The 57,279-nt window shown below is 74.0% G+C and carries 50 protein-coding genes (2 of these 50 cut by a window edge); 31 read left to right on the top strand and 19 right to left on the bottom strand.

Annotated features, from left to right (window positions below; translation table 11 throughout):
• The 3 genes from ACY34I_RS04755 to ACY34I_RS04765 all read left to right on the top strand — a co-directional run.
• Positions 1-972: the final stretch of a bifunctional adenosylcobinamide kinase/adenosylcobinamide-phosphate guanylyltransferase gene (locus ACY34I_RS04755; RefSeq protein WP_462752795.1), read on the top strand. It extends 990 nt beyond the left edge of the window; 972 of the gene's 1,962 nt are visible here — the last part of the coding sequence; its start codon lies off the left edge, out of view; its stop codon occupies positions 970-972.
• Positions 962-1,735 carry an adenosylcobinamide-GDP ribazoletransferase gene (locus tag ACY34I_RS04760; protein ID WP_462752797.1) on the top strand — a complete coding sequence of 258 codons (774 nt, stop codon included), beginning with the start codon at positions 962-964 and terminating at the stop codon, positions 1,733-1,735. The genes ACY34I_RS04755 and ACY34I_RS04760 overlap by 11 nt, the downstream gene beginning before the upstream one ends.
• A 63-nt stretch (positions 1,736-1,798) precedes the next feature.
• The gene (locus ACY34I_RS04765) at positions 1,799-3,091 is read left to right on the top strand and encodes a DUF2314 domain-containing protein (protein WP_462752799.1); all 1,293 of its coding nucleotides are present in this window, start codon (positions 1,799-1,801) and stop codon (positions 3,089-3,091) included.
• A 118-nt stretch (positions 3,092-3,209) separates the two neighbouring features.
• Here the strand turns inward: ACY34I_RS04765 and gcvT are convergent, their stop codons facing one another.
• A complete protein-coding gene (gene gcvT / locus ACY34I_RS04770; RefSeq protein ID WP_462752801.1) occupies positions 3,210-4,340 on the bottom strand; it encodes a glycine cleavage system aminomethyltransferase GcvT in 1,131 nt (376 codons plus the stop codon).
• A gap of 160 nt (positions 4,341-4,500) precedes the next feature.
• Between gcvT and ACY34I_RS04775 the strand changes: the two genes are divergently transcribed.
• The gene (locus ACY34I_RS04775) at positions 4,501-6,069 is read left to right on the top strand and encodes a leucyl aminopeptidase (RefSeq protein WP_462752803.1); all 1,569 of its coding nucleotides are present in this window, start codon (positions 4,501-4,503) and stop codon (positions 6,067-6,069) included.
• 61 nt (positions 6,070-6,130) lie between these two features.
• Here the strand turns inward: ACY34I_RS04775 and ACY34I_RS04780 are convergent, their stop codons facing one another.
• A complete protein-coding gene (locus ACY34I_RS04780; RefSeq protein ID WP_462752805.1) occupies positions 6,131-6,460 on the bottom strand; it encodes a hypothetical protein in 330 nt (109 codons plus the stop codon).
• A gap of 178 nt (positions 6,461-6,638) precedes the next feature.
• Between ACY34I_RS04780 and lpdA the strand changes: the two genes are divergently transcribed.
• The 8 genes from lpdA (at position 6,639) to ACY34I_RS04820 (ending at position 15,340) form a co-directional block, all read left to right on the top strand.
• Entirely contained in the window at positions 6,639-8,030 is a 1,392-nt protein-coding gene (lpdA, locus tag ACY34I_RS04785; protein WP_148794719.1) for a dihydrolipoyl dehydrogenase, read from the top strand.
• 67 nt (positions 8,031-8,097) lie between these two features.
• Complete coding sequence (gene sucB / locus ACY34I_RS04790; RefSeq protein ID WP_462752807.1) at positions 8,098-9,897, top strand: 2-oxoglutarate dehydrogenase, E2 component, dihydrolipoamide succinyltransferase; 1,800 nt, start codon at positions 8,098-8,100, stop codon at positions 9,895-9,897.
• 126 nt (positions 9,898-10,023) lie between these two features.
• A complete protein-coding gene (locus ACY34I_RS04795; protein WP_462752809.1) occupies positions 10,024-11,352 on the top strand; it encodes a low temperature requirement protein A in 1,329 nt (442 codons plus the stop codon).
• A gap of 109 nt (positions 11,353-11,461) precedes the next feature.
• Positions 11,462-11,953, top strand: a complete 492-nt coding sequence (locus ACY34I_RS04800) for a hemerythrin domain-containing protein (protein ID WP_462752811.1) — start codon at positions 11,462-11,464, stop codon at positions 11,951-11,953.
• 172 nt (positions 11,954-12,125) lie between these two features.
• Complete coding sequence (locus ACY34I_RS04805) at positions 12,126-13,046, top strand: LLM class flavin-dependent oxidoreductase (RefSeq protein WP_462752813.1); 921 nt, start codon at positions 12,126-12,128, stop codon at positions 13,044-13,046.
• Between the two features lie 99 nt (positions 13,047-13,145).
• Positions 13,146-13,916, top strand: coding sequence for an aminoglycoside adenylyltransferase domain-containing protein (locus ACY34I_RS04810; RefSeq protein WP_462752815.1), 771 nt, complete (start codon positions 13,146-13,148; stop codon positions 13,914-13,916).
• Between the two features lie 91 nt (positions 13,917-14,007).
• Positions 14,008-14,544 carry a VOC family protein gene (locus ACY34I_RS04815; protein ID WP_462752817.1) on the top strand — a complete coding sequence of 179 codons (537 nt, stop codon included), beginning with the start codon at positions 14,008-14,010 and terminating at the stop codon, positions 14,542-14,544.
• On the top strand, positions 14,483-15,340 hold the full coding sequence (locus ACY34I_RS04820; RefSeq protein ID WP_462752819.1) for a MerR family transcriptional regulator: 858 nt from the start codon (positions 14,483-14,485) through the stop codon (positions 15,338-15,340). The genes ACY34I_RS04815 and ACY34I_RS04820 overlap by 62 nt, the downstream gene beginning before the upstream one ends.
• Positions 15,341-15,411: 71 nt before the next feature.
• Here the strand turns inward: ACY34I_RS04820 and ACY34I_RS04825 are convergent, their stop codons facing one another.
• Positions 15,412-15,651 carry a winged helix-turn-helix domain-containing protein gene (locus tag ACY34I_RS04825; RefSeq protein ID WP_462752821.1) on the bottom strand — a complete coding sequence of 80 codons (240 nt, stop codon included), beginning with the start codon at positions 15,649-15,651 and terminating at the stop codon, positions 15,412-15,414.
• 335 nt (positions 15,652-15,986) lie between these two features.
• Here ACY34I_RS04825 and ACY34I_RS04830 point away from each other — a divergent pair, with 335 nt between their 5' ends.
• The 5 genes from ACY34I_RS04830 (at position 15,987) to ACY34I_RS04850 (ending at position 18,936) form a co-directional block, all read left to right on the top strand.
• Positions 15,987-16,325, top strand: coding sequence for a hypothetical protein (locus ACY34I_RS04830; protein WP_462752823.1), 339 nt, complete (start codon positions 15,987-15,989; stop codon positions 16,323-16,325).
• Between the two features lie 2 nt (positions 16,326-16,327).
• Entirely contained in the window at positions 16,328-16,588 is a 261-nt protein-coding gene (locus ACY34I_RS04835) for a hypothetical protein (protein WP_148794700.1), read from the top strand.
• Positions 16,585-16,860 (top strand): hypothetical protein, encoded by a 276-nt coding sequence (locus ACY34I_RS04840; RefSeq protein ID WP_462752825.1) that lies wholly within the window; start codon positions 16,585-16,587, stop codon positions 16,858-16,860. Before ACY34I_RS04835 ends, ACY34I_RS04840 begins: the two co-directional genes overlap by 4 nt.
• 97 nt (positions 16,861-16,957) lie before the next feature.
• Positions 16,958-17,959 carry an aldo/keto reductase gene (locus tag ACY34I_RS04845; RefSeq protein ID WP_462752827.1) on the top strand — a complete coding sequence of 334 codons (1,002 nt, stop codon included), beginning with the start codon at positions 16,958-16,960 and terminating at the stop codon, positions 17,957-17,959.
• A gap of 77 nt (positions 17,960-18,036) precedes the next feature.
• Positions 18,037-18,936 (top strand): TIGR01777 family oxidoreductase, encoded by a 900-nt coding sequence (locus ACY34I_RS04850; RefSeq protein WP_462752829.1) that lies wholly within the window; start codon positions 18,037-18,039, stop codon positions 18,934-18,936.
• Between the two features lie 30 nt (positions 18,937-18,966).
• Here the strand turns inward: ACY34I_RS04850 and ACY34I_RS04855 are convergent, their stop codons facing one another.
• On the bottom strand, positions 18,967-20,169 hold the full coding sequence (locus tag ACY34I_RS04855) for an extracellular catalytic domain type 1 short-chain-length polyhydroxyalkanoate depolymerase (RefSeq protein ID WP_462752831.1): 1,203 nt from the start codon (positions 20,167-20,169) through the stop codon (positions 18,967-18,969).
• A 195-nt stretch (positions 20,170-20,364) separates the two neighbouring features.
• On the opposite strand from ACY34I_RS04855, the gene ACY34I_RS04860 reads away from it, so the two are divergent.
• From ACY34I_RS04860 to nadE, 4 genes are read left to right on the top strand one after another with little or no spacing between them, the layout of a single operon-like run.
• Entirely contained in the window at positions 20,365-22,182 is a 1,818-nt protein-coding gene (locus tag ACY34I_RS04860; RefSeq protein ID WP_462752833.1) for a DUF2079 domain-containing protein, read from the top strand.
• Positions 22,183-22,234: 52 nt separating this feature from the next.
• The gene (gene lipB, locus ACY34I_RS04865; protein ID WP_462752835.1) at positions 22,235-22,882 is read left to right on the top strand and encodes a lipoyl(octanoyl) transferase LipB; all 648 of its coding nucleotides are present in this window, start codon (positions 22,235-22,237) and stop codon (positions 22,880-22,882) included.
• A 4-nt stretch (positions 22,883-22,886) separates the two neighbouring features.
• On the top strand, positions 22,887-23,279 hold the full coding sequence (locus ACY34I_RS04870; RefSeq protein WP_462752837.1) for a VOC family protein: 393 nt from the start codon (positions 22,887-22,889) through the stop codon (positions 23,277-23,279).
• A gap of 48 nt (positions 23,280-23,327) precedes the next feature.
• Positions 23,328-24,203 (top strand): ammonia-dependent NAD(+) synthetase, encoded by an 876-nt coding sequence (gene nadE, locus ACY34I_RS04875; protein WP_462752839.1) that lies wholly within the window; start codon positions 23,328-23,330, stop codon positions 24,201-24,203.
• Here the strand turns inward: nadE and ACY34I_RS04880 are convergent.
• Complete coding sequence (locus tag ACY34I_RS04880; RefSeq protein WP_462752841.1) at positions 24,184-25,200, bottom strand: FUSC family protein; 1,017 nt, start codon at positions 25,198-25,200, stop codon at positions 24,184-24,186. The two genes, nadE and ACY34I_RS04880, sit on opposite strands and share 20 nt — an antisense overlap.
• A gap of 91 nt (positions 25,201-25,291) precedes the next feature.
• Positions 25,292-26,578, bottom strand: coding sequence for an aspartate--tRNA(Asn) ligase (gene aspS / locus ACY34I_RS04885; protein WP_462752843.1), 1,287 nt, complete (start codon positions 26,576-26,578; stop codon positions 25,292-25,294).
• Between the two features lie 356 nt (positions 26,579-26,934).
• Here aspS and lipA point away from each other — a divergent pair, with 356 nt between their 5' ends.
• Both lipA and ACY34I_RS04895 read left to right on the top strand, forming a co-directional pair.
• Positions 26,935-27,981 (top strand): lipoyl synthase, encoded by a 1,047-nt coding sequence (lipA, locus tag ACY34I_RS04890; protein WP_187413367.1) that lies wholly within the window; start codon positions 26,935-26,937, stop codon positions 27,979-27,981.
• A 120-nt stretch (positions 27,982-28,101) separates the two neighbouring features.
• On the top strand, positions 28,102-30,090 hold the full coding sequence (locus ACY34I_RS04895; protein WP_462752845.1) for a DUF423 domain-containing protein: 1,989 nt from the start codon (positions 28,102-28,104) through the stop codon (positions 30,088-30,090).
• Between the two features lie 56 nt (positions 30,091-30,146).
• Here the strand turns inward: ACY34I_RS04895 and ACY34I_RS04900 are convergent, their stop codons facing one another.
• The 3 genes from ACY34I_RS04900 to ACY34I_RS04910 all read right to left on the bottom strand — a co-directional run bounded on the left by ACY34I_RS04900 (position 30,147) and on the right by ACY34I_RS04910 (position 34,417).
• Entirely contained in the window at positions 30,147-30,917 is a 771-nt protein-coding gene (locus tag ACY34I_RS04900) for a hypothetical protein (protein ID WP_462752847.1), read from the bottom strand.
• 108 nt (positions 30,918-31,025) lie between these two features.
• A complete protein-coding gene (locus ACY34I_RS04905; RefSeq protein ID WP_462752849.1) occupies positions 31,026-34,250 on the bottom strand; it encodes a helix-turn-helix transcriptional regulator in 3,225 nt (1,074 codons plus the stop codon).
• A complete protein-coding gene (locus ACY34I_RS04910; RefSeq protein WP_187413366.1) occupies positions 34,247-34,417 on the bottom strand; it encodes a hypothetical protein in 171 nt (56 codons plus the stop codon). Before ACY34I_RS04910 ends, ACY34I_RS04905 begins: the two co-directional genes overlap by 4 nt.
• A 212-nt stretch (positions 34,418-34,629) precedes the next feature.
• On the opposite strand from ACY34I_RS04910, the gene ACY34I_RS04915 reads away from it, so the two are divergent.
• Positions 34,630-35,319 (top strand): DUF4191 domain-containing protein, encoded by a 690-nt coding sequence (locus ACY34I_RS04915; protein WP_462752851.1) that lies wholly within the window; start codon positions 34,630-34,632, stop codon positions 35,317-35,319.
• 66 nt (positions 35,320-35,385) lie between these two features.
• Here the strand turns inward: ACY34I_RS04915 and ACY34I_RS04920 are convergent, their stop codons facing one another.
• Positions 35,386-35,784, bottom strand: coding sequence for an RDD family protein (locus tag ACY34I_RS04920; RefSeq protein WP_187413365.1), 399 nt, complete (start codon positions 35,782-35,784; stop codon positions 35,386-35,388).
• 301 nt (positions 35,785-36,085) lie between these two features.
• Here ACY34I_RS04920 and glnA (ACY34I_RS04925) point away from each other — a divergent pair, with 301 nt between their 5' ends.
• The gene (gene glnA, locus ACY34I_RS04925; protein WP_148794674.1) at positions 36,086-37,510 is read left to right on the top strand and encodes a type I glutamate--ammonia ligase; all 1,425 of its coding nucleotides are present in this window, start codon (positions 36,086-36,088) and stop codon (positions 37,508-37,510) included.
• Positions 37,511-37,582: 72 nt separating this feature from the next.
• On the opposite strand, the gene mptB (ACY34I_RS04930) is transcribed toward glnA (ACY34I_RS04925), so the two are convergent.
• The gene (gene mptB / locus ACY34I_RS04930) at positions 37,583-39,082 is read right to left on the bottom strand and encodes a polyprenol phosphomannose-dependent alpha 1,6 mannosyltransferase MptB (RefSeq protein ID WP_462752854.1); all 1,500 of its coding nucleotides are present in this window, start codon (positions 39,080-39,082) and stop codon (positions 37,583-37,585) included.
• Positions 39,083-39,094: 12 nt separating this feature from the next.
• Positions 39,095-40,498 (bottom strand): polyprenol phosphomannose-dependent alpha 1,6 mannosyltransferase MptB, encoded by a 1,404-nt coding sequence (mptB, locus tag ACY34I_RS04935; protein ID WP_462752996.1) that lies wholly within the window; start codon positions 40,496-40,498, stop codon positions 39,095-39,097.
• A gap of 45 nt (positions 40,499-40,543) precedes the next feature.
• Between mptB (ACY34I_RS04935) and ACY34I_RS04940 the strand changes: the two genes are divergently transcribed.
• On the top strand, positions 40,544-42,181 hold the full coding sequence (locus tag ACY34I_RS04940; RefSeq protein ID WP_462752856.1) for a hypothetical protein: 1,638 nt from the start codon (positions 40,544-40,546) through the stop codon (positions 42,179-42,181).
• A gap of 367 nt (positions 42,182-42,548) precedes the next feature.
• On the opposite strand, the gene ACY34I_RS04945 is transcribed toward ACY34I_RS04940, so the two are convergent.
• Entirely contained in the window at positions 42,549-45,581 is a 3,033-nt protein-coding gene (locus tag ACY34I_RS04945) for a bifunctional [glutamine synthetase] adenylyltransferase/[glutamine synthetase]-adenylyl-L-tyrosine phosphorylase (protein ID WP_462752858.1), read from the bottom strand.
• 1 nt (position 45,582) lies between these two features.
• Entirely contained in the window at positions 45,583-46,374 is a 792-nt protein-coding gene (locus tag ACY34I_RS04950; RefSeq protein WP_462752998.1) for a type 1 glutamine amidotransferase, read from the bottom strand.
• A 465-nt stretch (positions 46,375-46,839) separates the two neighbouring features.
• Between ACY34I_RS04950 and ACY34I_RS04955 the strand changes: the two genes are divergently transcribed.
• From ACY34I_RS04955 to ACY34I_RS04965, 3 genes are all read left to right on the top strand, one after another.
• Positions 46,840-48,549, top strand: coding sequence for a zinc ribbon domain-containing protein (locus ACY34I_RS04955; protein WP_462753000.1), 1,710 nt, complete (start codon positions 46,840-46,842; stop codon positions 48,547-48,549).
• 178 nt (positions 48,550-48,727) lie between these two features.
• On the top strand, positions 48,728-49,603 hold the full coding sequence (locus ACY34I_RS04960; protein ID WP_462753002.1) for a S66 peptidase family protein: 876 nt from the start codon (positions 48,728-48,730) through the stop codon (positions 49,601-49,603).
• Between the two features lie 123 nt (positions 49,604-49,726).
• Positions 49,727-50,218, top strand: a complete 492-nt coding sequence (locus ACY34I_RS04965) for a hypothetical protein (RefSeq protein ID WP_462752860.1) — start codon at positions 49,727-49,729, stop codon at positions 50,216-50,218.
• Positions 50,219-50,398: 180 nt separating this feature from the next.
• Here ACY34I_RS04965 and ACY34I_RS04970 read toward each other — a convergent pair whose 3' ends face one another.
• The 3 genes from ACY34I_RS04970 to glnA (ACY34I_RS04980) all read right to left on the bottom strand — a co-directional run bounded on the left by ACY34I_RS04970 (position 50,399) and on the right by glnA (ACY34I_RS04980) (position 52,946).
• Positions 50,399-50,773: a VOC family protein gene (locus tag ACY34I_RS04970; protein ID WP_462752862.1), complete on the bottom strand. Its 375-nt coding sequence runs from the start codon at positions 50,771-50,773 to the stop codon at positions 50,399-50,401.
• A 93-nt stretch (positions 50,774-50,866) separates the two neighbouring features.
• Positions 50,867-51,559, bottom strand: a complete 693-nt coding sequence (locus ACY34I_RS04975; RefSeq protein ID WP_462752864.1) for a helix-turn-helix transcriptional regulator — start codon at positions 51,557-51,559, stop codon at positions 50,867-50,869.
• 37 nt (positions 51,560-51,596) lie between these two features.
• Positions 51,597-52,946 (bottom strand): type I glutamate--ammonia ligase, encoded by a 1,350-nt coding sequence (gene glnA / locus ACY34I_RS04980; protein ID WP_412819547.1) that lies wholly within the window; start codon positions 52,944-52,946, stop codon positions 51,597-51,599.
• 200 nt (positions 52,947-53,146) lie between these two features.
• Here glnA (ACY34I_RS04980) and ACY34I_RS04985 point away from each other — a divergent pair, with 200 nt between their 5' ends.
• Both ACY34I_RS04985 and panB read left to right on the top strand, forming a co-directional pair.
• Positions 53,147-54,907 carry an NAD+ synthase gene (locus ACY34I_RS04985; RefSeq protein ID WP_462752867.1) on the top strand — a complete coding sequence of 587 codons (1,761 nt, stop codon included), beginning with the start codon at positions 53,147-53,149 and terminating at the stop codon, positions 54,905-54,907.
• 225 nt (positions 54,908-55,132) lie between these two features.
• A complete protein-coding gene (gene panB, locus ACY34I_RS04990) occupies positions 55,133-55,978 on the top strand; it encodes a 3-methyl-2-oxobutanoate hydroxymethyltransferase (RefSeq protein ID WP_462752869.1) in 846 nt (281 codons plus the stop codon).
• A gap of 45 nt (positions 55,979-56,023) precedes the next feature.
• Here panB and npdG read toward each other — a convergent pair whose 3' ends face one another.
• On the bottom strand, positions 56,024-56,722 hold the full coding sequence (npdG, locus tag ACY34I_RS04995) for an NADPH-dependent F420 reductase (RefSeq protein ID WP_462752871.1): 699 nt from the start codon (positions 56,720-56,722) through the stop codon (positions 56,024-56,026).
• A 92-nt stretch (positions 56,723-56,814) separates the two neighbouring features.
• A protein-coding gene (locus ACY34I_RS05000; protein ID WP_462752873.1) for an RNB domain-containing ribonuclease crosses the window boundary here: on the bottom strand, positions 56,815-57,279 show its end. The gene runs 999 nt beyond the window's last position; only the last 465 of its 1,464 coding nucleotides appear in the window; the start codon falls outside the window, past its right edge; the stop codon is at positions 56,815-56,817.

Below are 57,279 nucleotides of genomic sequence, written 5' to 3' on the forward strand. Positions count from 1 at the left end.
CGCCGCGCCCGGCAGGCCCGGGCCGGCCAGGGGGCGCTCGCCCGGCTGGCGGCCGAGAGCGGGGCCGGCCTCCAGGTGGTCGAGGCGCCCGCCTCCGCCGCCATGGAGGACGGGCCGGCGCTCTCCGCCGAGCAGGTCGAGTCGGCCCTGCGCTACGGCTGGCGGCTGGCCGAGCAGGCCGCCGACGCGGGCGTACAGCTGCTGGTGCTGGCGGCGTGCGGCGCCGGCACCGAGGCGGCGGCCGCGGCGGTGCTGGCGGCGACGGCCGGCGCGGAGCCCCCGGCGGTGCTGGGCCGGGTGGTGAACGAGCACGGCCTGATCGACGATGCGGCCTGGATGGTCCGCTGCGCGGCGGTGCGGGACGCCCTGCACCGCACCCGCCGCAGCCCGCGCGACGCCAAGGACGTGCTGGCCGAGCTGGGCGGCGGTGACATCGCGGTGGCCACCGGCGTGCTGCTCGGGGCGACCGCCCGGCGGGTGCCGGTGCTGCTGGACGGGCCGGTCGGCGTGGCCGCCGGCCTGGTCAGCCGCGACCTGGCCGGGCAGGCCCGGCACTGGTGCCTGCTGCCCGACCACGGCGGGCAGCCCGCTGTCCGGCTCGCCGCCGACGTGCTCGGCCTGACCCCGCTGGTGGACCTGCGGCTCAACCTCGGCGAGGGAGCGACGGCACTGGCCACCCTGCCGCTGCTGCGCTCGGTGCTGGGGCTCGCCGCCGGCCTGCCGGTGCACCCGTCGCTGCGCGGCGACGAGGAGTTCACCGAGCCGAAGCCGGCGGGCCCCGGGCCCACCACCACCGAGCCGGAGCCTCTGACGCCCGCCACCGAGCCGGAGTTCGCCGAGCCGGAGCCGGCCGGCCCGGGGCCGACCACGGTCGAGCCGGAGCCGGCCGGGCCGGGACCCGGCCGTCCCGCGACCGCCGAGCCGGACGAGCCGGTCGCGGTGCCGGAGCCCCCCGACCGGCGTGCCGACTGAGTCCCGGTTCACCGACGGGATCCGGCTGGCGGTCACCACCTTCACCACGCTGCCGGTGCGCGGCGGCCGGGTCGACCGGGCCGCGGCGGGCACCGCGATGGCGCTCGCCCCGGCGGTCGGTGCCCTGCTCGGCGCGCTCCTCGCGGCGGTGCTGCTGCTCACCGCCGCCCTCGCTCCCCCGCTGGTCGCCGCCGCGGTCACCGTCGGGCTCGGCGCGCTGCTCACCCGCGGCCTGCACCTGGACGGGCTGGCCGACACCGTGGACGCGCTGGGGTCGTACCGGCGGGGCGCGGCGGCGCTGGAGATCATGAAGAAGCCGGACGTGGGCCCGTTCGGGGTGGTCGCGCTGGTGGTCGTACTACTGGTGCAGGCGGCGGTGCTCGCGGAGCTGGCCGGGCGGTCGTGGCCGGCGGTGCTCGCCGCAGTGGCCGCCGCCACGGCCGCCGGCCGGCTCGGGGTGGGCCTGGCCTGCCGGCGCGGGGTGCCGGCCGCCCGGCCGGAGGGCCTGGGCGCGCTGGTGGCCGGCACGGTGGGGCCGGTCGCCCTGGTGGCCGGCGCGGTCGCCGTCGCGCTGCTGGCCGTGCCGGCGGTGCCGGGCCGCCCGTGGCAGGGGCCGCTCGCCGTCGTCGCGGCGCTCGCCGTCGCGGCCGGGCTCCTCGCACACGTGGTACGCCGGCTCGGCGGGATCACCGGCGACGTGCTCGGGGCCACCGTGGAGATCGTCACCACGCTGGCCTACCTGGGACTGGTGCTGTCCGGCTGAGCGTCACCCGTCCGGGCGGGTAGCGTTCGAGGACGAGGCACCGGCACGGTCGAGGGGGACGACATGCTCATCACGGACGACTTCCTGCCCGTACCGGTGCCGGAGTCGCTGGACGCGACCTACCTGGTGCCCATCGCCGGGCTGCCGAAGGTCAGCCCGAAGACGGCGGTGGCGGGCCTGGCGGGGCGGCTCGCCGAGCCGGTGCACGGGCTGGCGCGGCAGATGCTGGACAGCCCGCTGATGAGCGTCGACACCCGACCGATCGGCGAGTTCCCCGAGCTGCCGCCGGACCTGCTCACCGCGTTCGGCGCCACCGAGGCCCAGCTGGCCCGGCTGGCCGCCGCCACGCACCTGGTGGTGGTGCAGGCCGAATACCGGCCGGGCTGGCCGCCGGCGCACGAGTGGGCGGCCCGGGCGGTGGCCGCGGCGATCGCCGAGACGGTCGACGGGGACGTGGTGGACGTCTTCGGTCTCCAGTTCCTCGACCCGGCCGCCGCGCTGCGCTCGCTCCCCGACGAGCAGGGCCGGATCCGGCTGGTCGACTGGGTGCTGGTGCCGTACTCGTCGGACGCCGACGGGCTCTGGTTCACCACCAAGGGGCTGCGCCGGTTCGGGCTGCTGGAGCTGCAGACCCAGGGGGTGCCGGATCATCTGACCCGGGCCTGGGGCGCGGTGATGACCGGCGCCGCCCGGCGGCTGCTGCGGGACTGGACCGAGGGGCTGGCCGGCGAGGAGGTGCCCGCGTTCGTGCAGCTCCCGGTGCTGGCCACGGTGACCGGGCACGACATCGCGGTGGCGTACGGCAATCCGGAGCAGCACGGCGCGACGGCGCCGGTGCTGCTGCGGCTGGAGCTGGACCCGGCGACCGACCCGGACGCCGACTCGTTCCTCAGCCTCAACCCGCCGCCCGGGCACCCCGGCCCGGCCGGCCGCTACTTCGCCGCCGCCTGCGCCACCCTGTTCAACGGCATCCAGCCGGACGTGCGGTACGCCCGGCCGGGCGACGCGATGAGCCGGGCGATCGCCACCGCGCGTGCCGGCCTGGGTGACATCCGGGCCCGGTTCCTCGGCGGTCAGCTGCCCGCCGAGGCGCAGCTCGTGGTGAAGTACGGCCTGCCCGGCGACGAGGGCCCCGAGTTCGTCTGGGCCGGGGTGACGTCCTGGGACAGCCCGGAGCGGATCGTCGGCGCCAGCGCCAGCGACGCCGCCACCGACCCCACCGTCCGGATCGGCGCCCCGGTCGTGGTGGAGGCGACGGATGTCGTCGACTGGGCCCTGCTCGACGCCACCGGCGTCATCGAGGGCGGCTGGACCCAAGCCGTCCTGGACGCCGGCGACTCCCCCACCCCCGACTGACCACGCTCTCGCCACCGCGCACTGCCGCGCGCCCCGACCCGCCCCGGTTGATCATGAAGTTGTTGTCGTCGACCACGGCGTGTCGGGACAACAACTTCATGATCGCCGTGAGCGGGGGCTACCGGACCGAGGGTTGGACGAAGGGGGGGCGGGTCAGGCGCAGTTGGGCGCGGCGGCCGCGGATGTCGACGTCGACGATCTCGCCGTCGGGGAGCTTGGGGTCGGTGTCGATCAGCGCGAGGGCGATGCCCTGCTTTTTGGTCGGGCTGAACGTGCCGCTGGTGATGGTGCCGACCTGGGTGTCGCCGGCGTACACGGCCATGCCGGGGCGCGGGATGGCCCGGTCGACCGCCTCCAGCCCGCGCAGCGTACGCCGGGGGCCGGCCGCCTTCTCGGCGAGCAGCACATCCCGGCCCCAGAAGGCCGGCTTGTCCCAGCCCACCGCCCAGCCGGAGCGGGCCTGCACCGGGGTGATCTCCAGCGAGAGGTCCTGCCCGTGCAGCGGGTACCCCATCTCGGTGCGCAGGGTGTCCCGCGCGGCCAGCCCGCAGGCCCGCAGCTCGTACGCCGCCCCGGCGGCGAACAGCGCGTCCCAGACGGCCAGCGCGTGCTCGGCCGGGATCACCAGCTCGTAGCCGAGCTCGCCGGTGTAGCCGGTGCGGCACACGGTCAGCCCGAGGCCGTCCAGCGTCGCGGTGGAGAAGCTCATGTAGTCGTGCTCGGTGGGCAGGCCCAGCGCGGCCAGCAGGTCCGCCGAACGCGGCCCCTGCACCGCCAGGACCGCGTACGCCTCGTGCTCGTCGGAGATGGCCAGCCCGGCCGGCGCGGCGGCGCGCAGGCGGCGGACCACCTCGGCGGTGTTCGCCGCGTTCGGCACCAGGAAGACGTGGTCGTCGGCGTGCAGGTAGGCGATGATGTCGTCCACCACGCCGCCGGTCGCCTCGTCGCAGCAGAGGGTGTACTGCGCCTTGCCGGGGCTGATCCGGCCGAGGTCGTTGGTGAGGCAGGCGTTGACGAAGTCCGCGGCGCCCGGCCCGGTGATCCGCGCCTTGCCGAGGTGCGAGACGTCGAAGACACCCACCCCGGTACGCACCGCGGTGTGCTCCTTGAGCACGCCGCCACCGGCGTACTCCAGCGGCATCTCCCAGCCCCCGAAGGGGGCGAACTTGGCGCCGGCGGCGATGTGCCGCTCGTGCAGCGGGGAACGGCGCAGCCGGGTCGCGGCGGCGTCGGAGGTCACCTCGGTCATGGGTGGCAACTTACCGCCCACTGAACGCCTGGTTAGCATCGGCGGGACCCGTCGGAGACATCGGCGGGACAGCCACGCGTCCGGCGGGTAGGTTGCGCCGGAGACCTTCATCGCCGGTACGCGACCACGCGGCCGGCCCGGCCCGCCCGGAGTAGCTTCAGTGACATCGCCCCGCACCACCCTCAGCCTGGTCGACACCGACCCCGCCGAACTCGCCGTCGACGCGATCGTGATCGGCGTGCACAGCCAGACCGCAGAGCAGGGTTCCGGCTCACCCGCCGGCACCCTCCTGCTGGCCAGCGGCGCGGAGAGCATCGCCGCCGCGTTCGACGGCAAGCTGACCGAGACGCTGGCCCTGCTCGGTGCCACCGGCGGCCCCGGTGAGGTGATCAAGCTGGCCACGCTGGGCACGATCACCGCCCCGGTCGTCACCGCCGTCGGCCTCGGCCCCGAGCCGTCCGGCGCGGCCCCGGCCCCGGAGACCCTGCGCCGGGCCGCCGGCGCGGCGGTCCGCGCCCTGGCCGGCGCGCCGCGCGTGGCGCTGGCCCTGCCGCTGCCCGACGACGCCGACGCCCCGGCCGCGCTGCGCGCGGTCGCCGAGGGTGCGCTGCTCGGCGGCTACCGGTTCGCCGGCTACAAGACCAAGCCGCAGCCGGGCCGGCGCGAGCCGGTTGCCGATGTGCTGATCGCGGTGCCGGACGCCGCCGACGCGACCGCGCAGGCGGAGATCGTCCGCGCCCAGGCGGTCGCCGGCGCGGTGCTGACCAGCCGGGACTGGGTCAACACCGCCCCGAACGAGCTGCGCCCGCCGGCGTTCGCCGAGGCCGTGGCCGCCGCCGCCCGGGAGGCCGGGCTCGGTGTCGAGGTGCTCGACGAGGCGGCGCTGAAGTCCGGCGGGTACGGCGGCATCCTCGCCGTCGGGCAGGGCTCGGAGGCCCCGCCGCGGCTGGTCAAGCTGACCTACACCCCGTCCGGTGGCGGCAACGGCAAGCGGGTGGCGCTGGTCGGCAAGGGCATCACCTTCGACACCGGCGGCATCTCGATCAAGCCGGCCCAGGGCATGTGGGAGATGAAGTCCGACATGGCCGGCGCGGCGGCGGTCGGCGCGGCCATGCTGGCGGTCGCGGCGCTCAAGCCGTCCGTGGCGGTCACCGGCTACCTGCCGATGGCGGAGAACATGCCGTCGGGCACCAGCTACCGGCCGGGCGACGTGATCACCATGTACAGCGGCAAGAGGGTGGAGGTGCTCAACACCGACGCCGAGGGCCGGATGATCCTCGCCGACGGCATCGCCCGGGCCTGCGAGGACGGCGCCGACTACCTGTTCGAGACCTCGACCCTGACCGGCGGCCAGGTGATCGCGCTGGGCAAGAAGATCGCCGGCGTGATGGGCACCCCCGAGCTGTGCGAGCGGGTGAAGGCGGCCGGTGAGGCCACCGGCGAGCCGGCCTGGCCGATGCCGCTGCCGGACGACGTGCGCAAGGGCATGGACTCCGACGTCGCGGACATCTCGCAGGTCAACGCGGGAATGGACCGGGCCGGCCACATGCTCCAGGGTGGCGTCTTCCTGCGCGAGTTCGTCACCGAGGACGTGGCCTGGGCGCACATCGACATCGCCGGCCCCGGCTACCACTCGGGCGAGGCGACCGGCTACTGGACCAAGGGCGGCACCGGCGTCCCGGTCCGCACCCTGGTCCACTTGGTCGAGGACGTCGCCGCCAACGGCTGACGTCGTCCACCGCGACGACGGGGCGCTCCCTACCGGGGGGCGCCCCGTTCGCGTGTCCGGCTCAGAAGAGCTCGGGGCGACGCTTGCGGCGTTCGTTGTAGTCGCGCATGCGCTGCGGGTAGCCCATCAGCCGGACGTCGTAGATCGGGATGGCGAGCTTGTGGGCGAAGCGGCGTGCCTCCTCCGGGGTGCCGACCCGCCGCCGGGTCCACTCGCCGTCGTCGGCGATCAGCATGACGGTGGTCTCGGTGACCGTGGTCCGTGGCTCCAGATACGCCTCGACCCCGCGTCGGGTGCGGACGAAGTTCTCAAGGTGGTCCAGATCGGCGCGCTCGGCGACCCGGTCGCGACTCACCGCGCCCGTCCGCTTGCGTCGTCGGAACAGCCCCACCGCACCCACTCCTCCCCCGTACATCATCGAAGACGGTGCCAAGCGTACGTGGCGGGGACGTGTCGTTGGGCACCTCACTACGCGCTTCGTCGGCGGTGGTGACAAGATGACCGAGGTGGGGTGTGCCTGTTACTCCACCGTAACCCCCGATGCAGTGACGCGAACTGGGAGTTGGAACGTGAGCGAGCCGAACGACGCAACCTTCGACATCGTGATCCTCGGAGGTGGTAGCGGCGGCTACGCGACCGCGCTGCGCGCCGCCCAGCTGAACCTGTCCGTCGCCCTCATCGAGAAGGGCAAGCTCGGGGGCACCTGCCTGCACAACGGCTGCATCCCGACCAAGGCGCTGCTGCACGCCGCCGAGATCGCCGACCAGACCCGCGAGTCGGAGCAGTTCGGCGTCAAGGCCGAGCTCGTCGGCATCGACATGGCCGCGGTCAACTCGTACAAGGACGGCGTGATCTCCCGGCTCTACAAGGGCCTCCAGGGCCTGGTGGGCGGCGCGAAGAACATCACCTTCGTGGCGGGCGCCGGCAAGCTGGTCGCCCCGAACACCGTGGAGGTCGACGGCAAGCGCTACACCGGCCGCAACGTCGTCCTGGCCTCCGGGTCGTACGCGAAGAGCCTGCCCGGCCTGGAGGTCGACGGCGAGCGGATCATCACCAGCGACCACGCCCTGGTCCTGGACCGGGTCCCGGCCTCGGCGATCGTGCTGGGCGGCGGCGTGATCGGCGTCGAGTTCGCCAGCGTGTGGAAGTCCTTCGGGGTGGACGTGACCATCGTCGAGGCGCTGCCCCGCCTGGTCGCCGCCGAGGACGAGGAGTCGTCGAAGGCGCTGGAGCGGGCCTTCCGCAAGCGGAAGATCAACTTCAAGGTCGGCAAGCCGTTCGAGAAGGTCGAGAAGACCGAGAACGGCGTCAAGCTGACCATCCAGGGCGGCGAGACCGTCGAGGCCGAGCTGCTGCTGGTCGCCGTCGGTCGCGGCCCGAACACGGCCAACCTCGGCTACGAGGAGCAGGGCGTCAAGATGGACCGCGGCTACGTGCTGACCGACGAGCGGCTGCGCACCAGCGTGCCGAACGTCTACGCGGTCGGCGACATCGTGCCGGGCCTGCAGCTCGCGCACCGCGGCTTCCAGCAGGGCATCTTCGTCGCCGAGGAGATCGCCGGCCAGACCCCGGCCGTGATCGACGAGGCCGGCATCCCGCGGGTCACCTACTGCGACCCGGAGCTGGCGTCGGTCGGCCTGACCGAGGCGAAGGCCAAGGAGCAGTACGGCGCCGACAAGGTCAAGACCTACAACTACCCGCTGGGTGGCAACGGCAAGAGCCAGATCCTCAAGACCACCGGTCACGTGAAGCTGGTCCGGGTCGAGGACGGCCCGGTGGTCGGCGTGCACATGGTCGGCGCCCGGGTCGGCGAGCTGATCGGTGAGGCGCAGCTCATCTACAACTGGGAGGCGTACCCGGCCGAGGTGGCGCAGCTCGTGCACGCCCACCCGACGCAGAACGAGGCCTTGGGCGAGGCGCACCTGGCCCTCGCCGGCAAGCCGCTGCACGCGCACAACTGACCACGACAACCGCGGCGTCCGGCGACGGGCGATGATCCCACCAGGGGAATGAAGGAGTCTGGAGAACATGCCGGTATCGGTCACCATGCCCCGGCTCGGCGAGAGCGTCACCGAGGGCACCGTCACCCGCTGGCTCAAGCAGGAGGGCGACACCGTCGAGGTCGACGAGCCGCTGCTTGAGGTGTCCACCGACAAGGTGGACACCGAGATCCCGTCGCCCGCGGCGGGTGTGCTGAGCCGGATCGTGGTCGGCGAGGACGAGACCGCCGAGGTCGGCAGCGAGCTGGCGGTCATCGCCGGCGAGGGCGAGCAGGTCGGCGGGGCGGTCGCGCCGCAGGCGGCCCCGGCGGAGGAGGCCGAGGAGGCCGCCGCCGCGCCCGAGGCCGAGGCGGAGCAGCCGGCCGTCGAGCAGCCGGCGGTCCAGGCGGCCCCGGCACCGTCGGGCGCGGGCACCCCGGTCAAGATGCCGGCCCTCGGCGAGAGCGTCACCGAGGGTACGGTCACCCGCTGGCTCAAGCAGGTCGGCGACAGCGTCGAGGTGGACGAGCCGCTGCTGGAGGTGTCCACCGACAAGGTCGACACGGAGATCCCCTCGCCGGTCGCCGGCACGCTGCTGGAGATCAAGGTCGCGGAGGACGAGACCGCCGACGTCGGCGCCGATCTGGCGATCATCGGTGCGGCCGGTGCCGCCCCGGCCCCGGCCCCGGCCCCGGCCCAGCCGGCGCCGAAGCCCGAGGCCAAGCCCGAGCCGAAGCCGGCGCCCAAGGCCGAGGAGCCGACCCCGGGCGTGTCGTACAACCAGCCGGCGCCGGAGGCGGAGACCGCCGCCCAGCCGATGCGGGCCGAGCAGGCGGCGCAGCCGGCCGCGCCGGCCCCCACCCCGCAGCGCCCGACCGCCCCGGTGCAGGGTGGCGGCGAGGAGGCCGCCGGCTACGTGACCCCGCTGGTGCGCAAGCTGGCCGCCGAGCACGGGGTGGACCTGTCCTCGATCAACGGCACCGGCGTCGGCGGGCGGATCCGCAAGCAGGACGTCCTGGAGGCGGCCGAGAAGGCGAAGGCCGCCAAGGCCGCCCCGGCCGCGCAGCCGGCCGCCGCCCCGGCGCCGGCCCCGGCCAAGCCGGCCGCGAAGCCGCAGCCGAGTGCGAAGCGGGGCACCACCGAGAAGCTGCCCCGGATCCGGGCGGCCATCGCCAAGCGGATGCAGCAGTCGCTGCACGAGATGGCGCAGCTCACCACGGTGATCGAGGTGGACGTCACCAAGATCGCCAAGCTGCGGGCGCAGGCGAAGGACTCCTTCCAGCAGCGGCACGGCGTGAAGCTGTCCTTCCTGCCGTTCTTCGCCCTGGCGGCGGTCGAGGCGCTGCAGACGTACCCGATCGTCAACGCCCGGATGGACCTCGAGGCCGGGACCATCACCTACCCGGACGCGGAGCACCTCGGCATCGCCGTGGACACCGAGCGGGGCCTGCTGGTGCCGGTCATCCACAACGCCGGCGACCTCAACCTGGGCGGGATCGCCAAGCGGGTCGCCGACCTGGCCGAGCGCACCCGGACCAACAAGATCAGCCCGGACGAGATCGCCGGGGCGACCTTCACGCTGACCAACACCGGCAGCCGGGGCGCCCTCTTCGACACCCCGATCGTGCCGTCGCCGCAGTCGGCGATGCTCGGCACGGGTGCCGTGGTGAAGCGCCCGGTCGTGGTCAACGACCCGGAGCTGGGCGAGGTCGTCGCGGTCCGCTCGATGATCTACCTGGCCCTGTCGTACGACCACCGGCTGATCGACGGCGCGGACGCGGCCCGCTTCCTCGTCGCGGTCAAGGAGCGGCTGGAGGCCGGCAACTTCGAGGCCGAGCTGGGGCTCTGACGCCCTGACGACACGCTAGGGGGCGCGCGGCACACGTCGCGCGCCCCCTTCGTCGTGTCCGGGCCGGCCGCGCAGGCTGACCGGAATCCGGCCCGCTACCAGCCGCCCGCTTGACAGACTCGGTCGGTGAGCGGCTTCGGGTGGCGGCGCCTCGGGCCCGCGGTGCCGGTGGCCCCCGCGGCCCGGGTGGACCGGTTCGAGATCTTCTTCGACCTGGTCTTCGTCTTCTCGTTCTTCATCATCACCCGGTCCACCGCGCAGGACATTCGCGGCGGGGCGCTGCTGCACGCCCTGCTGGTCCTCGCCGTGCTCTGGTGGGCGTGGGTGGTGCACAGCGTGGTCGCCACCCGGATCCGGCTCGGCGAGGGCTTCGTGCCGGTGCTGATGACGGTCGGCATGGCGGCACTGTTCACGTTCGCCCTGTCACTGCCGCAGGCGTTCCACGACGTGCGGGGCAACGCCGCCGGGCCGGTCGTGGCGGCGGTCAGCTACATCGTGGTCCGCCTGGTGCACCTGCTGCTGCTCCGGCACGCGGTGCGGGACAGACCAGACGAACTTCGGCAGATGAGGCGATTCGCCCCGGAACTGGTGGGCAGCACCCTGCTGCTGCTCGCCGCCGCGCTGATCCCCCCGGCCATGCACGGCTCCTCCTGGGCGCCGCTCGTCCGGGACGGGCTGTGGGCCCTGGTCGTGCTGCTCCAGTACGCCAGCGGCCAACTCGTGGGTTCCTGGGTCTGGGGCATCGCCTCGGCCGAGCACTGGACCGAACGGTACGACCTGATCCTGATCATCGCGCTGGGCGAGTCGGTCATCTCGGTCGGCGTCGGGAGCAACCTGATCGGGCAGCCACCCACCCTGCCGGCGGTGGGGGCGGCGGTGCTCAGCATCTTCTTCACCGCCGCGCTCTGGTGGGCGCACTACGACATGATCGGGCCGGCCGCCCGGATCGCCCTGCACTCGGCACAGGGCAGACCCCGGCTCACCATGGCCCGGGACGCGTACGCGTACTGCTACCTGCCGATGATCGCCGGAATCATCCTGTTCGCGCTGGGCGCCGAGCAGATCGTCCACCAGATCACCAGTCCGACGATCTCCGACTGGGCGCCCGCCCGCGGCCCGGCCGAGCCGCTGCTCTTCGGTGGGGTGTTCCTGTACCTCCTCGGCGACATGCTGTTCCAACTGCGGACCCTGCACACCGTGAGCTGGACCCGGGTGGTCACCCTCGGGCTGCTTGCCATCTGCCCCCCGCTGGTCGACCGGGTGCCGGCGCTGGGAACCCTGGGGCTGCTGACCGTGATCTGTGTCGGCATGGTGGCCGCCGAGGTAGTGATCTTCGACGAGGGCCGGCGGGCGCTGCGCCGACTGGTCTTCGAGGAACGGACGGCCCACGAGGCGCACGAGGCCGCCTACCGGGCCCGCTGGCACGAGCCGAACGAACCGGACGAGGGCGAGTGACCCGGGGCGGTGGACGGAGTCCGGTTCGCGTAGGGTGCAGCCCAGCGTCGCGGTGCACCCGGCACGAAGGCCGCCGTGGGCATGGAGGCGCGGGACAGCAGGGGACCATGTGCACCCATCCCACTCACCGGCCGGGCGGCTGACCGCGCTCGGCACCCAGTTGATCGAGATCCACCACTGGCTCCGCGAGGAGCTTGCCCGGCTCCGCGCGAGCCTCGACTCCCCCGGCGGCGCCGGCACCGGCCTGTCCCGCGAGCTACGGGCCCACTGCGTCGGCTTCTGCGCGGCGCTGGACCGGCACCACACCGGCGAGGACGCCGGCGCGTTCCGCCTCCTGGCCGAGCAGGTGCCCGAGCTGCGACCCGTCCTCGCCCAGTTGAGCGAGGACCACCGGGTGGTGGCGGACCTGCTGCGCCGGGTCGACGCGCTGCTCGGCGGGACGGACGACGGCCCGGCGGTCCGCGCCGAGCTGGACGGCCTGGCCGCGCTGCTGGAGTCGCATTTCACCTACGAGGAACGGAAACTGGTCGCCGCGCTGGACGCGGTGACCGGCGGCACCGCCGAGGAGCTGTTCGGCATGGACGTCCCCGACGGGGCGTAAATCGCGTCGGCACCGCCGCGTTCCACTTCTCGCCGCTGCGCTCGGCCCAACGAGCTGAGCAGCGCCAAGATCCGCCTCCACCGATGAGGGCGGCGGACGGCGCTTTCGCCTGTCGGCAGAATCGGCGGCTCCGAACTGGCCAGCGCGCCCGCCACCGCACCATGCTGGGCCGATGGTGACCTTCTCCGTCCAGGCCCGACCGACCGACGCCGCGAGCTGGCTCGACCTGGCCCGCCGGGCCGAGGCGGCCGGCTTCGACGCCCTGTTCGCCGCCGACCACCCGGGGCACGGCGCGTCGCCGTTCGTGGCGCTCGCCGCCGCGGCGGCGGTGACCTCGACGCTCGGCCTCGGCTCGTACGTCTCCAACGCCGGGGTCCGCGAGCCGATCCTGCTCGCCACCGACGTGGCCACCCTCGACGTGGTCTCCGGCGGGCGGGCCCGGCTCGGCGTCGGCGCCGGCCACACCCCGGCCGAGTGGCGGGCCGTCGGCCGCGAGCGCCCCGACGTGCCCGGCCGGGTCCGCCGCTGCATCGCCGTCGCCGAGGCCGTACGCGACCTGCTGGCCGGCAAGGAGGTCACCGTGGACACGCCGGAGCTGGTCGCCCACGCCGCCCGGCTCACCGAGCTCAAGCCCGTGCAGGACCGGGTCCCGCTCACCATCGGTACGGGCAACTCGACGCTGCTGCGCTGGGCCGGCGCGCACGCCGACGTGGTGGGCCTGATCGGCGCCGGCCGTACCCTGCCCGACGGGCACACGCACGAGGTGCGGTGGCGGGCCGACCAGATCGAGGCCCAACTCGCCCACGTGGCGACCGGTGCCGCCGGCCGTGATGCGCCGCCCGTGCTGGAGGCGCTGGTCCAGCAGGTCACCGTGACCGACGACGCCGAGGCCGCCGCCGCGCGGTTCGCCGAGCACGCCAACCTCACCACCGCCGAGCTGCTCGCCACGCCGTTCGTCCTGATCGGCACGGCCGAGGAGATCGTCGCGGCGATCGCGCACCACCGGCGCCGCTGGGGAATCACCCGCTACGTGGTACGCGCCGACGCCGTCGACGCCCTGGCCCCATTCCTCCCCCGCCTGGCGGCGCTGTAGCACTCCGTCACACAACTCCACCTCCCCGATGTGGTGGCGTCCCTTCGCGCGGACACCGCCACATCGGCGTTCTGGTGTGGCGGGTGCTACGAATACCGGATGGCGCGCGTTGACGAGGGCTTGGCCGGGGCGGAGGAACTGGCCGGGTTCGTCGTGGACGTCGTCGGCTCGGCGGTCCGATCGGTGATCCTGCACGGATCGCTGGCGGCGGGCGGCTTCCGTCCCGGCCGCAGCGACATCGACCTGCTCGTCGTCGTCGACGGCGGACTCTCCGACCCGCAACTCGACGCCCTGGCGGACCGGGTGCGCCAGGCTGACCTCGGCAGCGCGGCCGGCATCGACCTGCACGTGGTGACCACCGAGGTGGCCGGCGCGCCGACGCCGACGCCGCCGCTGGAGCTGCACGTCGGCCGGTACGACGGCTCGTCCATCGGGTTCGAGGTCGACCGCCGGGTGCCCGCCGCCCCCGACCTACCGGCCGAACTGTCGATGGCGCGCGCCGACGGGCACGCCCTCCGCGGCGCTCCGCCATGCGAGGTGCTCGCGCCGGTGCCCGACGAGTGGCTCCACGAGCGCGGCCGGTACTGGCTGACGACCTGGCGGTCGCGCACCGACGACGCGGAAGACGCCGCGCTCATGGTCCTCACGGCCTGCCGGATCTGGCGCTTCGCGGTCGAGGGCCGGCACTGCGCCAAGGCCGAGGCCGCCGGGTGGGCATTCGACCGGGACCCGTCGCTGACCGCGGTCCGGCAGGCGCTTCATCAGTACGAGGTGGATCCGGCGGCGGCGATCGACGAGGCCGGCATCGCCCAGGTGCTCGACACCGTGCTGCGCGAAACCGCCCGGCACGGTGAACACGCCCTCGGTTAGTAGCTGAGGCCCTTGGTCGCATCGTTGGGGTAGGGCGAGATTTTCGGGCCGGCTTGACTCTCACGCTGCGTGAGGCTGGAGGGTGGGGTGCATGAGTGACTACTACGACGCGTTTGAGATGAGTCCCGTGCCCGCTCCCGGCCCGGATGCGGTTCCGCCGGAGCCGTTCCGCGGCATCTATGGAATGCCCGCGTTCGTGACGATCCCCACGAGCGATTTGGCAGCGTCGGTGGACTTCTGGATTCGTGGGCTCGGGTTCTTCGAGCTGTTCAGCATCCCCGGCAGGCTTGTGCATCTGCGCCGGTGGGCGTTCCAGGACGTACTCCTCGTGTCGGCGGAGAGCGTTCCGGAGCAGGCACCAGCGATGAGCTTCAGTTTCGCGTGCGTGCTCAGCCAGGTCGATTCGATTGTCGAGGCCTGTCGTGCGGTGCGCCCGAACTCGGTCGATGGTCCACGGGATACGCTCTGGAACACCCGCGATGTGGAGGTGATCACCCCCGAGAACGCACGGATCGTGTTCACTGCGGCGAAGCCCTTTGATCCGGCCAGCCAGGAGGCGCGGAACCTTGAAGCCGTCGGGATCACCCCACCGGGCGCCGGTCGCGGCGACAACGAGGAGCAGGCCTGATGCCACTGACGCCGATGGCCTGACCGTCGGTCAGGTCTCGGCGCGGCTGGGCGTGACAGTCCGCGCGCTGCACCACTGGGATGAGATCGGTCTGGCGCGACCGTCGCTGCGCACGGCTGCCGGATACCGGCGCTACACCGCTGGTGACCTGGAACGCCTACAGCGCATCGTCGTCTACCGTGAGATCGGTCTCGGCCTGGACAGGATTCGGGCCATCTTGGACGACTCGACCGCAGACGTGCCCGGCGCACTGCGCGCGCAGCGCACCCAGGTTGCGGAACGGATCGACCGCCTCCAGCAGCTCAGCGCCGGACTGGATCGGATGATCGACGCCCACGAGCGCGGCCTGCTGCTGACCATCGAGCAGCAGGCCGCGATCTTCGGCCCCGGGTGGAACCCGGACTGGCCCGCCCAAGCGCGTCAGCGCTACGGAAACACGACGCAATGGCGGCAGTACGCCGAACGCTCAGCCTCTCGCGGTCCGGAGGAATGGCAGGCCATCGCCGACTCCGTTGCCGGCTTCGACCGCGCCCTCGGGGATGCGATGGACGCCGGCGTCACACCTGGTAGCCCAGAAGCGAATCAACTCGTCGAGTGGCACCGTGACGTTTTTGCTTCATACTTTCCCCTCACCAGGCAGATGCAGGTCTGTCTCGGCCGCATGTTTGAGGCCGATCCGGCATGGGCTGCCCACTACGACGGCATCCGCGCCGGCCTGGCCACGTGGTTCCGCCGAATCATCGACGCCAGCGCGCGCGGCCACGGCATCGACCCCGACACCGCGACCTGGCAGTAGAGCGCGGGCGGTCCAGTTCCTGGGGGGTCACCCGGGCGAACCACAGGGTCATGCCCATGAATCCACCGCTCTCAGCTGTCGGGCGCGGTCGGCAACTGCTCGGCGACGAACACGCCGACGCCGTGCACACCCTCCACCCAGCCCTGCGTTTGAAGCACGAGAATCGCCTGTCGCACGACGGTTTGCGACACGCGGTGCTCTTCCTTGAGCTGCGCGGTCGATGGCAGCTTCTCCCCCGGCGCAAGCTCACCCGACTCGATCCGCTCACGGAGGTAGTCGGCAAGCTGCGCCCACTTCGCCTTGGCGGGCATTCACACTCCCAGGTCTGCACCGCCATTCGACCATGAACTACCAGCCACAACAAGCAAGGCGAAGTTCGTCCTTGCTTTGTACAACATGCTGTGCAAAGCTCTCGATGACCGGCTCCCAGGTCTGCAACCACGAGCTGGTCACCCCGTAGGACCACCCGGCCGGTTACTCCCCCGGTAGTCGGCCGGGTGCCACCCCCTGCCCGCCGCAGGTCACGGCGGGCGCGTGAGCAGGCCCGGGGCGGGTGCCGGGCTCCGGCCAACCATGCGCGCGCACGGCCGACCCCGCCCGTCTCGGTGCCGCATTTCGGCGAGAGAGGCGGAACAGCGTGCGGACAGTGGCCAAACCGGTGGACGCGATGGAGAAGGTGCTCGGCGAGTTGCCGATGCCGTGGGTGGTCACGGTGGAGGACGTCCGGCTCGCCATCCGGGCGGTGCTGGTGCACGCGCCCGAGGAGTGGCCCACCGGGCCGCTCTGTCGCAGCGACCGGACCCCGTACCCCTGCCTGCTGCAGCGGTGGGGACGGCGGGTGCTGCGCTCGCGCGGCCTACCGGACGACTGTTCCGGGTCGCGGCGCGGCGTCAGACGCGCCGAGCCGGAATGGTCGCGCGACGTGACCGACGAGCTGACGACCCGTGGCGAGCTGCTGATCCGCGTACCCGATGGGGGGCGCTGACGATGTGGCCGCGACGGAACGCGGCGCCGGTGCCGCTCGCGCCCCGGCACCGACGGACCTGGCGGCGCGGGCGGCGCTGGTGCTCGTGCGGCCTGCGCTGGACCGCCTGCCCGGACCGGCACGCGCCGATCCCCACCGAGCCGCCCGCACCGCCGCCGAACAGCCGGTGGTGGGACGAGGCGACCCGGGCGAACCCGCAGGTCGGGCGGGCCGGTTGGCTGACCCCGGCGCAGACCTGGCGGGCCAACGGCGGCCGGTGGTGAGCAAGGCCCACCTGCCGATCCGGCCGCTGTGGCTCTGCCGGGCCTGCGCCGCGCCCTGGCCGTGCGCGATCGCCCGGCTCACCCTGCTCCGCGAGTACGTCGACGACCGGGTGGCGCTGCTGGTCTACCTGGGCGGGATGCTGCACGACGCGGCCGGCGAGCTGCACCTCCTGCACCCGCAGGACGGGCCGGAGCCGAGCCAGCTCTACGCCCGCTTCCTCGGCTGGGCAGTTGGCTCTCGCCGCGATCCATTCACGTCATCAAGTTCGTAGCGGTCGAACAGTTCACTCCGCCTTCGTCCGGAGGGACGACGGGAGGTGCAGCGCATCCCTTGACCTCGAGAGCGCTCGAAGTCGAACACTGGACCGCATGACGATGACACGGACACTCGGCCGCAGCGGCATCGAGGTCAGCGCGGTCGGCATGGGGTGCTGGGCGATCGGCGGGCCACTGTGGGGCGACGGCGGGCAGCCGTTCGGCTGGGGCGAGGTCGACGACGACGAGTCGGTCCGCACCATCCACCGGGCGCTCGACCTGGGCGTCACCCTCTTCGACACGGCCAGCAACTACGGGGCCGGCCACAGCGAGCGGATCCTCGGCCGCGCCCTCGCCGGGCGGCGCGACCGCGCCGTGATCGCCACCAAGTTCGGCAACCGCTCCGACGAGACCAGTCGGCGGTGGATCGGCACCGACGCCAGCCCGGCGCACGCGGTGGCCAGCCTGGACGGGTCGCTGCGCCGGCTCGGCACCGACCACGTCGACCTCTACCAGTTGCACATCAACGACCTGCCGGCGTCCGCCGCGCTCGACCTGGTCGACACCCTGGAGGGCCTGGTCACCCAGGGCAAGATCCGGGCGTACGGCTGGAGCACCGACAACCCGTCGTCGGCCGGCGCCTTCGCCGAGGCGGGGCCGCACTGCACCGCAATTCAGCACGACGAGTCGGTGCTCCACGACAACCCCGACATGCTGGCGGTCTGCGACGCGCTCGACCTGGCCAGCCTCAACCGGGGCCCGCTCGCGATGGGCCTGCTCACCGGCTCCACCCGGGCCGTGGGCCGGGACGATGTGCGCGGGGTGGCCCCGGAGTGGCTGGTCTGGTTCACCGACGGCCGCCCGGCGCCGGAGTGGTCCGCCCGGGTCGCGCAGATCCGGGAGGCGCTGACCGCCGACGGCCGTACGCTCGCCCAGGGCGCGCTGGGCTGGCTGCTGGCCCGCAGTCCGCGGACGGTGCCCATTCCGGGTTGCCGGACGGTGTCCCAGGCGGAGGAGAACTTCGCCACGCTGGCGCTCGGCCCGCTGCCCGCCGAGGCGTTCGCCGAGGTGGAGCGGCACCTGGCCGACCTGCGTACGGTGGCCGCCGCACGCTGACTCCGGGCGGCGGGACCGGCGAGTGACGCATCTCGCTCAACGCATCCGGCGCGGGGTGCGTAGCCGAAGATATGAGCATGCGGATCCTCATGGCCGGGGTGTCCGGCTTCCTCGGCACCCGACTGGTCGACCGGCTGACGGCGGACGGACACCAGATCACCCGTCTGGTCCGCCGCCCGCCGCGCAGGCCCGACGAGCGGCAGTGGGATCCGTCCGCCGCGCAACTCGACCCGGCGGTGATCGCCGCCGCCGACGCGGTGGTCAACCTGGCCGGCGCTGGGGTGGGCGACAAGCGCTGGAACGAGGATTACAAGCGGCTGATCCGGTCCAGCCGGGTGGACACCACCACCACGCTGGCCATCACCATCGCCGGCCTGGCCGCCGCCGACCGGCCCGCGACGATGCTGAACGCGTCGGCGGTCGGCTGGTACGGCAACACCGGCGACCGGGTGGTGGAGGAGGACTCCCCCGCCGGCGAGGGCTTCCTGGCCGACGTCTGCCGCGTCTGGGAGGCCGCGACCCGGCCGGCCGAGGACGCCGGCGTACGGGTGGTGCGGCTGCGCACCGGCCTGCCGCTGCACCGCGACGGCGGCATGCTCAAACCGCAGCTGCTGCCGTTCCGGCTCGGCGTCGGCGGGAAGCTGGGCAGCGGCCGGCAGTGGCTGCCCTGGATCTCGCTGCGGGACTGGCTGGACGCCGTGACCTTCCTGCTGGCCCGCGACGACGTCGCCGGCCCGGTCAACGTGGTGGGCCCCAACCCGGTCACCAACGCCGATTTCGCCCGGGAGCTGGCCCGCCAGCTGCACCGACCGGCGATCATGCCGGTCCCGGCGCTGGCCCTGAAGATCGCCCTAGGCGGCTTCGCCCACGAGGCCCTCACCAGCGCCCGAGTGCTGCCCGGCGTCCTCCCCCGGGCCGGCTTCACCTGGACGCACCCCCACCTGCCCGCCGCCCTGCACGCCGCCCTCACCGAGTGAGCCGGCGAGGGCGGCGGAGCGGCAGTCAGGTCAGCAGCCGATGACCCAGTAGTTGGGGCCGGTCTGCTTGAGGGTGGTCGTGTAGAAGGTGTTGTAGAGGCCCATCCGCTGGTTGCTGCCCAGGGCGTACGCGTAGCCGCCGGACTGGTACGCCCGGCCGGCGCTCACGTGCGCGTAGTTGCTCGCGGTGACGCAGACCGGCGACGCCGTCGGGGTGGGCGACGGGGACGCGGTCGGTGTCGGGCTGGGCGTCACCCCGCCGTCGAGGCCGAAGAAGAGCGCGTCCCGGTACGTCGAGCAGATGGTGTCCAGGAAGTACGCGGCGGCGGTCCCGCACTGGTCGGTGGCCGACCCCGGGTCGACCGGCGTGCCGTGGCCCATCCCGGAGACCCGGTAGAGCCGGACCTGGTCGCTGCCGTACGCCTCCAGGCTGGTGCCGCCGGGCAGGGTGGCGGTGCTGGTCGGGGTCTGCGACACCCCGAGCACGTTGGTCCACTGGTCCCGGGACTCGACGGCGTTCGCCACCGCGACCGTGTAGTCGCCGGTCCCGTGCCAGATCGCCACCCGCGGTCGCTTCCCGGCGTAGCCGGGGTAGGCGTTGCGGACCAGGTCACCCCACTGGGCCGGGGTCTTGTCGACGCCCGGGTTCATGCAGGAGTACGCGCTGGTGCTGCTGGTGGCGCAGCGGTAGGGCAGGCCGGCGATGACGGAGCCGGCGGCGAAGACGTCCGGGTAGGTGGCGAGCATGACCGCGCTCATCGCCCCGCCGGCGGACAGGCCGCTCACGTACACCCGGGCGGCGTCGGTGCCGTAGTTCGCCTTCGCGTAGTCGACCATCTGCTTGATCGACAGGGCCTCGCCCTGGCCGCGCGCGGTGTCCCCGGTCTCGAACCAGTTGAAGCAGGTACTGGAGTTGTTGGCGGACGGCTGCTGCGGCACGATCAGCGCGAACTTCCACAGGTCGGCGTACTTCTGCCAACCGGAGTTGGCGAAGTAGCCGGCGGCGTTCTGGGTGCAGCCGTGCAGCAGCACCACGGCTGGCGCGTTGGCCGGCAGGCCGTCCGGGCGGTACGCGTACATGGCGAGGTTGCCCGGGTTGGAGCCGAAGCCGGTGACCTGGGTGAGCGTGGCGGCCTGGGCGGGGAGGGCGGCGGTGAGCGCCGCCGCGGCGGCCAGCACGATCCCGGCCGCCGCCCCGGCGAGGCGGGTGAGGATGGATGAGGAGCGGCGCACGGCGACCTCCCGACGGCGGATTGTGAAGTGAGTCACGCTGAAGTTGCCGCGACGCTACGTCCCGGTTTCCCGGCCCGACATGGCCGCCGCTCACACATTCACCGAGATCGAAGTGTGTCGCCGGGGACGGCGGAAGAGGTCCCGAGGTTTCGTGTCTGACCGGCGTGTCCAGATCCGGTTGGTAACGTCCGCTGCGTGCCGACCTCCCCGTCCCCGGTCACCGACCGGTCGCCCGCGCCCGCCAATCGGACCTGGCGCGCCGACCTGGTCGTGGTGCTCGCCGCGGTGGCCCTGGCGTTCTGGGTGACCAGCGGCATGTGGCGGGACCCGAACACCCGCGCCATCACCGTCAACTCCAGTGACCAGGCGCTCTTCGAGTGGCTGCTGGCCTTCGGCGGGCACACCGTCACCCACGGGGAGAACCCGTTCTTCACTGACCTGATCAACGTGCCCGACGGGGTCAACCTCGCGGTCAACACCTCGATCACCGTGTACGCGGTGCTCTTCGCGCCGCTGACGTACCTGATCGGACCGCCCGCGACGTTCCTGGTGATCCTCACCCTCAACCTCGCCGCCACCGGGGTGGCCTGGTACTGGCTGCTCAGCCGGCACCTGGTGGGCAGTCGGCTGGCCGCTGCCGTGGGTGCCCTCTTCATCGCCTACTGCCCGGCGATGGTGTCGCACGCCAACGCGCACCTGAACTGGACCGCGGGGTGGCTGGTGCCGCTGCTGGTCTGGGGCGTGTTCCGGCTCCGCCGCCCCGGCCGGGCGGTCCGCGGCGGGATCGTGCTCGGCCTGCTGGTGGCGGTCGCCTTCTCGATCGCCGCCGAGGGGCTCTTCTTCACCGCCCTGGCCCTCGCCCTCTTCCTGCTGGTGTGGGCGCTGCACCCGGCCCGCCGGGCCGAGGCCCGTGCCGCGCTGCCCCGCTTCGCGGCCGGGCTCGGGGTGACCGCGCTGGTGGCCGGGGCGCTGCTGGCGTACCCGCTGTGGCTGCACTTCGTCGGGCCGCAGCGCTTCCACGGCACCGGCTTCGACCCGCACATCCACTCCGAGGACATCGCCGCGTACGGGTCGTACCCGCGCCGGTCCCTGGCCGGCTGGGCCGGCCTGGGCACCTCGCTGGCGCCGAACCCCACCGAGGAGAACTCGTTCTTCGGCATCCCGCTGCTGCTGCTCGCGGTGGCCTGCTTCGCCTTTCTGTGGCGGCGCGCCGCCCGGACGTTCCGGGCCACCCTCACCGCGCTCGGCGTCACCGCGGTGGTCTTCGCGGTGCTCTCCTGGGGGCCGACGGCCAAGTGGAACGGCCACCGGACCGGTCAACTCCTCCCGTTCGGGGTGCTGGACAACCTGCCGGTGATCAACGCGGCGCTGCCCTCCCGGCTGGCGCTGGTGGTCGCGCCGGTGATCGGGCTGCTGCTGGCGTACACGGTCGACCGGCTCCGCGCCCGGCCGGCCCGGCACCGCGCCACGTCGGCGGCCTGGGCGCTCGGCTTCGCCGTCGCGCTGGTGCCGCTGCTGCCCACCCCGCTGCTGACCAGCGTTAGGGAGCCGGTCCCGATCTTCATCACCAGCGGCACCTGGCAGCGGTACGTCTCCCCCGGCGGGGTGCTCACCCCGCTGCCGCTGACTATCGACGTCACCCCGGACGGCCAGCGCTGGCAGGCGTACGCCCTGGCGCACGGGCAGGGCGAGTTCCGCATCCCGGCCGGCTTCTTCCTCGGCCCCGGCGGGCCCGGCGGCCGGGGACGGATCGGGCCGGTGCCGCGCACCTTCGACTCGTTGATGGACCAGGCCGGGCGGACCGGGCTCGTGCCGATCATCACCGAGGGCAGCATCCGGCAGTCCCGGGCCGACCTGCGCTACTGGCACGTCGAGACGGTGATCATGGCCGACCGGGTGCACGGCGCCAAGTACGACGTCGACGAGGAGGCGGTACGCCGCACCGCCACCGCCCTGCTCGGCCCGCCGCAGCGGGTGGACGACGTCTGGCTGTGGCGGGTCCCGCCGGCCTGACGCGACGAGCGTCACGGCGCTCACCCGAGGGTGTCGGGATTAGGCTGGGCGGGTGAGCGTGACAACTTCCGGGCTGACCCCCGTCCGTGCCGGTGTGCTCGACTACCAGGCCGCCTGGGACGAGCAGCGCCGGCTGCACGAGGCCGTGGTGGCCGGCGAGCAGGGCGACACCGTGCTGCTGCTGGAGCACCCCAGCGTCTACACCGCGGGCAAGCGGACCGAGCCGTGGGACCGGCCGATGGACGGCACCCCGGTGATCGACGTGGACCGCGGCGGCAAGATCACCTGGCACGGGCCGGGGCAGCTGGTTGGCTACCCGATCATCAAGCTGCCCGACCCGGTGGACGTGGTGGCGTACGTCCGGCGCACCGAGCAGATGCTGATCGACGTCTGCGCCGAGTTCGGGCTGACCGCCGGCCGGGTCGAGGGGCGCAGCGGCGTCTGGGTGCCCGAGGACGACCGTGGCCCGGCCCGCAAGGTGGCCGCGATCGGCATCCGGGTGGCCCGGGGCGTGACCCTGCACGGCTTCGCGATCAACTGCGACTGCGACCTGACGTACTACGACCGGATCGTGCCCTGCGGCATCCGGGACGCCGGGACCACCTCGCTCACCGCCGAGCTGGGCCGCCCGGTCACCGTCGCCGACATGCTCCCGGTGGTCGAGCGCCACCTGCCGACCCTGGTCCGGGTCGAGGGCTGACCGGGTGCGGATCGATCTCGTCACCCTGGTCGTCGCCGAGTACGACCCGGCGATCATCTTCTTCACCGAGGTGCTCGGCTTCGAGCTGGTCGAGGACAAGCCGTCGCTGACCAACGACGGCCGGCCGAAGCGCTGGGTGGTGGTCCGCCCGCCCGGCGGCGGGACCGGGCTGCTGCTGGCCCGCGCCGACGGCGAGCGGCAGGAGGCCGTGGTCGGCGACCAGACCGCCGGCCGGGTCGGCTTCTTCCTCCAGGTCGACGACTTCGACGCCGCCTACCGCCGGATGCGCGAGGCGAACGTGGAGTTCGTCAAGCCGCCCCGCACCGAGCCGTACGGCCGGGTTGCCGTCTTCCGCGACCTGGAGGGCAACCCCTGGGATCTCCTCGGCCCCGCCTGAACTCGGCCCCCGCCCGAACTCGCCCCGCCTGACCGGGAAAGGACCCCGTTGACCGACCTGATGCCGGCCCAGCAGTGGATCGCCGAGGAACTCCAGGTGGCGTCGACCTTCGACGCCGCCGACGAGATCGAGCGCCGCGTCGTCTTCCTCGCCGACCGCCTGATCGACACGGGGCTGACGGCGCTGGTCCTCGGCATCAGCGGCGGGGTGGACTCCACCACCGCCGGGCGGCTCTGCCAGCTGGCCGTCGAGCGGGCTCGCGACGCTGGGCACCCGGCGGTCTTCGTGGCGATGCGCCTGCCGTACGGGGTGCAGGCCGACGAGCACCACGCCCAGGCGGCGCTGGCGTTCATCCGGCCCGACCGGGTGCTCACGGTCGACGTCAGGCCGGCCAGCGACGCCGCCCTGGACGCGCTGGTGGCGGGCGGGCTCACCTTCACCGACGCGGCCCAGCAGGACTTCGTGCACGGCAACGTCAAGGCCCGGCAGCGCATGATCGCCCAGTACGCGGTGGCCGGGGCGATGGGCGGCCTGGTCGTCGGCACCGACCACGCGGCCGAGGCGGTCACCGGCTTCTTCACCAAGCACGGCGACGGGGCGGCGGACGTGGTGCCGCTGACCGGGCTGACCAAGCGCCGGGTCCGCGCGCTCGCCCGGGCGCTCGGCGCCCCGACCGAACTGGTCGGCAAGGCGCCCACCGCCGACCTGGAGAGCCTCGCCCCGGGCAAGCTCGACGAGGACGCGCTCGGCCTGACGTACGAGCAGATCGACGACTACCTGGAGGGCCGGCCGGTCCCGGCGGAGGTGGCGGAGGCCTTGGTGGCCCGCTACCGGGCCACCGAGCACAAGCGCGGCCTCCCGATCGCACCCCCGCAGCCGGTGGGCCGGGAGGCGGACGACCGGGTCACCGCCCAGCAGGGCTGATCCGCCTGCGCAACCACGGTTCGCCGAGCACGATCAGGCCGCCGATGACGGCGCCGATCGCCGTCTCCACGCCTCGGTCGAAGAGCAACTGCCCGGTCGGCCGGGCCACCGCGAGCTGCCCCATCAGCAGCGCCATCGGGGTGATGAACAGCAGCGCCAAGCCGTAGTTGCGGCCGACCAGCAGCTCGGTGACGATCTGCAGCGCCGCCACCACGAGCACGGTGGCGTACGCGGACAGGTGCGGCGCCAGCAGCAGCGCGCTGGTCACCAGCCCGAGCAGCGTGCCGAGGATCCGGTGCGCGGCCCGGACGAGCTGGGCGGTGACGCCCTGGACGCTCAGCGGGGCGACCGCCGCCACCATCGCCCAGTACGGGTGGCCGATCCCGACGGCGGTCGCCGTGCCGCCGGCCAGCAGCACGGCGAGGGCGTAGCGCACCGGCGCCCACGTCCACACGTGCGCCAGCCGGACCGGCCGGCTGCGCTGCCGCCGCAGGAGGCTGCCCACGTTCCCGACCAGCAGCGCGAACAGGCTGCTCAGCCCGGCCACGGCCGCCGCGACCGGCACGTCCGAGACCCGGTGCGGGACCGAGGCGACCGCACCGAACGCGAACACGAGGAACAGGGGCCCCGGCGGGTGCCAGTCCTGCGCGGCGGCGAGCACCGCACCCAGCGCCGTGACGGCCGCGGTGACCGGCACCGCGGTCCACGCCCGCGACTCCAGCGACCCGACCAGCACCCCGAGGATGATCGCCCCGGTGAGCGTCGCCCCGGCGCTCGCCTGCATCGCCGCCCGGGACAGGTGCACGTGGTTACGCCCGTACAGCGAGGTGAACGCCCCGAAGACCGCGTACACCGACCAGCCGGGGTGGCCGAGCGCGAGCACCGTGAGCAGCGGGACCAGCACGCTGATCCCGGCGCGCAGCGCGACCCGGTGGGCGCCCCGGGCCGGGCGGACGTGCAGCACGCCCCGCAACGTCGCCCGTACGTGGTCGGCCATCCCGCTCCTCCGCCTGTCCGTCCTTCATACCGGCTGGACAGGAGGGGCCCCTTGTTAACAGACGGGTGTTAACAAGGGGCCCGCCTTTCCCTCAGGGGGTGAGCCGGTGCAGGTCGCGGGGGAAGGCGGTCACCTCCCGCACGTTTGCCGCGCCGGTCAGCCGGGCCACGAAGCGTTCCAGGCCGATCGCGAATCCGCCGTGCGGCGGCATGCCGTGCCGGAACGCGTCCACGTAGCCGGCGTACGGCTCGACCGGCTCGCCCCGGGCGGCGAGGGCGGCCAGGTAGTCCTCGTACCGGTGCAGCCGCTGCCCGCCGGTGACCAGCTCCATGCCCCGGAACAGCAGGTCGAAGCCGTTGGAATAGGCCGGCCGGGCCGTGTCCGGATGGGTGTAGAAGGGCCGCTTCGCCATCGGGTACCCGGTGACGAAGAGGAAGTCCGAGCCGTGCTCCCGGCGGGCCCACTCCCCTAGCGCCCGCTCGTGCGCCGGGGCGAGGTCCGGCTCGTCGGCCGGCGCCCCGGCGATCGCCAGCGCCTCGGTGAAGTGCACGGCGGGGATCTCGGCCGGCACCTCGGGCGCCGCCACCCCGAGCGCGGCGAGGGCACCGCCCGCCCGGTCGGCGACCGCCCCCAGCATCCCGGCGAGGGTGGCCCGCAGCACCGCCATCACGTCCCGGTGGTCGGCGACGAAGCCCAGCTCGACGTCGAGCGAGGTGTACTGGGCCAGGTGCCGGACGGTGTCGTGCGGCTCGGCCCGGAACACCGGGCCCACCTCGTACACCCGCTCGAAGACGCCGACCATGAGCTGCTTGTAGAACTGCGGCGACTGGGCCAGGTAGGCGGGCCGGCCGAACCAGTCCAGCGCGAACACGTTCGCCCCGCTCTCGGTGGACGACGCGACCACCTTCGGGGTGTGGATCTCCACGAAGCCGCTGGCGTCCAGGGCGGCCCGGAAGCCGGCCACCGCCGCCGCCGAGATCCGCAGCGCCCCGGCGCGGGTCGGGTGGCGCAGCGCGGTCGGCGCGTGGTCCAGCTGGGTGGGCAGGGTGGCGGTGAGCGCCGGCCGGTACAGGTCGAACGGCGGCGGCACGGCGGGCGGGCCGAGCGGCCGTACCGCCGGCGCGGTGAGCTCGACCCCGGCGGGGGCCGTGGCGTTCGCGACCACCGTGCCGACGACCTCGACGACGGTCTCCTCGGTGAGCTTTTCGACGGCGGCGCGCACGGCCGGGTCGGTGACCACCACCTGGGCCAGACCCGTGGCGTCGCGGACGATCAGGAAGGCCACCGACTTGAGCAGCCGGCGGCGGTGCACCCAGCCGGCGATCCGGACGGACTCGCCGACATGGTGGGTGAGCTGGGCGGAAAGGATGCGTTGCACGGCGGTTACCTCCTCGATCAATCGCAACGCGATCCCCGGGAGGTGTGGGCGAGCGGGATCCTCGCGGTGCCACCACACCTTCGCCCTCCGCCTCGGCGGAGGGCCTCGTTCGTCGCCTTTTCACCGGGGCCAGCCGGGCGGGTTCTACTGGGCGCGGACGCCGTTCTTCCCGCAGCTCGGGAGGGTCTTCACGCGCCGGCGCCAGACCGCCTTCCAGCAACCGGCGGCTCTCTGCGCTGGCGGGTCGGCGCGCTACTCGGCTCCGTCGCAGCTTTGCCCGGCAGGCTAGCACCCTTCGGCGGCCCGTATGACGACGCTTTTCCGCCTTCGGTGTCCGGTGTCACAACATCTGGGGCGTGACGCCCGTCGCCCGAGGTCCATCGACGACCGCCGTCGGGCGTACGCTCGGCCTTGTGACGATCGAGCACTCCGCGCCGACGACTGAGCAGGCCGCGCGTACCGCAACCGTCGCCCCCGAGGGGCGGCGCATGCTGCGGATCGAGGCGCGCAACGCCGAGACGCCGATCGAGCGCAAGCCGCCGTGGATCAAGGTCAAGGCCAAGATGGGGCCGGAGTACACCCAGCTGCGCGGGCTGGTCTCGCGCGAGGGGCTGCACACCGTCTGCCAGGAGGCCGGCTGTCCCAACATCTACGAGTGCTGGGAGGACCGGGAGGCCACCTTCCTCATCGGTGGCGACCAGTGCACCCGGCGCTGCGACTTCTGCCAGATCGACACCGGCAAGCCGGCCGAGTTCGACGCCGACGAGCCGCGCCGGGTCGCCGAGTCGGTGGCCGCGATGGGCCTGCGCTACGCGACCATCACCGGCGTCGCTCGCGACGACCTGCCCGACGGCGGCGCCTGGCTCTACGCCGAGACGGTCCGGCAGATCCACGCCCTTCAGTCCGGGTGCGGCGTCGAGCTGCTGATCCCCGACTTCAACGCGGTGCCGGAGCAGCTCGCCGAGGTCTTCGGGTCGCGGCCCGAGGTGCTGGCGCACAACGTGGAGACCGTGCCGCGGATCTTCAAGCGGATCCGGCCGGCGTTCCGCTACGAGCGTTCCCTCGACGTGATCCGCCAGGCCCGCGCCGCCGGCCTGGTCACCAAGAGCAACCTGATCCTCGGCATGGGCGAGGAGCGGGCCGAGGTGTCCCAGGCACTGCGCGACCTGCACGAGGCCGGCTGCGAGCTGATCACCATCACGCAGTACCTGCGCCCCTCCCCCCGGCACCACCCGGTCACCCGCTGGGTCAAGCCGGAGGAGTTCGTCGAGCTGCGCGAGGAGGCCGAGGAGATCGGCTTCGCCGGCGTGATGAGCGGCCCGCTGGTCCGTTCGTCGTACCGGGCCGGGCGGCTCTACCAGCAGGCGCTCGCCGCCCGTGAGGGAGTCCCCGCCGCCGGCTGAGGCCGGCTGCGGCCCGGGCCGCGTGCCGAGCCCAGGCTGGGCCGCCGGCCGCGTGCCCAGGCCAGGCCGCCGGCCGCGTCACCCGCCGCCGGCCGCCGCCCGGATGCCATGATCGCAGGCATGACCGCCGAGGTACGCCAGGAGCCACGCGAGGCCGCCTGCCCGCGTACGCCCTGGAGTCACCGGCTGCCCGTGCTGCTCGCCCTGCTCGTCGGGGTGGCCGGGGTCGGCTACCGGCTGGCGCTGCTGCTCGCCGACGCCCCACCCACCAACAGCGACGAGGCGACGATGGGGCTGGCCGCCCTGCACATCGCCCGCGGGCAGGACTTCCCGGTCTGGTTCTACGGGCAGGCGTACATGGGGACGTTGGAGGCGTACCTGGCCGCGCCGCTGGTCGCCCTCGCCGGGCCGTCGGTGCTCGTGCTGCGGCTGCCCACCATCGCGCTGTACGCGCTCTTCCTCGCTCTGTCCTGGCGGCTCACCCGCCGGCTCGGCGGGGACCGCTGGTTCGCCCTGCTGGTCGTCGGCTTCCTCGCGCTCGGCTCGGACCGGCTGATCAAGAACCAGCTCATCGCCGGGGGCGGCTACCCCGAACTGAACCCCGCCGGGGTGGCGCTCGCCCTGCTCACCGTGGGGCTGTGCGCCGGAGCCTCGGGGCGGTGCACCAGCGGGTCGGGGCGGCCGACGTCCAGCCGCGTCGCGCCCCCGGGCCCGGACGAACGCGCCGTCGACGCCGATCCCAGCCGGCTGCGGGCCGGGGCGCGGCTGCTCCGGTGGGCGGCCTGGGGGCTGGTGTCCGGGCTGATGCTCTGGGTCGACCCGCTGCTGCTGCCGTACGTCCTCGGGACCGGCGCGGTGCTGGTAGCCCGGCGGCGGCGGGAACTGGCCGGCCGGGCCGGGCTGGTGGTGGTCGCCGCGCTGCTGCTCGGCGCGGCGCCGATGCTGCTGGACAGCCTCCGGCACGGCCGCAACCCGCTCGCCGCGGTCCTGGCCGCCGGCGGCGGGGACGCGGCGGCGGGCTGGGGCGAGCGGCTGTACGGCGGCCTGGTGCTCGGGCCGCCGCTGGGCATGGGTTTCTGCTCGCCGAGCCACTGCGCCGGCTGGCAGCTCTGGTGGGCCGTCGCGTTCCCGCTTCTGCTGCTGCTCGCGGCACTGGTCGCCTGGCGCACCCTCCGCACGTCGACGCCGCCCGCCCCCGCGTCGCCGTCCACCGCGCCGCCGGCGGTGCCGCGCCGGTCACCGGGTGGTCTTCCCGACGACGCAGGAACTGGAACGCCTGCGGGCGGGGCGATCGGAGATCTTGGACACTTACCGTTCGGACAGGACGGACAGTGCCCAAGATCCGGCCAGCTCGCGGGCGGGGACGACCGGTGGGTGTCGGCGGCGGTGCGACTGGCGCTGCTGGCCGGGGCGGCGGCGGTGCTGCTCGCGTACACGGTGAGCAGCGCGGCTGGGCAGACCCCGGTGGAGAGCGCCCGTTACCTCTCCTGCCTGGCGGTCGCCACGCCCGCCCTGCTCTGGCCGCTGTGGCAGGCCGCGCGGCGCGCCAGCCTCCTCGCGCCGCGCCGGGTCGGCGATCTGGCGGTGTCCGGGTGGGCCGGACACCACCACCTCGCCGATGTGGAGTTCACCAGCGCCGAGCCGGCCGGCGAACGTGCGCCGGCCGAGGGTGGTAGGCGGGCCCGGGTGGCGGCCCTGGCGGCGGTCGCCGTGCTGGCCGCGATCCTCGCCACGGCGGGGGTCGCCACCGCCGGGTCGATCGCCAGGGTGCCGGCCGTCCACGCCGAGGCCGATCGGCACCGCGCGCTCGTGGACACCCTCGACGAGCTGGGCGTACGGCATGTGCGCGGCGGCTACTGGACCTGCAACCGGCTCACCTTCGCCACTGGCGAGGACGTGGTCTGCGCGGTGGTCGACGACGAGTTGCGCCCGGGCTTCGACCGGCTGCCCGCGTACCGCCGGGCGGTGGCAGCCGATCCGGGCGCGGCCTGGGTCGCGCCGGTCGGCTCGCCGCTGGCCGCCCGGCTGGACCAGCGGCTCGGCCCCGACCCGGGTGCGCTCGACGTGGTCACCGTCGCCGGCTGGCGGGTTTACCTACCCCGCCCGTGACGTTCCTCAGCGCCTTCCGTGGCAATGCTGTGTGCCCTGCGAGCAGGCGCGGGGCGTCACTTGTCGTAGTAGAAGTCGGCGGCCTCCCCGGCCTTTGCCGGCGCCTTGATCTTCAGTGCTGTCCCGTGCCCACTCATCGTGGTGGTCAGGGTCAGCTTCGGGCCCTCGCTGGGAGCGAGTTCCACCTTGATCGAGGTGACCCAACCCCGGTCGTCCGTCGTGATGGTGAACGGCGATAGCGGCATGCCGAGCGAGACGATGCTCGGTGCGCCCACCGGAAGGAACGGCTTGGCATCGTCCTCTCGCGGATCGAAGCGGCCGGTGTAGGTGTTCGGGCCGGCCCGGTACGCCGAGGTGATCGACGAGGTGAACGCCTTCAGGCCGGTCGGGTCGACCCAGTCGAAGCGCAGGAAGGGATCATCCCGCCGCACCCGCTTCAGGTCGACGTGCACCCAGTTCTTGTCGTCGGACGGCCGTACGTAGCTGTCGGTGCCGATCACGATCCGGCTGCCCGCCGAGGGGTACTTTCCGCCGGTCACCGCGATCGTCGACTGGAACCGCCGGGCCTTCGGGTCGAAGGCACCGGTGCCCGTGATCTTCTGCTGCTCGGGCAGGTCGCCGCGCACGGCGTACCGGTGGGAGACGCCCTGCGATCGCTGCAACGCCGCCACCAACTCGGCCCGGCTGTCGGGCGTCGGGGATGGCGCGGCAGTGCTGGCCTGGGCCGTCACCCCGGCCTGGGTGGGCTCCGGCGACGCGGTGCATCCAGCCGTGAGGAGCAGGATGCCGGCCAGACCCGCCGTGAACAGGGCCCTACGGTGTGTCATGGTGTGTTCCCCCGTGCTAGCCGACCGAAGGCCGGGACGAAGGCACGATAGCGAACTCGGAACACGTCGGACGCCCCGCGAATCTGCGGGCGCCCGTTCTCAGGTGGCTCAGGAGGAGGCGCTGGGCGGGCGCGGCTCGGGCGCGCTCACGGTCAGCAGGCCGAGGCGGTGGGCCAGCGCGGCTGCCTCCACCCGGTTGCTCACGTCCAGTTTGGCGATGATCCGGGACACGTGGACGCTGGCCGTCTTCGGCGAGATGAAGAGCCGCTCGGCGATCCGGCTGTTGCTGTGCCCCTCCGCGACCAGCCGCAGCACCTCCTGCTCGCGGCTGGTGAGCAGCTCCGGGCCGGGACGGCCGCCGCCGCGCAGCCCGACCCGGCGGGCCAGCACGGCGGCCTGCTCGCTCAGCGGCGTGGCGCCGAGCCGGGCGGCGATGTCGCCGGCCTCGCGTACCGCGGCGGCGACGGTGTCCCGCTCGCCGGCCGCAGCGGCCGCCTCGGCCAGGCCGAGCAGCGCCCGGCCCAGCGGATACGGCTGCCCGACCGCCCGCCACTCCGCCACCGTCGCGCGCCAGGCCAGCAGCGCCGCGGTGCCACCGCCGGCACCAGCACCAGCACCAGCACCAGCACCAGCACCAGCACCAGCACCAGCACCAGTCAGGATCGCGGTGACCTGGGCGGCGTGCGCCCGTTCCGCCGGGTAGCGGACGGGCAGGGCGGCGGCCACCGTGGACACCTCCTCGGCCAGGTCGGCGTCGCCGGCCAGCGCGGCGGCCCGGGCCACCGCGCTGAGCACCGGCCACCCCTCCCGGGGCAGGTCGACCAGGCGCTCGTCGGCCAGGGCCGCCCGGCTCGCCTCAACCGCCGCCGTCTTGTCGTCGGCCGCCAGGGCGGCCTCGATCCGCAGCTCGCGCAGCGGCAGCCGGTGACTCGGCCAGAGGTACGGCCGGGCCAGGAAGGCCAGCGCCCGCCCGACCAGCTCGTCGGCGGTGGGGTGAGCCCGGGCCAGCCGCAGCCCGGCGCGGAGCTGGAGCCAGTGCAGCCCGGAGACGCCCGGCGGGTCGATCCGGGCCGCCTCGGCGCAGGCCGCGTCGGCCTCGTCCCAGCGGCCCAGGGCGATCAGCGCCTCGGCCCGGTTCGAGAGCAGGTAGGCCCCGATGGAGCGGCTGATCCCGACCCGGCGCGCCTCGGCCACCCCGGCCACGGCCACCTCGGCCGATTCCTCGTAGCTGCCCAGCTCGTACAGCACGTCGGAGAGGTAGACCAGGGCGCTGACCAGCGCCGGCGCGTTGTCGGTCGCCCTGGCCCGGGCCTCCGCCTGGCGCAGCTCGGCCAGCCCGAGGTCGGGCGTCTGGTCGGTGCGACGGAGCATGGCGATCCGGGTGGGCAGCAGGACGAGGTCCGCGCCGACGGCCTCGGCGCCGGCCATCGCCTCGGCCGCCACCGAGGCGGCCTGTTCCGGATCGACCTTCATCAGGTGTGCCGCGATGTCGGCGAGCAGGCCCACCCGCTCCGGCCCGTCCGGCACCCCGACCGCCAACCGGTACGCCTCGCCCAGCTCGGCCGCACCGTCGCTCTTGCCGAGCAGCGCCAGCAGCCGGCCGCGCTGGTCGAGCAGGCGGGCCGCGCGCAGTGGCTCGGCGTAGGCGTCCACCTCGGCCAGCGCGGCCCGGGTGAGGGTGAGGGCCCGGCTGAGGTCGCCGGCCGTGGTGGCCGCGGCGAGGGTCTCCTCCAGCACCCGCAGGTGGTCCATGCCGAGGCGGTCGGCGGCGTCGGGCACCAGCTCCCACAGTTCGAGGACCCGTTCCAGCAGCCGGCTCTGCTCGGCGTAGGCGTAGCGGTCGGCGGCGGCGCAGGCGGCGACGCGGGCGGTGACCAGGGCGCGCGGGTGGTCGTGCGCCGCGTACCAGTGGTGGGCGATCTCGGCCGGGGCGCGACCGGCGGCCACCAGGTGCGGCTGCGCCTCGATCGCGGCGGCGTACCGGGCGTGCAGCCGGGCGTGCTCGCCGGGGAGCAGCTCGTCGTGGACGGCCTCGCGCACCAGGGCGTGCCGGAACTCGTAGTCGCCGTCCGGGTCGGCCACCACGAGCTGGGCGGCCACGGCGGCGCGCAGCGCGTCCTCCAGCTCGGGCTCGGGCAGGCCGGCGACCTCGGCGAGCAGTTGGTGGGCGAAGCGGGTGCCGCCGGCGGCGGCGATCCGCAGCACCCGCTGGGCCGGCTCGGGCAGCCGGTCCACCCGGGCCAGCAGCAGGTCGCGCAGGGTCTCCGGCAGCACGGCGCAGCCGACCGGGTCGCCGGCGGCGGCCAGCTCCTCGATGAAGAACGGGTTGCCCTGGGTACGCCGGTGCACGTCGTCGACGGCCCGCGGGGGCGGCTCGGTGCCGAGCAGGTCGGCCAGGATGGCGGCGGTGCCGTCCCGGTCGAGCCGGCTCAGCTCGACCCGGTCCACCCCGCGCGCCCGGTCCAGCTCGGCGAGGAACGGCCGCAGCGGGTGGCCACGGTGCAGCTCGTCGGTGCGGAAGGTGCAGACCAGCAGCAGGCGGGCGGCGCGGGCGGCCCGGACCAGGAAGGCGATCAGGTCCCGGGTGGATCGGTCGGCCCAGTGCAGGTCCTCGATCACCAGCACCAGCGGCCGTTCCTCGGCGATCCGCTGGAACAGATCGGCGACCAGGTCGAACAGGTAGCCGCGCGGGGTGTCCGAGACGGGCAGGCCGGTGGGCGCGGCGCCGCCGGCCGGCACCCGGGCCAGCTCGGGCAGCAGCCGGGCGAACTCCGCCTCGTACCCGGCGAAGGCGGCCGGGCCGTCGCGGCGCAGCACCTCGCGCAGCGCGGCGGCGAACGGCGCGAAGGGCAGGCCGGCCTCGCCCAGCTCCAGGCACTGGCCGATCAGCACCCGCGCCCCGGCGGCGCCGGCCTGGGCGCCGAATTCCTCGAGCAGCCGGGTCTTGCCCACGCCGGCCTCGCCACCGACCAGGACGGTGCTGGGCTCCCCCGCCCCGGCCCGGCCGAACGCGTCGCGCAGCCCGGTCAGCTCCGGCTGACGGCCGACGAGGACGGTGCTGGTGGCGCGTGCGGTCACGGCATCGAGCATGCCACGGCGCGCGCCGATACCCACCCGGCCGACCGGCCGGTCCGGGCGGTTGCCCGCAGGTCCGGCCGCCCCCGTGTCGGCCGGACCGGTGCCGCCCGGCGTTCCCCCGTCCGGGTCCCGGGTGGCGGCCGGCCCGGGTGCGGTCGGCACCGGGCCGGCCGGGGACGCCGCCGGGCCGGGCGTGGCGGTCGCGCCCCGGCCGGGGGCGATCGCCGGGACGGCCGGCGCGGCGAGGGTGGTCACCGGCGGCCGTCGACGGTACGGGCGGCCTGGTGCCGGCGGCTCAGCCAGCTGCGCGGGTGGCGGCGGGGCAGCGACCGGGCGAGCCGGTCGCGGGCCGCGTCGGCCTGGAGCTCGGCGGCGTGGCTGCGGTGGATGGTGAGCAGAAGCTCTGCGTCGTTGCCGAACATCTCGGTTTCCCCTGTCGTGCGATGTCGTTTCGCTGTCGACACCGACTTTCCGCGCGAAGGTGCCCCCGGGGCATGGGGTCGCCGCCTGATCTTCCGCGCCGCCCCCTCCTTACCGGGCCGCCTCAGGGGGCGTACGGCGGCGTAAGGTACTCAGCCGCGCCAGAGCCGGCCGGGCAGCAACGGCGGGTGCGGGGCCCACTAGACTCTGCGGCATGGCAAAGCCCCAGGAGAAGGTCTCGTTCGGCCAGCGGCTGAAGCAGATCGGGATGGTGTTTCGGTTCACCGCCAAGCAGGACCGGTGGTTCATGCCGCTGGTCGCCGCGGCGGTGCTGATCCCGCTCGCGCTCACCGTGGTCGCGGTCATTCTCTACGGCTGGCTCTGGCTGCCGATCGGCATCCTGCTCGCCCTGCTCGCCGTGCTGATCGTGCTCAACCTGCGGTCCAACACGGCGATGATGAGCGCCGCCGAGGGGCAGCCCGGCGCGGCGGCGCAGATCATGGAGAGCATGCGGGGCGACTGGCGGGTCACCCCGGCCGTCAGCTCCACCACCCAGATGGACATGGTCCACCTGGTGCTCGGCCGCCCCGGGGTGATCCTGCTGGCCGAGGGCAACCCGCAGCGCGTCCGCGGCCTGCTGGGCCAGGAGAAGCGCCGGCTGGCCAAGGTGATCGGCACCGCGCCGCTGCACGACTACGTGATCGGCCAGGGTGAGGACGAGCTGCCGATCCGCAAGCTGCGCACCACCCTGATGCGGCTGCCCCGCACCCTCTCCCCCAAGGACGTCAACGCCCTCGACAAGCGGCTCAAGGCGCTCACCGCCCGCCCGCAGATGCCCAAGGGCGCGATCCCCAAGAACATGCGGCCGCCGCGCGGCGCGTTCCGCCAGACCCGGGGTCGCTGACCCCCGTCGTACGCGAGAAGGAGCCGGACCCGCACGGGCCGGCTCCTTTCTCGTCGGGGCCCCGGATCAGCGGGGGGCGTTGACGATCACCGAGCCGGTGAGGCGGTCGTGCAGCCCGCGGCGGTGCTCGTCCATGATCACGGCGGGTACCACGAGGGCGAGCAGCACGCCGCGGAGCAGGGCCCGGAGCAGCCCGATCCGGCCGCCGTCGGCCCAGCCCAGGCAGCGGATCTTCGTGACGTACATGCCCGGGGTCTGAGCGAAGAGGCCGAGGAACAGGGCGTACTCCAGGACCAGCACCAGGACCGGGGCCCAAGGGTGCTGGACCGGGCCCCCGAAGAGGTTGGAGATCAGCAGGCAGAGCACCCAGTCGACGACCAGCGCGCCGAAGCGGCGGCCGAGGCTCGGGGGCGTGAAGGTCGGGTCCGCGGCGGGCGGCACCGGCGCGGCGGCGGTATCGGTCACAGCGGTCAAGGGTAGCCAGGTGCCGGGTCCGGGCCGGGACGGGCGCGGTGACCAGGGGTGTCGGTCACTGCCCGGGTACGCCGGTTCGGCGCGGAGTGACGAATCGGACCAAAGCCAACAATTAGCGCCACACCATCACAGCGAGTATCGTCCGAACGGAGACCGACCGGCACCTGAGCGGCCGAGATGACGCTCCGCGAGGGACGTAACACGGCGGAAACAGAGGAGACACGGCCGGGCAACTCCACGGCCATACCGTCGCCAGAAGCCAGCCACCGGAGTGGACCTGCCAGGAGGACGTGTGTTCGCCAATCCCGAGGAACTCCTGCGATACCTCAAGAACGAGGACGTGAAGTTCGTCGACGTACGTTTCTGTGACCTGCCCGGCGTGATGCAGCACTTCAACCTGCCGGTCGAGTCCGTCGACGACGCGCTCTTCACCGACGGCCTCGCGTTCGACGGTTCGTCGATCCGTGGCTTCCAGGCGATCCACGAGTCGGACATGCTCCTGCTCCCGGACGTCGCGACCGCCTTCATCGACCCGTTCCGCGCGCAGAAGACCCTCGCGCTGAACTTCTTCATCCACGACCCGTTCACCCGGGAGGCGTACAGCCGGGACCCGCGGAACGTGGCGAAGAAGGCCGAGGCGTACCTGGCGGCCAGCGGCATCGCCGACACCGCCTACTTCGGCGCCGAGGCGGAGTTCTACATCTTCGACTCGATCCGCCACGAGACCTCCGCGCACCGGTCGTTCTACTACATCGACTCCATCGAGGGCGCCTGGAACAGCGGCCGCGAGGAGGAGGGCGGCAACCGCGGCTACAAGACCGCGTACAAGGGCGGTTACTTCCCGGTGCCGCCGGTCGACCACTTCGCCGACCTGCGCGACAAGATCGTCCGCCGCCTGGTCGACAACGGCTTCGTCGTGGAGCGCTCGCACCACGAGGTGGGCACCGCCGGCCAGTCGGAGATCAACTACAAGTTCTCCACCCTGCTGCACGCCGCCGACCAGCTCCAGCTCTTCAAGTACATCGTGAAGAACGAGGTCTGGGCCAACGGCAGGACCGCCACCTTCATGCCGAAGCCGCTCTTCGGCGACAACGGCTCCGGCATGCACACCCACCAGAGCCTCTGGCTGAACGGCGAGCCGCTGTTCTACGACGAGACCGGCTACGCCGGCCTGTCCGACACCGCCCGCTGGTACATCGGCGGCCTGCTGCACCACGCGCCGTCGCTGCTGGCCTTCACCAACCCGACGGTCAACTCCTACCGCCGCCTGGTGCCGGGCTTCGAGGCGCCGGTCAACCTGGTCTACTCGCAGCGCAACCGCTCCGCCTGCACCCGCATCCCGGTCACCGGCAGCAACCCCAAGGCGAAGCGGGTCGAGTTCCGGGTGCCGGACCCGTCCAGCAACCCGTACCTGGCCTTCTCGGCGATGATGATGGCCGGCCTGGACGGCATCAAGAACAAGATCGAGCCGCCGGCGCCGATCGACAAGGACCTGTACGACCTGCCGCCGGAGGAGTGGGGCGACGTCAAGCAGGTGCCGGGCTCGCTGCCGGAGGTGCTCGACGCGCTCGAGGCCGACCACGACTACCTGCTCGACGGCGGCGTCTTCACGCCGGACCTGATCTCCACCTGGGTGGCGTGGAAGCGGGCCAACGAGGTCGACCCGGTGCGCCTGCGCCCGACCCCGCACGAGTTCGCCATGTACTTCGACTGCTGACCCGACGCTCCGTCAGCACCGGCCGGGCCGGCTCCGCGACCGCGGGGCCGGCCCGGCCGGCTGCGTACGCCCTCAGCCCGCCCGCCGGGCCCGGAGCGCGCGGACGCCGCGGACCGCCAGCAGCACGATCAGGGCGGTCATCAGGATCGCGCCCGGCGCCTTGGTGAACCGGGCCAGGTTGGCGCCGTCCGGCAGGGTGAGGCAGGAGGCCACGGCGCAGGGCGCCACGAACCGGACGGTCCGGGCCAGCGACCGGGTCGCCACCGCGAGCAGCGCCAGCGGCCAGGTCGCGTACCAGGGGTGGAAGACCGGGGCGAGCAGGACCGTGGCGGCCAGCGCCAGACCCGCCCCGAGCAGCGCCACCCGGGGCCGGGCGGCGGCCAGCCGGACCACCCGCTGCGGGACGTCGTTGAGCTGGCGCAGCCCGGTCCACGCCCGCCACCAGAGCGCCACCAGCAGCACCGCGAGCAGCGCCAGCGCGACGGTCCGGACCACCGGCACCGCGTGCGGCTCCTGCCCGAACAGGCCGCCCGCGTAGTCGACCACGAAACCCACCGCGGTCGGCGGCGAGGTCCACTGCTTCGAGTCGCCGCTGTGCGCGAGGCCGCCCACCCAGCCCAGGCCCAGCCCGGTGGCCAGGGAGGTGACCAGCAGCGCCGCCAGCACGCCACCGGCCAGCCAGCCGGCGTCGCGCAGCAGCGCGCGCCACGTGTAGCGGCCCAGCACCGCGGCGAGCGCGGCGAACGGGAGCACCACCACCGCGACCGCCTTCACCGACACGGCCAGCCCGAGCAGCACCCCGGCCACCACCAGCGCCCGCGGCTTGCCGGGCCGGCGGACCAGCACCAACAGGCCGAACAGGAGCAGCCCGAGCCCCAGCGCGTCGTTGTGCGCACCGGCCACCAGGTGCACCCCGACCAGCGGGCAGGCCAGCGCCAGCCAGGCCGCCCGCCGGGTCGGTACGCCCACCGCCCGGGCCAGGCCGGGCAGGCAGAGCGCGGCCAGCAGCACCCCGGCCACCGCGATCACCCGCAGCAGCACGATCGCCCCGACCAGGCTGCCCCCGAGCAGCACCGCCAGGCCGGCCAGCAGCACGAAGAACGGTCCGTACGGTGCCGGGGTGGCCCGCCAGATCGGGGTCACCGCGTCGGTCCACGGGCACCCGGCCGCCGCCACCCCGACCCGGTACGGGTCGGCGCCGTGCGTCCACGACCAGCCCTGGCAGGCGTACGAGTAGACGTCCCGGCTGCCCATCGGCGGCGCGGCCAGCAGCGGCAGCACCCAGAGCCCGGCGGTCAGGTACGCCCACCGGGTCGACGGGGCACCCCAGCGCAGCGACCACCAGGCGCCGACCAACAGTGCCGTGCCGACCAGCCAGCAGCCGAGGGTCCACGGCCCGTGGCTGGCCTGCCACAGGCCGGGAAGGGTGGTGCGCAGCGGACCGCCGGGCAGCGCGCCGCCCAGCCAGCCGGCGACGGTGAGCAGCACCGCACCGGCGAGCCCGGCGTACCGAGCGACGGCGGCGGCGACGGGCCGGACCGGTCCGTCGGGCACCGCGCCGGGCTCACTCACCGCCGTTTCTCCTCAGTCTGCGGGCACCGGCTCCCGATCCGCCCGGGCCGACCGTATCAACCGGACGGCCACCACGATCACGAACAGCGTCATCAGGGGGGCACCCGGCATCTTGGTGTACCGGGGTAAACCAGTGCCGTCGGCCAGGACGAGGAAGGACGACACCAGGGCGACCATCGCGAACCAGGCGGTCCGTCGGGCCGTCGCGGCGAGCACGGCCAGGGGCCAGGTCCAGTACCAGGGGTGGAAGAGCGGGGACAGCGCGACCGTCGCGACCAGCGCCAGCCCGGCGTGCCAGAACGGGTCCCGGCGGCGGAACGCCCGGAACCACAGCCAGATCAGCAGCGCCCCGAGCACCAGCACGGCGAGCCCTCGGGTGACCGGCAGCGCGTCGATGTGTGCGCCGAACAGCGACGCCAGGTAGCCGACGGTCTGCCCCACCGCGGTCGGCGGCGAGGTCCAGGCGACCACGAGGCCGCCCTGCTCCAGCCCACTGATGAAACCGAGGCCCAGGCCCGCGGCCAGGGTCGCGGCCACCATCGCGGCCAGCGCCCCGCCGACCACCCACCCGCCGTGGCGGACCAGCGCGCGGATCCGGTACGCCCCGACGATGGCGGCCAGCGCCGCGAAGGGCACCACGACCAGCGCGGTGACCTTGATTGCACCGGCCAGCCCGAGCAGCACGCCGCCCGCCAGCAACGGCAGCGGGCGGCCCGGCCGGGCGGCCACCACGGCCAGCCCGGCGGCGAGCAGGCCCACCATGATCGCGTCGTTGTGCGCGCCGGAGATCAGGTGCACGGGCACCAGCGGGCCGGCCAACGCCAGCCAGAGCGCCCGCTGCGGCGGCACCCCGCAGCGGCGGGCCAGCACCGGCAGGGCCCAGGCGGTCAGCGCCACCCCGGCCACGGCGAGCACCCGGAACAGCGCGACGCTGGCGGTCAGCGACCCGGCGGCGGTCACCAGCGCCCCGGAGATCATCACGAACAGCGGCCCGTACGGGGCCGGGGTGTCCCGCCAGATATACGAGATGGTGTCCAGCCACGGGCAGGGCAGGGCGGAGACGCCCTGTTCGTACGGGTTGATCCCGGCGGCGTAGCTGGCCCCCTGGCAGGCGTACGCGTACGCGTCCCGGCTGCCCAGCGGCGGCGTGGTCAGCATCGGCAGCAGCCAGAGCCCGACCGTGACGAGCACCCAGCGGGTCGACGGCACCCGGTCGCGGAGCGACCACCAGGCCCAGCCCAGCAGCGCTGTGCCGGCCAGCCAGGTGCCGATGATCAACGGCCCGTGCGGGCCCTGCCAAATGCTGACGGGGGTGGGGCGCAGGTCGCCGTGCGGCAGCGCGCCGCCGAAGAAGGCGGCCACGGCGAGCAGCACCGAGCCGACCAGCCCGATCCAGCGGGAGAGGTGGTGAGGCACGTCGGACATGCTGCCAGTACGGTGGGTCGCGATCGGGAGGTGGGCATGCGGGGCGGTCGGGTGGTGGCGGTGTCCGCCGCGTCCGCGCTCGTCCTGGGTGTGCTGTACGTCACCTTTCCCCCGCTCGGCTCGGACCTGTCGGCGCAGGTGGCCCGCGCCGGCTTCTTCGCCGCCCACGGGCCGGCGCTGGTCGACCTGCACTGGTACGGCGGCGTCCACCCGTGGGGCTACAGCCCGGTCTCGCCGCCGCTGATGGCCCTGCTCGGGGTACGCCCCACCGGGGCGGTCGCGCTGCTCGCCGCGGCGACCGCGTTCGCCGCGCTGCTGGTCCGAACCGGGGCGCCCCGGCCCCTGCTGGGCAGCCTGGTCGGGGTGCTCACCATCGCCGGCAACCTGGTCTCCGGCCGGGTGACGTACGCCCTCGGGGTCGCCGTCGGCCTGGCCGCGCTGCTCACCCTCACCCTGCCGGCCGGCCGGCGCCCCGGGTGGCCGCGCGGCGTGCTGGCCGGCCTGGCGGCCCTGCTCGCCTCGGCGGCGAGCCCGGTGGCCGGACTCTTCGTCGGCCTGGCCGGCGTCGCGCTGCTGCTCACCCGCCGGTACGCCGACGGCCTGCTGCTGGCCGTCCCGGCCGCCGTGCCGCTGGCAGTGACCGGGCTGCTCTTCGGCGAGGGCGGCTGGATGAACATCAGCCGCACGGACACCCTGCACGCGGTGGTCAGCAGCCTGCTGGTGGCCGCGCTGGTGGCGTACCGGCCGGTGCGGGTGGGCGCGCTGCTGTCGGCGGCCGGGGTGCTGGCCGCGGCGTTGCTGCACACCCCGGTCGGGTTGAACGCCACCCGGCTGGTGGTGATGTTCGCGCTGCCCGTGCTGGCGGCCACCGCCCGGCTGCCCGGGTGGCTGGCGGGCCGCCTGCCGGCGCGCGCCCGCCCGGCAGGTGCCGTCGCCGAGTCGCGGGACGGCCGGGCCGGCCGGGCCGGTGAGCCGCGGCGGCGGGTGGCCGGCGGAGTCGCGCTGGCCGCGCTGCTCGCGGCCGTCTGCTGGTGGCAGCCGCCCGTGGTCGCCGCCGACCTGCGCGCGGACGATCCCACCGCCGATCCGGCGTACTTCGCGCCGCTGCGGGCGGAGCTGGCCCGGCGTGGCCTGGCCGGCCGGGTGGAGGTGCCGCCGACCCGCAACTACTGGGAGGCGGCCCACCTGGGCGAGGTGCCGCTGGCCCGGGGCTGGCTGCGCCAGGTCGACATCGCCCGCAACCCGCTCTTCTTCACCACCGTGCCGGGCGCCGCCGGCACCGGCGTCCCGCTCACCCCGGCGAGCTACCAGGCCTGGCTGGCCGACAACGCCATCCAGTACGTGGCCGTCCCCGACGCCGAGCTGTCCTGGGTAGGCCGCCCGGAGGCCGATCTGATCGGCGGCGGGCTGCCGTACCTCACCGAGGTCTGGTCGGACGCGCACTGGCGGCTGTACGCCGTGGCCGACCCCACCCCGCTGGTGGGTGCCCCCGGCGAACTCGTCCGGCAGGACGCGGCCGCGGTGACCTTCCGCGTGCCGGGTCCCGGCCGGGTGCCGGTCCGAATCAGGCACGACCGCTGGCTGACCGTCACCGGCGGCGCGACCGTCACCGCCGACGGAACGTGGACGGTGGTGACCGTGCCGCGCGCCGGCACCTACACCCTCGGCAGCTGACCCCGACCCGACCTGGCCCGCGACCGTGGTCGACTCCGGTTGCGGGATGCGGCGGTGTCCTGGCTTCCGGAAACCGCCGTTTAGGGGACCTGGAGTGGTTCACCCCGCCGGCAGCCAGCCGACAGGTGACTCCTCACAAGCTACGAACTTGATGACGTGAACGATTCGGCTCAGCCGCACTGCCCCGGCGGCCTCCGGCGGCGTCGGCGTACGCATCTGTGCCCGGCCAGGCGATTCATTCACGTCATCAAGTTCATAGGCGCAGAAGGGGGCGGTCGGCCTCGCGACCCGGGCTTACCCGGCCGTCCGTCCCGCAATCCCGGGAGTCCTGCAACGACCCCGTCGGCGGGCCCGCCGACGGGAGCCGTCAGCCCGGGGTGTCCAGCACCCGTTGCATGGCCGCCCGGGAGCGGCGGCCGGTGCGCAGATACTCGTCGAGGAACTCGCCGGGGTCGTCCCGGCCGAGCAGGCGTACCACCCCGGCCAGCTCGACCCCGTGCCGCGGGAGCTGGTCCCCGGCCCGGCCGCGGACCAGCATCAGCGCGTTGCGGACCTGCGCCGCGAGCGTCCAGCCGGCGGCCATCTCCGCCGCGTCTTCCGGGTCGACCAGCCCGGCGTCCCGGGCGGCGGCGAGGGCGTCGAGGGTACGGGTGTCGCGCAGCGCGGGCAGCCGGCCGGCGTGCCGGAGCTGGAGCAGCTGCACCGCCCACTCGACGTCGGCGAGGCCGCCCCGGCCCAGTTTGGTGTGGGTGGCCGGGTCGGCGCCCCGGGGCAGCCGCTCCGCCTCCACCCGGGCCTTGATCCGGCGAATCTCCACCACCTGCTCGCGGGTCAGACCGTCGGCCGGGTACCGGACCGGATCGATCATCGCCTCGAACTCGGCGCCCAGGTCCGCGTCGCCGCACACGAACCGGGCCCGCAGCAGCGCCTGCGCCTCCCACACCTTCGACCAGCGGGCGTAGTACTGGGCGTACGCGGCGAGGCTGCGGACCAGTGGACCCTGCCGGCCCTCCGGGCGCAGGTCGGCGTCGACGCCGAGCGGCGGGTCGGGGGCCGGCGCGGAGAGCAGCCGGCGCAGCTCCTCGGCGATGGCGTGGGCGGCGCCGCTGGCCGTGCCCTCGTCCAGCCCCGGGGGCGGGTCGTAGACGAAGAGCACGTCGGCGTCGGAGAGGTAGTTCGACTCGTACCCGCCGAGCCGGCCCATGCCGATCACCGCGAAGCGCAGCCCGGGCGGCGCCGGCTGCGCGGCCCGGGCGGCCCGCAGCGCGGCGGCCAGGGTGGCGTCGGTGACGTCGGCGAGCGCGGTGCCGACCGTGCGGACGTCGGCGAGGGTGGGTGGCCCGTCGGGGCGTGCGCCGGCCTCGGCGGCACGCGGCGGGCGCGGGGTGAGCACGCCGGCCCGGCTGAGCACGTCGGCGCAGGCGAGCCGGAGCAGCTCCCGACGGCGCAGCGCGCGCACCGCCCGGGCGGCCTCGACCGGGTCGTCGTGCCGCCCGGCCGCCGCGGCGAAGCCCTCGCAGAGCACCTCCCGGGGCCGTGGGGTCAGCTCGGTGTCCTCGGCCAGCAGCCGCAGTGCCTCCGGCTCGCGGGCCAGCAGGTCGGCGGCGTACCGGGAGGAGGAGAGCACCCGGGCCAGGCGGCGGGCCACCGGCCCCTCGTCGCGCAGCAGCCGCAGGTACCAGGGCGTGCTGCCGAGCTTGTCGGAGACCTGCCGGTAGTTGAGCAGCCCGCGGTCCGGCTCCGGCGCGTCGGCGAACTCGCTGAGCAGCACCGGCAGCAGGGTGCGCTGGATGGCGGCGGTGCGGCTCACCCCGCCGGTGAGGGCCTCGAGGTGGCGCAGCGCCCCGGCCGGGTCGGCGAACCCGAGGATCTCCAGCCGGTGCCGGGCCGCCTCGGGGGTCAGCCGCAGCCCGTCGGCCGGCACCCGGGCCACCGACTCCAGCAGCGGCCGGTACAGCAGCTTCGCGTGCAGCCGGCGTACCTCGGTGGCGTGGGTGACCCACTCGGCGCGGAACTCCTCGACGGCGCTGCGGCCCGGGGTGGCCTGGTAGTCGAGCGCGGCGGCCAGCCAGCGCAGCGGGGCCGGCTCGGTCGGCACGGTGTGGGTACGCCGCAGGTGCTGGAGCTGGAGCCGATGCTCGACGGCGCGCAGGAAGCGGTAGCCGCGCAGCAGCGCCTCCCCGTCGGCCCGGCCGACGTAGCCGCCGGCGACCAGGGCGCGCAACGCCGGGATGGTGCCCGGCGCCCGCAGCGACTCGTCGCCCCGGCCGTGCACGAGCTGGAGCAGCTGGACGGCGAACTCGATGTCCCGCAGCCCGCCCGGACCCCGTTTGATCTCGCGTTCCAGCTCCTTCGGCGGGATGTTCTCGATGATCCGGCGGCGCATCGCGCGGACGTCCTCGACGGCCTCGGGCCGTTCCGCCGCGGTCCACACCAGCGGCGCGAGCTGGTCGATCCACTCCCGGGCCAGCGCCAGGTCACCCGCCGCCGGCCGGGCCTTGAGCAGCGCCTGGAACTCCCAGGTCCGGGCCCAGCGCCGGTAGTAGGCCAGGTGGCTGGCGAGGGTACGCACCAGCGGGCCGCGGTTGCCCTCCGGGCGCAGCGCGGCGTCGACCGGCCAGGCGACCAGCCCGCAGACCTCGATCAGCCGGGTGGCGACCTGGGTCGCGGCGGTCAGGTCGTCGTCCTCGGCCGCCACGAAGATGACGTCCACGTCGGAGACGTAGTTCAGCTCGTCGCCGCCGGCCTTGCCCATCGCCACCACGGCCAGCCGGGGCCGGGGCGCCCCGCCGGGCAGCTCGTCCACGGCGATCCGGTAGGCGGCGGCGAGGGTGGCGTCGGCGAGCGCGGAGAGCGCCGCCATGGTCTGCTCCAGGCCGCGCCCGCCGGTCAGGTCGGCCGCCGCGATCCGCAGCAGCGCCAGCCGGTACGCCTGCCGCAGCACGGGAACCGGGCCGGTGGCGGCGGTCAGCCGGGCGGCGGTGGCCAGGTCGAGCTGGCCCTCCGCGGCGGGGGCGAGCCCGTCCGGCTCGGTGGCCAGCACCGTCCACTGCGCCGGGTTGGCGACCAGATGGTCGCCGAGCGCCGACGAGGCGCCCAGCACGGCGGTCAGCCGGCGGCGCAGCCCCGGGTCGGCGTACAGGGCGTCGAGCACGGCCGGCTTGCCGCTGACCCGCCCTTCCGCCTCGACGAGACGGTGCAGCTGGCGCAGGGCGAGGTCCGGGTCGGCCGCCCGTGAGAGCCCGGCCAGCAGCTCGGCGGCCCGCTCGTCGGTGGGCTCCTGGGTGTCCGGCCGCCACAGTCCCAGGCCGTCCGGACCGAGCAGGTCGGCCGCCCGCGCCCGGCCGTCGCCCTCGGCGAAGCCGTACCGGGCGAGGCGGCCCCTGGTCGGTCGGGTCATCTCAGTGCCCGAGCAGCGGCAGGCTGCGGCGCGGGGCGTCGTCGTCCAGCTCGCCGAGGGCGAGGGCGGCGAACCGGACGGCGAACGGCTGCCAGACCTCCTCGACGTCGGCCATCACCCGGTCGCAGGCGGCCACCACCAGCTCCGGGTCGTAGCCCAGCTCAGCCAGCAGCGTCGAGTCGCGGGCCCAGTCGGCGATCATCTCGGTGTCGCACTCGATGTGGAACTGCAGCCCCCAGGCCCGGTCACCGAGCCGGAACGCCTGGTGCGGATGGCGGGTGGAGGCCGCGAGCAGGGTGGCCCCGTGCGGCAGCTCGGTGATCTCGTCGGAGTGCCACTGGAAGACGTCCGGCATCAGCGGCACGTACCGGAAGAGCGGGTCGGTCTCGGCGGCGTCCCGCTTGCCGACCACGGCCGGCCCGACCTCCGGCCCGGACGAGCTCCGTTCGACCTGCCCGGCGTGCGCGGCGGCGAGCAGTTGCGCGCCGAGGCAGACGCCGAGGGTGGGAACGCGCTGCCGGACCGCCTTGCGCAGCAGCCCCTCCAAGGCGGGGAACCAGGGCGCGCCGGGGCTGCCGTCGGGCAGCGGGTACGCCTGCTGCTCGCCGCCGAGCACCACCAGCGCGGCGTACCCGTCGAGGTCGGCGGGGAGCTCGCCACCCGCGTGCGGGCGGAGCACCCGCAGCTCGATGCCCCCTTCGCGGAGCCACTCCCCCAGTCGGCGGAGGTCGTCGGTCGGGTCGTTCTCGATCACCAGCGCGGTCGCCACGACGTCGAGGCTATCCGGTGGCAGCGGGCACAGCCGGAACGGCTCGGCGCACGGCATGGCCGCGGGCCCTGTCAGTCTTTCGATCAGGGGATGACGTTGTTGGATGATTGGCGCCGCAGTGTGAGTGGGATCGCCAGGCATGATCGGAGATGATCCGGCCGCTTCTATCGAGGGCCGGGTGATCACGTCGGGTACGGGCCGGTATACGCCGTCGGCGAGGACTCGGCGGGGTGGCTCGGCTCGCACTGGCAGGAACGCGGCTGGTTTGGTCGGACCCCGCGGGTACGGTCCTGCTCGACGAAACCGAGCGCCCGGGCGGCGGGAAGGGTGGCAATGAGTTCTGTTGCATCCCCGTCTGCGCCTGCCTCTCGGCGGACGCAGGGCAGGTCGAAGGCGAGGAACTGGCGGCGGGACCCGGATGGCCCGTGCGCAGTGATCCGCCTGGGCCTTGACGCGTCGAATAGCCGGTCGCGTGCTCGGTTGGAGCGGATGTTCGCCGCGACGTTTCAGTTGCGGCGGGCGCTGCAAGCGCAGGCCCGGTCGCCGGTGGACGCGTTGTGGGCGGCGTCCCGGCTGCGTGAGCGCGATCTGGCGGGAGCACGTGCGCGGTTCGAGCTGACACGTGCGGCCCTGGAGACGGCTGCTTACCGGCATGTCGAAGCGGCCGGGTGGTTGCGGCATCACGTGACCAAGGCCATCGCGATGCACCTGGCCGACGAGGTGTGGCAGACCTGCGACCGTCATCTGTTCCCGGACAGGTCGGGCAAGCGGGCGGGCAGGCCGAGGACCGGCACTTGGTGGGACCACCGCCGTATTCCCGGCCGGGCCAGGTCGCACACGAAGCGGCGCACATGGGAGACGTTTCGGCTGGTCGGCGGTTTGGATGCGCACGCCTCCGCCTACCCACCGCGTCAACCCGACTCCGCGCTTTCCCAGCCCCGCGTGATGCCGACCCCGCCACGCCCTCTGAAGGGCTGGTGGGAGTACGACGGACCCCTCGCCGTCGTGTTCACCGGCCTGCCCGCAGGCGACCTGGTCCTGCCCGTCCGGTTGCCTCAGGGCGCAGGCCAGTGGGCGCGCCTACACCATTTCCTCGCCGATCCGACCATCTGGCACAAGATCGATCTGGTACGGGTGGAAGACCATCGTGCGTGCGGTGGCTGGCGCTACTACGCGCATCTGATGATTCTGGGCTCTGGGTGGACGAGTCCGGCTGTCGCGGCCAACCGTAAAGGCGCGCCACGGGATCGGGTCGCGGGGGTGGATGGGAACGTCAGCAACCTCGCCGTCGTCTCCATGCCCGCCAGCCCCTCCACCGACGGTGGACTTGCCAGTGACCATGTGGCCGTCACGCCTGAGCAGCGGGCAGCAGTCGAGAAAGCCCGACTGGCCGCCCGCCGCCGGCAGCGAGCCCTTGATCGCTCCCGCCGGTCGTCGAATCAGGCGCAGTACACGTTGAGCGTTCGGCAGGCCAGACGGGCTCGCCGCCGCCGGGAGGCGGGCCTGCCCGAACGGGCGGCAACCACCCCGGCGGGCACCCGGGTCAGTGACGCGGCCGGCCATCCGAAACGCGCCTACCGGCGGGATATGCTCAGCACCACCTACCGGCGGGTCCGCGCGCAGCATGCGCAGGACTCTCGCGCGATGTCGCAGGCGAAACAGCATCGCGCTCGCGACATCGCCCGCACGATCGTTACCCGGCACGGCAGCCACCTGACCGTCGAGCACACGGACATGCGGGTATGGGCGCGACGATGGGGACGCGGGATCGCCATGTTCAGCCCCGGCCAACTCGTCGCCGCCCTGCACGGCGAGGCCAGAGCCGCAGGTGGACGGATGCTGCGTGCCGGCACCCGGCAGACAGCTTTGTCGCAGCGCTGCCCCTGCGGGCACCGACAACGCAAACCCCTGTCCCAGCGCGAGCACAACTGCCCCCACTGCGGGCTGATCGGCGACCGGGACCTGGTGTCGGCGGCGATGGCCGCATGCGTGCGCTTGACCGACCCGGACGACCCGAGAACCGCCTACCTTGATGAGACTTCCGTTGCCGCACTGCGGCAACGGGTAGCAGGGCAGCAAGAGGCCCTGACCCGGTCAACCGCACCCACCCCCACAACGGCGGCAGGGACGGCAGCCACCCCTGCGGTGGCCTCTGCCGGGCAAAGACCACCCGCACCCGGACGTGCCACCCCCCGATGAGACCCGCCCAACTACGGGCGGGACCACGCGGGCACACACATCCGACCCCGCGGAACGCCCGCCCACAACGGGTACGGTCGTGAGCCGTAACCGACTCAACTCTTAGGCTGCCGTCGTGCCCACCGACGACGACGACCAGTGCCTACGCTCACCAGTCCTGCGTCCCGGCGACACCGTGATGCTGGTGTCGCCCTCCGGCCCGACCCGTCCCGAGCGGGTCGCCCGCGGCATCGAACTGCTGACCGGCTGGGGGCTGCGCCCGGTGCTGGCGCCGAACGCGTACGCCCGCCAGGGCTACCTGGCCGGCGGGGACGAGCTGCGGGCGGCCGACCTGAACACCGCCTTCGCCGACCCCGAGGTGCGCGGGGTGATCTGCACCCGGGGCGGCTACGGCGCGCAGCGGGTGGTCGACCTGATCGACATGGCCGCGGTACGCCGGGACCCGAAGGTGGTGGCCGGCTTCTCCGACATCACCGCGCTGCAGTTCGCGCTCTGGCGGGGCGGCCGGCTGGCCAGCGTGCACGGCCCGGGGGCAGCGTGGCTGGACGACCGCACCCCGCCCCGCTCGGCGGAGTCGCTGCACGCCGCGCTGATGACCACCGAGCCGGTGACCGTCGAGGCGGTGCGGGAGGAGGAGACGTACCCGGTCCGGGTGCCCGGCCGGGCCGAGGGCCGGCTGCTCGGCGGCAACCTCTGCCTGATCACCGCGTCGATCGGCACTCCGGACATGCCGGACCTGACCGGGGCGGTGCTGCTGATCGAGGAGGTGCAGGAGCCGCCGTACAAGGTCGACCGGATGCTCACCCACCTACGCCGCTGCGGCGCCCTGGCCGGGGTTGCCGGGGTGGCGGTCGGCCAGTTCACCGAGTGCGCGGACGGCTGGGACACCGCGGTCACCGACGTGCTCGCCGAGCGCCTGGGCGACCTCGGCGCGCCGGTCCTCGGCGGCCTGCCGATCGGGCACGGCGTCGGCCAGCTCACCGTCCCGGTCGGCACCCCCGCCGTCCTCGACGCCACCGCCGGCACCCTGACGGTCTCCCCCGCCGTCCGCTGACCACCCGCCCTGGCCCGGCGACATCGGATTTTCAGCGCGTTGACAGGGTCGCCACGGGTTCTCCCCAGCTCCACCCGTCACTGTCGGTGACGTCAACGCACCACCACCGAACTGGAGAACCGCATGATCCGCAAGATGTCGAGGAAGCACATGCTGGCCGGCCTGGCCGCCGCCGGGGTGCTCGGCGTCGGGATCGCCGCCCCGACGGTGGCGCTCGCCGACGACAAGAGCCCGAGCCCCAGCGCCAGCACCAGCACCAGCACCGACCAGGGAACGGACCGCCAGCAGCAGCGGGCCGACCGGCAGGCCGCGTTCGCCGAGGCCCTCGCCAAGGAACTGGGCGTGTCGACCGACAAGGTCACCGCCGCGCTGGAGAAGATCCGCGAGCAGCACCAGGGCGACCGGCCGGAGCGGCCGTCGACCGAGGACCGCCAGGCGTGGCAGCAGGAGCGGCAGGCCCAGCTGAAGGAGCGGCTGGACCAGGCCGTCAAGGACGGCAAGCTCACCCAGGAGCAGGCCGACGCGGTGCTGAAGGCCGTCGAGGCCGGCGTCTTCCCGGGCCCGGGCGCGGGCGCGCGCGGCCACCACGGCGACTGGGGCATGGCTGGCAAGTGACCCGGGTGGTCCCGCCGTCTCCTCACCGGCCGCTGTTCCCTCCCGGCCGGACCTGCCGGCGGGGCCACTCCTTGACTCCTCATCGGGCGCGTTTTCCGCGGCTTTGGGTGCGGTTGTTGTCGTCGGGGCGACAACAACCGCACCCAGAAGCGACCGGAGACGCGCGACGGGCGGCCGGGGTCAGGCCGCGGCGGGCGGGGTGAAGACGCCGAGGTGGTTCCCGGACGGGTCGAGCAGGTGCGCGAAGGTCAGCCCGCTCGGCGCGGTCCGCAGCGGCACCAGCACCTTGCCCCCGGCGGCCTCGGTCCGCCGGCAGGTCTCCGCCACGTCCGCCACCTCGGCGTAGAAGATCGCGTAGTTCGGCGAGTCGCCGCCGGTGGCCCGGATCGCGCCGCCGATCCCCTGCTCCCCGCCGGCGGTCGTCACCCGGTACGACCCGCCGTTGGCCGCACCCTGCTCCTCGAAGGTCCAGCCGAACAGGTCCGCGTAGAAGCGCTCGACCTCGTCCGGGCGGTCGGAGCCGATCTCGAACCAGGTGATGGGCGTGCTGGACATGCTGCCTCCTCGTCGTGCCGGCCGGTCGGCCGGCGTCGTCAGGAAGCAGCCTCACCCCGCTGCGCGACAGCGTCCTGTCGGTGTTTCCCGGACTCACACCAGACTGAGCGGGCGGACCCGCTCGTGGGGGATGTCGAGGTCGCCGGGGTGCAGCTCCCGGGTCACCGGCTCCGCCAGCGGGTGCACCGAGCGGATCCGGTCGGTGCGGAAGCAGCGCAGCCCGTCGCGGAGCCGGCACCAGGCGACCAGGTACCAGTGCCGGGGGCTGCCGAGGTAGGCCAGCGGCTCCACGTCGCGCACCGAGTCGGCGCCGGCGCGGTCGGCGTACCGGAGGCGGAGCACGCGGCGCGCGGTGACCGCGTCGGCGACGGAGGCCGGGACGGGGGTGGCCGGCCCGTCGCCGATCAGGTGCACCCGGCCGGCCAGGCGGTGCGCCTCGGCGGCGTCGGCGGCCGGCATCACCGCGACCAGCTTGCGCAGCGCCGCGCCGGCGGCCGGGGCGAACGGCGTGCCGGCCAGCCGGTGCAGCGCGACGGCCATGGCGACCGCCTCGCCCGGGGTCAGGTTGACCGGCGGCAGGGTGCGCGCCCGGTCCACCACGTACCCGCCGGTGCGGCCGGGCTCGGCCCAGATCGGCACCCCGGCGCCCTGCAGCGCGGCGATGTCCCGCTCGATGGTCCGGGCGCTTACCTCGAAGCGCCGGGCCAGCCAGCTGGCGCTGCGCGGCCGCGGCGACACCGCCCGCAGCTCCTCCACGAGCGCGTAGAGACGGTCGGTGCGGTTCACTCCCCGGAAGCTATGCCCGGGGTACGACAGACCGGCTCTACAGCGAGAGGTAGCGCTGCCGCTCGTACGGGGTGACCTCGCGGCGGTACTGCTCCCACTCGGCCCGCTTGTTGCGCAGGAAGAAGTCGAAGACGTGCTCGCCGAGCACCTCGGCGACCAGCTCCGAGCCGGCCATCACGTCGATCGCCTCGGCCAGGTTCTCCGGCAGCGCCTCGTAGCCCATGGCGCGGCGCTCGGCGCTGCTCAGCGACCAGACGTCGTCCTCGGCGCCCGGCGGCAGCTCGTACCCCTCCTCGATGCCCTTGAGTCCGGCGCCGAGCATGACCGCGAAGGCCAGGTAGGGGTTGGTCGCCGAGTCCAGCGAGCGCACCTCCACCCGGGCCGAGTTCGGCTTGCCGTAAGCGGGCACGCGGACCAGCGCGGACCGGTTCAGGTGGCCCCAGCAGACGTACGCCGGGCTCTCGGTGATCCGGTCGGGCAGCGCCTGCGGGAAGAGCCGCTTGTAGGAGTTGACCCACTGGTTGGTGACCGCCGTGTATTCCCGGGCGTGGGTGAGCAGCCCGGCGATGAACGACTTGGCCACCTTGGAGAGCTTCATCGGGTCGCCGGCGTCGTGGAACGCGTTGCGCTCCCCCTCGAACAGCGACAGGTGGGTGTGCATCCCGCTGCCCGGCTGGTCGGTGAAGGGCTTCGGCATGAAGCTGGCCTGCACGCCGGTGGAGAGGGCCACCTCCTTCACCACGTGCCGGAAGGTCATGATGTTGTCGGCGGTGGTCAGCGCGTCGGCGTACCGGAGGTCGATCTCCTGCTGGCCGGGGGCCACCTCGTGGTGGCTGAACTCCACCGAGATGCCGATCCGCTCCAACGCCAGCACGGCCTGCCGGCGGAAGTCCCGGGCCACGGCGTGGGTGGTGTGCTCGAAGTAGCCGCCGGTGTCCACCGGGGTCGGCACCGAGCCGTCCTGCGCGCCGTTCTCCAGCAGGAAGAACTCGATCTCGGGGTGGGTGTAGAAGGTGAAGCCCTTCTCCGCCGCCTTGGACAGCGCCCGGCGCAGCACGTGCCGCGGGTCGGCCCAGGACGGGCTGCCGTCGGGGAGCAGGATGTCGCAGAACATCCGGGCGCTCTCGCCGCTGACCCCGCCCTCGAAGGGGAAGACCTGGAACGTGGTCGGGTCGGGCATGGCGACCATGTCGGACTCGAAGACCCGGGCGAAGCCCTCGATCGCCGAGCCGTCGAAGCCGATGCCCTCCTCGAAGGCCGCCTCCAGCTCGGCGGGGGCCACTGACACGCTCTTGAGCGTGCCGAGCACGTCGGTGAACCACAGCCGGACGAACCGGATGTCCCGCTCTTCCAGCGTACGGAGGACGAACTCCTGCTGACGGTCCACTTCCACCCCTCGCGACACGTACGTCCGGCACCGGGCCGGGCCGGCCCGGGCCTGACCGCCCAGTCTCCACCGGCCTGGTTACGCCGACGTTACGCGACCACATCGGGACTGTCCCGCCGTGTCCCGCCCCGGCGACGGGTGGTCCGCGTCTCCCACGTCCGGCCGGGTCGGGCCCGTCCCGCTGGGGCAAGATGAGGGACATGCCCACCGTGCGTCTCGCCCTCTGCCAGGTCAACCCGACCGTCGGCGACCTCGCCGGCAACGCGGAGCTGATCCGCGCCTGGACCCGCAAGGCCGCCGGCGCCGGCGCTCAGCTCACCCTCTTCCCGGAGATGATGCTGACCGGCTACCCGGTCGAGGACCTGGTCTTCCGCCGGTCCTTCGTCGCCGCCTCCCAGGCCGCGCTGCGGCAGCTCGCCGCCGACCTGGCCGCCGACGGGCTCGGCGACCTGCCGGTCGTGGTCGGCTACCTGGACGCGGACGGGCCGCCGCAGGTCAGCGGCGACGCCCAGCCGGGGCGGGGGGCCCGCAACGCCTCCGCGCTGCTGCACCGGGGCGCGGTCGCGGCCACCTATTTCAAGCACCACCTGCCCAACTACGGCGTCTTCGACGAGGACCGGTACTTCGTCCCGGGCAACACCCTCGAGGTGGTGCGGATCGGCGGGGTGGACGTCGCGCTGACCATCTGCGAGGACCTCTGGCAGGCCGGTGGCCCGTTCGCGGTGGCCCGGCAGGCCGGCGTCGGGCTGGTGGTCAACATCAACGGCTCGCCGTACGAGCTGAACAAGGACGACATCCGGCTGCCGCTGGTGCGCCGCCGGGCCGCCGAGGCCGGCGCCGCCGTCGCGTACGTGAACATGGTCGGCGGCCAGGACGAGCTGGTCTACGACGGCGACTCGATGATCGTCGCCGCGGACGGTGCGCTGCTCGCCCGGGCGCCGCAGTTCGTCGAGCACCTGCTGGTGCACGACGTGGAGCTGCCGCCGACGAAGGAACCGGTCGACGGGGACCGGGACCTCGGCGGGATGCGGGTGGTCCGCACCGAGGTCAGCGACGGCCTCCCGCCGGCCGCCACCGGCGCGGTCGCCGTCGGCGGCATCATCGAACCGGTCGCCGACGAGGCCGAGGTGTGGCAGGCGCTGGTGCTGGGCCTGCGCGACTACGTCAACAAGAACCGGTTCCCCTCGGTGGTGCTGGGCCTCTCCGGCGGAATCGACTCGGCGGTGTCGGCCGCCATCGCGGTGGACGCGCTCGGGCCCGAGCGGGTGGTCGGCGTCTCGCTGCCCAGCCAGCACTCGTCGGAGCACTCGCGGGCGGACGCCGAGGAGCTGGCCAAGCGGACCGGCCTGGACTACCGGATCGAGCCGATCCAGCCCATGGTGGACACCTTCCTGGCCAACATGTCGCTCTCCGGGGTGACCGTGGAGAACCTCCAGGCCCGGGTCCGCGGGGTGATCCTCATGGCGCTGTCGAACCAGGAGGGCCACCTGGTCCTCACCACCGGCAACAAGAGCGAGCTGGCGGTCGGCTACTCGACCCTCTACGGCGACTCGGTGGGCGGCTACAACCCGGTCAAGGACGTCTGGAAGACGCTGATCTGGCGGCTGGCGAAGTGGCGCAACGCGGACGCCGAGCGCCGGGGCGAGACCCCGCCGATCCCGGAGAGCTCGATCGGCAAGCCCCCGTCGGCCGAGCTGAGCCCCGGCCAGCTCGACAGCGACACCCTGCCCGACTACGACATGCTCGACCCGATCCTGATCGGCTACGTCGACGGCGACCTGGGCCGGGATGGGCTGATCGCCTCGGGCCACGACCCCGCGGTGGTGGACAAGGTGCTGCGGATGGTGGATACCGCCGAGTACAAGCGCCGGCAGTCCGCGCCCGGCACGAAGATCTCGCACAAGGCGTTCGGGCGGGACCGCCGGCTGCCGATCACGAATCGCTGGCGCGAGCACGGCTGAGCCCACCCGCCCCGCCGGGCTGAACTTTCCCGCCCGCGGGCCGAGCACGGGGTGCCGCGCCGGAGGCCGCCGACGCGGCGGCAGGCCGGGGCGGCGCGATCCCGGCCCACGGGCGGGCCGGGAAGTGAATTCCTCCACTCCGCCCTGCCGCCGCCCGGTCGTCCGGTGGGACGATCGCGGCGGAACCCGGGGACCGCGAACGCGGCCTCGAGGAAGGAGAGAGTCATGGTGGAGTCCACCCCGACCGAGGTGACCGCCCTCTACGGCGGGCCGGCCACCCGACGGATCCGTACCCGCGACCTGATCGCCGCCAAGGAGCGCGGCGAGCGCTGGGCGATGCTCACCTCGTACGACCAGTACACCGCCTCGATCTTCGACCAGGCGGGGATCCCGGTGCTGCTGGTCGGCGACTCGGCGGCGAACAACGTCTTCGGCTACGAGACCACCCTGCCGGTGACCGCCGAGGAGCTGCTGCCCCTGGTCCGGGCGGTGGTCCGGGCGACGAAGCACTCGCTCGTCGTCGGCGACCTGCCCTTCGGCTCGTACGAGGAGGGACCGGCGCAGGCGCTGCGGACCGCGGTGCGGTTCATGAAGGAGGGCGGCTGTCACGCGGTGAAGCTGGAGGGTGGCCGCCGCTGCGCCGCGCAGATCGAGGCCATCGTCGGCGCCGGCATCCCGGTGATGGCGCACATCGGCTTCACCCCGCAGAGCGAGCACACGCTGGGCGGCTACCGGGTGCAGGGCCGCGGCGACACCGCCGAGGAGGTGATCGCCGACGCCCGGGCGGTCGCCGAGGCGGGCGCGTTCGCGGTGGTGCTGGAGATGGTGCCCGGTGAGGTGGCCAAGCGGATCACCGCCGAGCTGCGGATCCCGACCGTGGGCATCGGCGCCGGCCCGGAAACCGACGCCCAGGTGCTGGTCTGGCAGGACATGGCCGGACTGCGGACCGGCAAGGCACCGCGCTTCGTCAAGCGCTACGCCGACCTGGCCGGCGCGCTGACCGACGCCACCCGCCGGTACGCCGACGAGGTACGCGACGGCCAGTTCCCCGCCGCCGAGCACACCTTCTGAGTACGCCGGGCGGTGCGGCCGCGGCCGCACCGCCCGCGCTCCGGTTCAGAGGTCGGTGACCCGGATGCCGGCGTGGGCCTTGTAACGCTTGTTGATCGCGATGAGGTTCGCGGTGAACGCCTCGATCTGGTGGGCGTTGCGCAGCCGGCCGGCGTAGATGCCCCGCATGCCGGGGATCCGGGCGGCGAGCGCGGCGACCACCCCGACCAGTTCGCGGTCCTCGGTGCAGATCAGCACGTCCAGGTCGATCCGGTCGATCTCCGGGTCGGCCAGCAGCGGCGCGCTGACGTGGTTGAACGCGGCGCAGACCCGGGACTCGGGCAGCAGCCGGGCGGCCTGCTGCACGGCGCTGCCCTCGGCGACGGCGAGGGCGTACGGGCCCTGCTTGTCGAAGCCGAGCGGGTTGACACAGTCGACCACGATCTTGCCGACGAGCGGGCCGGCGAGGGCCGCGACGATGTCGGCGTGCCCGTCCCACGGCACCGCGATGATCACCACGTCGCTGCGGCGGGCCACCTCGTCGTTGTCCGCGCCGGACACCACCCCGCCGGCCGGTACGCCGGGCAGGGCGGCGATCTCGGCCGCGGCCTGCGCCGCCCGATCGGCGGAACGGGACCCGATCAGGACGGTCTGCCCGGCCCGGGCGAACCGGTAGGCCAGACCCCGCCCCTGGTCGCCGGTGCCACCGATGATGCCGACGGTCAGCCCGGAGACGTCGGGCAGCGTGGTCGCGTCGTAAGCCATGCGAGCATCCTCGCAAACCGCGCCGTCCGCCAGCACCGTGCGCGGCTGTGACAATCCCCGCTGCCCCACCCCATCCGCGGAACCGCGGCGGGTCAGGCGCGTTCGAAGAGCACCTTGCGGTGGGTGGGGTCGGCGGTGACCAGGCGGACCGGGACGCGCTCGCCGAGCGGCAGCTCGCCGACGCAGCGGGCGCGCACCGGCGGCTCGTCCAGGGCCACCGTGCCCCCGGGCGGGCGACCCGGCCGAGTGGTCCCGTTCCCGGCCTGCCGGGGCAGCTCGGTGGCCGCCCGGGGCTCGTCCACGTCCAGCACCGCCGCTTCGAAGGTCTCCCCCACCCGGTGCTCCAGCAGCACCGCCTCGGCCAGTTCCACCGCGCCCCGGGTGGCCGCCGACGCGGTGCGGTCGGTGGCCGCCATCACCTCGGGCAGCTTCGGCAGCGCGGCGCGGGCCCAGTCGGGCACCTCCCGGCCCTCGTGCAGGGCCAGGCAGACCTCGGTCGCGTACCGGTCGGCGAGCCGACGCAGCGGCGCCGTGACGTGGGCGTACGCGGCGGCCAC

The sequence above is a fragment of the Micromonospora sp. RTBAU3-60 genome, assembly GCF_054963695.1.

What these genes read in the sequence shown, in the direction of transcription:
- ACY34I_RS04895 (WP_462752845.1), top strand. Translation starts at nt 28,102, where the DNA reads ATGACCGCCGAGGTACGCCAGGAGCCACGCGAGGCCGCCTGCCCGCGT.
- ACY34I_RS04815 (WP_462752817.1), top strand. Translation starts at nt 14,008, where the DNA reads ATGAGTGACTACTACGACGCGTTTGAGATGAGTCCCGTGCCCGCTCCC.
- sucB (WP_462752807.1), top strand. Translation starts at nt 8,098, where the DNA reads ATGCCGGTATCGGTCACCATGCCCCGGCTCGGCGAGAGCGTCACCGAG.
- ACY34I_RS04910 (WP_187413366.1), bottom strand. Translation starts at nt 34,417, where the DNA reads ATGTTCGGCAACGACGCAGAGCTTCTGCTCACCATCCACCGCAGCCAC.
- ACY34I_RS04970 (WP_462752862.1), bottom strand. Translation starts at nt 50,773, where the DNA reads ATGTCCAGCACGCCCATCACCTGGTTCGAGATCGGCTCCGACCGCCCG.
- ACY34I_RS04880 (WP_462752841.1), bottom strand. Translation starts at nt 25,200, where the DNA reads ATGGCCGACCACGTACGGGCGACGTTGCGGGGCGTGCTGCACGTCCGC.
- ACY34I_RS04805 (WP_462752813.1), top strand. Translation starts at nt 12,126, where the DNA reads ATGGTGACCTTCTCCGTCCAGGCCCGACCGACCGACGCCGCGAGCTGG.
- ACY34I_RS04915 (WP_462752851.1), top strand. Translation starts at nt 34,630, where the DNA reads ATGGCAAAGCCCCAGGAGAAGGTCTCGTTCGGCCAGCGGCTGAAGCAG.
- ACY34I_RS04810 (WP_462752815.1), top strand. Translation starts at nt 13,146, where the DNA reads ATGGCGCGCGTTGACGAGGGCTTGGCCGGGGCGGAGGAACTGGCCGGG.
- gcvT (WP_462752801.1), bottom strand. Translation starts at nt 4,340, where the DNA reads ATGACCGAGGTGACCTCCGACGCCGCCGCGACCCGGCTGCGCCGTTCC.
- ACY34I_RS04850 (WP_462752829.1), top strand. Translation starts at nt 18,037, where the DNA reads ATGCGGATCCTCATGGCCGGGGTGTCCGGCTTCCTCGGCACCCGACTG.
- panB (WP_462752869.1), top strand. Translation starts at nt 55,133, where the DNA reads ATGGTGGAGTCCACCCCGACCGAGGTGACCGCCCTCTACGGCGGGCCG.
- ACY34I_RS04945 (WP_462752858.1), bottom strand. Translation starts at nt 45,581, where the DNA reads ATGACCCGACCGACCAGGGGCCGCCTCGCCCGGTACGGCTTCGCCGAG.
- ACY34I_RS04940 (WP_462752856.1), top strand. Translation starts at nt 40,544, where the DNA reads ATGCGGGGCGGTCGGGTGGTGGCGGTGTCCGCCGCGTCCGCGCTCGTC.
- ACY34I_RS04900 (WP_462752847.1), bottom strand. Translation starts at nt 30,917, where the DNA reads ATGACACACCGTAGGGCCCTGTTCACGGCGGGTCTGGCCGGCATCCTG.
- ACY34I_RS04965 (WP_462752860.1), top strand. Translation starts at nt 49,727, where the DNA reads ATGATCCGCAAGATGTCGAGGAAGCACATGCTGGCCGGCCTGGCCGCC.
- ACY34I_RS04765 (WP_462752799.1), top strand. Translation starts at nt 1,799, where the DNA reads ATGCTCATCACGGACGACTTCCTGCCCGTACCGGTGCCGGAGTCGCTG.
- npdG (WP_462752871.1), bottom strand. Translation starts at nt 56,722, where the DNA reads ATGGCTTACGACGCGACCACGCTGCCCGACGTCTCCGGGCTGACCGTC.
- ACY34I_RS04845 (WP_462752827.1), top strand. Translation starts at nt 16,958, where the DNA reads ATGACGATGACACGGACACTCGGCCGCAGCGGCATCGAGGTCAGCGCG.
- ACY34I_RS04835 (WP_148794700.1), top strand. Translation starts at nt 16,328, where the DNA reads ATGTGGCCGCGACGGAACGCGGCGCCGGTGCCGCTCGCGCCCCGGCAC.
- ACY34I_RS04955 (WP_462753000.1), top strand. Translation starts at nt 46,840, where the DNA reads ATGTTCGCCGCGACGTTTCAGTTGCGGCGGGCGCTGCAAGCGCAGGCC.
- ACY34I_RS04985 (WP_462752867.1), top strand. Translation starts at nt 53,147, where the DNA reads ATGCCCACCGTGCGTCTCGCCCTCTGCCAGGTCAACCCGACCGTCGGC.
- ACY34I_RS04960 (WP_462753002.1), top strand. Translation starts at nt 48,728, where the DNA reads ATGCTGGTGTCGCCCTCCGGCCCGACCCGTCCCGAGCGGGTCGCCCGC.
- ACY34I_RS04825 (WP_462752821.1), bottom strand. Translation starts at nt 15,651, where the DNA reads ATGCCCGCCAAGGCGAAGTGGGCGCAGCTTGCCGACTACCTCCGTGAG.